At 46.4% G+C, this 55652-nt stretch carries 44 protein-coding genes, 1 other RNA gene, 1 pseudogene and 3 CRISPR repeat arrays (1 of these 49 only partly in view); of the genes and pseudogenes, 37 read left to right on the plus strand and 9 right to left on the minus strand.

Translation table 11 applies throughout. The annotated features are described in order from the left end of the window. A protein-coding gene (gene pepF, locus ACFSUC_RS05790) for an oligoendopeptidase F (protein WP_379928586.1) crosses the window boundary here: on the minus strand, positions 1 to 1671 show its 5' portion. 132 nt of this gene lie to the left of the window's left edge; 1671 of the gene's 1803 nt are visible here — the first part of the coding sequence; its start codon is at positions 1669 to 1671; its stop codon lies beyond the left edge, outside the window. Between the two features lie 209 nt (positions 1672 to 1880). Continuing rightward, positions 1881 to 2072 (minus strand): hypothetical protein, encoded by a 192-nt coding sequence (locus tag ACFSUC_RS05795; RefSeq protein WP_379928546.1) that lies wholly within the window; start codon positions 2070 to 2072, stop codon positions 1881 to 1883. A gap of 272 nt (positions 2073 to 2344) precedes the next feature. Between ACFSUC_RS05795 and ACFSUC_RS05800 the strand changes: the two genes are divergently transcribed. Further along, positions 2345 to 3604 carry an MFS transporter gene (locus tag ACFSUC_RS05800; protein WP_379928547.1) on the plus strand — a complete coding sequence of 420 codons (1260 nt, stop codon included), beginning with the start codon at positions 2345 to 2347 and terminating at the stop codon, positions 3602 to 3604. A 61-nt stretch (positions 3605 to 3665) separates the two neighbouring features. Further along, the gene (locus tag ACFSUC_RS05805; protein WP_379928548.1) at positions 3666 to 5351 is read left to right on the plus strand and encodes a thiamine pyrophosphate-binding protein; all 1686 of its coding nucleotides are present in this window, start codon (positions 3666 to 3668) and stop codon (positions 5349 to 5351) included. A gap of 48 nt (positions 5352 to 5399) precedes the next feature. On the opposite strand, the gene ACFSUC_RS05810 is transcribed toward ACFSUC_RS05805, so the two are convergent. Next, positions 5400 to 5630, minus strand: a complete 231-nt coding sequence (locus tag ACFSUC_RS05810; protein WP_379928549.1) for a hypothetical protein — start codon at positions 5628 to 5630, stop codon at positions 5400 to 5402. 62 nt (positions 5631 to 5692) lie between these two features. Next, complete coding sequence (locus ACFSUC_RS05815; RefSeq protein WP_379928550.1) at positions 5693 to 6889, minus strand: MFS transporter; 1197 nt, start codon at positions 6887 to 6889, stop codon at positions 5693 to 5695. A 303-nt stretch (positions 6890 to 7192) separates the two neighbouring features. Here ACFSUC_RS05815 and ACFSUC_RS05820 point away from each other — a divergent pair, with 303 nt between their 5' ends. The 4 genes from ACFSUC_RS05820 (at position 7193) to ACFSUC_RS05835 (ending at position 10009) form a co-directional block, all read left to right on the plus strand. Next, positions 7193 to 7510: a hypothetical protein gene (locus ACFSUC_RS05820; RefSeq protein WP_379928551.1), complete on the plus strand. Its 318-nt coding sequence runs from the start codon at positions 7193 to 7195 to the stop codon at positions 7508 to 7510. A gap of 108 nt (positions 7511 to 7618) precedes the next feature. Further along, a complete protein-coding gene (locus ACFSUC_RS05825; RefSeq protein ID WP_379928587.1) occupies positions 7619 to 8644 on the plus strand; it encodes a tetraprenyl-beta-curcumene synthase family protein in 1026 nt (341 codons plus the stop codon). Between the two features lie 33 nt (positions 8645 to 8677). Continuing rightward, on the plus strand, positions 8678 to 9643 hold the full coding sequence (pfkA, locus tag ACFSUC_RS05830; RefSeq protein ID WP_379928552.1) for a 6-phosphofructokinase: 966 nt from the start codon (positions 8678 to 8680) through the stop codon (positions 9641 to 9643). Positions 9644 to 9790: 147 nt separating this feature from the next. Beyond that, complete coding sequence (locus ACFSUC_RS05835; RefSeq protein ID WP_379928553.1) at positions 9791 to 10009, plus strand: DUF3906 family protein; 219 nt, start codon at positions 9791 to 9793, stop codon at positions 10007 to 10009. A 136-nt stretch (positions 10010 to 10145) separates the two neighbouring features. On the opposite strand, the gene ACFSUC_RS05840 is transcribed toward ACFSUC_RS05835, so the two are convergent. The 3 genes from ACFSUC_RS05840 to ACFSUC_RS05850 form a co-directional block, all read right to left on the minus strand. Next, entirely contained in the window at positions 10146 to 11390 is a 1245-nt protein-coding gene (locus ACFSUC_RS05840; protein WP_379928554.1) for a putative glycoside hydrolase, read from the minus strand. 213 nt (positions 11391 to 11603) lie between these two features. Beyond that, positions 11604 to 11801 (minus strand): hypothetical protein, encoded by a 198-nt coding sequence (locus ACFSUC_RS05845; RefSeq protein WP_379928555.1) that lies wholly within the window; start codon positions 11799 to 11801, stop codon positions 11604 to 11606. Positions 11802 to 11964: 163 nt separating this feature from the next. Continuing rightward, positions 11965 to 12792, minus strand: coding sequence for a YitT family protein (locus ACFSUC_RS05850; protein WP_379928556.1), 828 nt, complete (start codon positions 12790 to 12792; stop codon positions 11965 to 11967). 180 nt (positions 12793 to 12972) lie between these two features. Here ACFSUC_RS05850 and ACFSUC_RS05855 point away from each other — a divergent pair, with 180 nt between their 5' ends. From ACFSUC_RS05855 to ACFSUC_RS05880, 6 genes are all read left to right on the plus strand, one after another. Next, positions 12973 to 14520: a DEAD/DEAH box helicase gene (locus ACFSUC_RS05855; RefSeq protein ID WP_379928557.1), complete on the plus strand. Its 1548-nt coding sequence runs from the start codon at positions 12973 to 12975 to the stop codon at positions 14518 to 14520. 193 nt (positions 14521 to 14713) lie between these two features. Next, positions 14714 to 15523, plus strand: coding sequence for a YesL family protein (locus ACFSUC_RS05860; protein WP_379928588.1), 810 nt, complete (start codon positions 14714 to 14716; stop codon positions 15521 to 15523). A gap of 76 nt (positions 15524 to 15599) precedes the next feature. Then, a non-coding RNA gene (ssrS, locus tag ACFSUC_RS05865) (6S RNA) lies at positions 15600 to 15782 on the plus strand. Between the two features lie 251 nt (positions 15783 to 16033). Further along, positions 16034 to 16798, plus strand: coding sequence for a spore cortex-lytic enzyme (sleB, locus tag ACFSUC_RS05870; RefSeq protein ID WP_379928558.1), 765 nt, complete (start codon positions 16034 to 16036; stop codon positions 16796 to 16798). 207 nt (positions 16799 to 17005) lie between these two features. Beyond that, complete coding sequence (locus ACFSUC_RS05875) at positions 17006 to 17947, plus strand: protease complex subunit PrcB family protein (protein ID WP_379928559.1); 942 nt, start codon at positions 17006 to 17008, stop codon at positions 17945 to 17947. A gap of 95 nt (positions 17948 to 18042) precedes the next feature. Then, positions 18043 to 18438, plus strand: a complete 396-nt coding sequence (locus ACFSUC_RS05880; protein ID WP_379928560.1) for a DUF1499 domain-containing protein — start codon at positions 18043 to 18045, stop codon at positions 18436 to 18438. Positions 18439 to 18482: 44 nt separating this feature from the next. Here the strand turns inward: ACFSUC_RS05880 and tpx are convergent, their stop codons facing one another. Beyond that, positions 18483 to 19001 (minus strand): thiol peroxidase, encoded by a 519-nt coding sequence (gene tpx, locus ACFSUC_RS05885; protein WP_379928561.1) that lies wholly within the window; start codon positions 18999 to 19001, stop codon positions 18483 to 18485. 107 nt (positions 19002 to 19108) lie between these two features. Between tpx and ACFSUC_RS05890 the strand changes: the two genes are divergently transcribed. The 12 genes and pseudogenes from ACFSUC_RS05890 (at position 19109) to ACFSUC_RS05945 (ending at position 36231) form a co-directional block, all read left to right on the plus strand. Continuing rightward, positions 19109 to 19756 carry a rhomboid family intramembrane serine protease gene (locus ACFSUC_RS05890; protein WP_379928562.1) on the plus strand — a complete coding sequence of 216 codons (648 nt, stop codon included), beginning with the start codon at positions 19109 to 19111 and terminating at the stop codon, positions 19754 to 19756. An 8-nt stretch (positions 19757 to 19764) separates the two neighbouring features. Further along, the gene (locus tag ACFSUC_RS05895; RefSeq protein WP_379928563.1) at positions 19765 to 21570 is read left to right on the plus strand and encodes an ArnT family glycosyltransferase; all 1806 of its coding nucleotides are present in this window, start codon (positions 19765 to 19767) and stop codon (positions 21568 to 21570) included. After that, on the plus strand, positions 21561 to 22460 hold the full coding sequence (locus ACFSUC_RS05900; protein WP_379928564.1) for a LysR family transcriptional regulator: 900 nt from the start codon (positions 21561 to 21563) through the stop codon (positions 22458 to 22460). The genes ACFSUC_RS05895 and ACFSUC_RS05900 overlap by 10 nt, the downstream gene beginning before the upstream one ends. A gap of 149 nt (positions 22461 to 22609) precedes the next feature. After that, entirely contained in the window at positions 22610 to 22759 is a 150-nt protein-coding gene (locus ACFSUC_RS05905) for a helix-turn-helix domain-containing protein (protein ID WP_379928565.1), read from the plus strand. A gap of 205 nt (positions 22760 to 22964) precedes the next feature. Then, a CRISPR array of direct repeats spans positions 22965 to 23595; the repeat unit is 30 nt. 1043 nt (positions 23596 to 24638) lie between these two features. Beyond that, positions 24639 to 25746: direct repeats of the CRISPR family, unit length 30 nt; unit sequence GTTTGTATCGTACCTATGAGGAATTGAAAC. 978 nt (positions 25747 to 26724) lie between these two features. Further along, positions 26725 to 27453 carry a CRISPR-associated endoribonuclease Cas6 gene (cas6, locus tag ACFSUC_RS05910; protein ID WP_379928589.1) on the plus strand — a complete coding sequence of 243 codons (729 nt, stop codon included), beginning with the start codon at positions 26725 to 26727 and terminating at the stop codon, positions 27451 to 27453. Between the two features lie 67 nt (positions 27454 to 27520). Continuing rightward, positions 27521 to 29530 carry a hypothetical protein gene (locus ACFSUC_RS05915; protein ID WP_379928566.1) on the plus strand — a complete coding sequence of 670 codons (2010 nt, stop codon included), beginning with the start codon at positions 27521 to 27523 and terminating at the stop codon, positions 29528 to 29530. Then, complete coding sequence (locus ACFSUC_RS05920) at positions 29517 to 30491, plus strand: CRISPR-associated protein (protein WP_379928567.1); 975 nt, start codon at positions 29517 to 29519, stop codon at positions 30489 to 30491. The genes ACFSUC_RS05915 and ACFSUC_RS05920 overlap by 14 nt, the downstream gene beginning before the upstream one ends. 10 nt (positions 30492 to 30501) lie before the next feature. Further along, positions 30502 to 31188 (plus strand): CRISPR-associated protein Cas5, encoded by a 687-nt coding sequence (gene cas5, locus ACFSUC_RS05925; protein ID WP_379928568.1) that lies wholly within the window; start codon positions 30502 to 30504, stop codon positions 31186 to 31188. Next, complete coding sequence (cas3, locus tag ACFSUC_RS05930) at positions 31176 to 33602, plus strand: CRISPR-associated helicase Cas3' (protein WP_379928569.1); 2427 nt, start codon at positions 31176 to 31178, stop codon at positions 33600 to 33602. The genes cas5 and cas3 overlap by 13 nt, the downstream gene beginning before the upstream one ends. 11 nt (positions 33603 to 33613) lie before the next feature. After that, on the plus strand, positions 33614 to 34123 hold the full coding sequence (gene cas4 / locus ACFSUC_RS05935) for a CRISPR-associated protein Cas4 (protein WP_379928570.1): 510 nt from the start codon (positions 33614 to 33616) through the stop codon (positions 34121 to 34123). A gap of 4 nt (positions 34124 to 34127) precedes the next feature. Next, a pseudogene (gene cas1b / locus ACFSUC_RS05940) lies at positions 34128 to 34907 on the plus strand (type I-B CRISPR-associated endonuclease Cas1b); the annotation flags it as partial. Positions 34908 to 35355: 448 nt separating this feature from the next. Continuing rightward, positions 35356 to 36231: a hypothetical protein gene (locus ACFSUC_RS05945; RefSeq protein WP_379928571.1), complete on the plus strand. Its 876-nt coding sequence runs from the start codon at positions 35356 to 35358 to the stop codon at positions 36229 to 36231. Between the two features lie 1215 nt (positions 36232 to 37446). Here the strand turns inward: ACFSUC_RS05945 and ric are convergent. Continuing rightward, positions 37447 to 38166: an iron-sulfur cluster repair di-iron protein gene (gene ric, locus ACFSUC_RS05950; protein ID WP_379928572.1), complete on the minus strand. Its 720-nt coding sequence runs from the start codon at positions 38164 to 38166 to the stop codon at positions 37447 to 37449. A gap of 157 nt (positions 38167 to 38323) precedes the next feature. Here ric and ACFSUC_RS05955 point away from each other — a divergent pair, with 157 nt between their 5' ends. From ACFSUC_RS05955 to ACFSUC_RS06015, 13 genes are all read left to right on the plus strand, one after another. Further along, positions 38324 to 39025 (plus strand): Crp/Fnr family transcriptional regulator, encoded by a 702-nt coding sequence (locus tag ACFSUC_RS05955; RefSeq protein WP_379928573.1) that lies wholly within the window; start codon positions 38324 to 38326, stop codon positions 39023 to 39025. A 180-nt stretch (positions 39026 to 39205) separates the two neighbouring features. Further along, on the plus strand, positions 39206 to 39943 hold the full coding sequence (locus ACFSUC_RS05960) for a hydralysin-2 (protein ID WP_379928574.1): 738 nt from the start codon (positions 39206 to 39208) through the stop codon (positions 39941 to 39943). A 171-nt stretch (positions 39944 to 40114) separates the two neighbouring features. After that, positions 40115 to 40399 carry a DUF6958 family protein gene (locus ACFSUC_RS05965; RefSeq protein ID WP_379928575.1) on the plus strand — a complete coding sequence of 95 codons (285 nt, stop codon included), beginning with the start codon at positions 40115 to 40117 and terminating at the stop codon, positions 40397 to 40399. Positions 40400 to 40506: 107 nt separating this feature from the next. Further along, entirely contained in the window at positions 40507 to 40839 is a 333-nt protein-coding gene (locus tag ACFSUC_RS05970; protein ID WP_379928576.1) for a hypothetical protein, read from the plus strand. A 1881-nt stretch (positions 40840 to 42720) separates the two neighbouring features. After that, a complete protein-coding gene (locus ACFSUC_RS05975) occupies positions 42721 to 43551 on the plus strand; it encodes a hypothetical protein (RefSeq protein WP_379928577.1) in 831 nt (276 codons plus the stop codon). A 57-nt stretch (positions 43552 to 43608) separates the two neighbouring features. Then, positions 43609 to 44727 carry a hypothetical protein gene (locus ACFSUC_RS05980; protein ID WP_379928578.1) on the plus strand — a complete coding sequence of 373 codons (1119 nt, stop codon included), beginning with the start codon at positions 43609 to 43611 and terminating at the stop codon, positions 44725 to 44727. 945 nt (positions 44728 to 45672) lie between these two features. Further along, complete coding sequence (locus tag ACFSUC_RS05985; RefSeq protein ID WP_379928579.1) at positions 45673 to 46833, plus strand: RNA-binding domain-containing protein; 1161 nt, start codon at positions 45673 to 45675, stop codon at positions 46831 to 46833. A 215-nt stretch (positions 46834 to 47048) separates the two neighbouring features. Continuing rightward, a CRISPR array of direct repeats spans positions 47049 to 47616; the repeat unit is 25 nt; unit sequence TATCGTACCTATGAGGAATTGAAAC. A 160-nt stretch (positions 47617 to 47776) separates the two neighbouring features. Beyond that, positions 47777 to 48328, plus strand: a complete 552-nt coding sequence (locus ACFSUC_RS05990; protein WP_379928580.1) for a VanZ family protein — start codon at positions 47777 to 47779, stop codon at positions 48326 to 48328. 178 nt (positions 48329 to 48506) lie between these two features. After that, positions 48507 to 50234, plus strand: coding sequence for a sensor histidine kinase (locus tag ACFSUC_RS05995; protein ID WP_379928581.1), 1728 nt, complete (start codon positions 48507 to 48509; stop codon positions 50232 to 50234). Then, the gene (locus ACFSUC_RS06000) at positions 50231 to 51592 is read left to right on the plus strand and encodes a response regulator (protein ID WP_379928582.1); all 1362 of its coding nucleotides are present in this window, start codon (positions 50231 to 50233) and stop codon (positions 51590 to 51592) included. Before ACFSUC_RS05995 ends, ACFSUC_RS06000 begins: the two co-directional genes overlap by 4 nt. 184 nt (positions 51593 to 51776) lie before the next feature. Further along, complete coding sequence (locus ACFSUC_RS06005; protein WP_379928583.1) at positions 51777 to 53450, plus strand: extracellular solute-binding protein; 1674 nt, start codon at positions 51777 to 51779, stop codon at positions 53448 to 53450. Between the two features lie 176 nt (positions 53451 to 53626). After that, complete coding sequence (locus ACFSUC_RS06010; protein ID WP_379928584.1) at positions 53627 to 54517, plus strand: ABC transporter permease; 891 nt, start codon at positions 53627 to 53629, stop codon at positions 54515 to 54517. An 18-nt stretch (positions 54518 to 54535) separates the two neighbouring features. Further along, positions 54536 to 55420, plus strand: coding sequence for a carbohydrate ABC transporter permease (locus tag ACFSUC_RS06015; protein ID WP_379928590.1), 885 nt, complete (start codon positions 54536 to 54538; stop codon positions 55418 to 55420). The last annotated feature ends 232 nt before the right edge of the window (positions 55421 to 55652 follow it).

Consider the following 55652-nt stretch of genomic DNA (forward strand, 5'->3'; position numbering starts at 1 on the left):
GCTGCCGCCGCTTTTCAGGAAGCCCAGATAACGTTCTACGGCAGGCTCGCCTTCTTCGAGAATTTGCTTGGCGAAGCTGGTTGCAGCGGAGAAGCCGGTTGCGTATTTGTACACGTAAAAGCTCGTATAGAAATGGGGAATGCGTGCCCATTCCATTTCAATTTCCTGATCGACCTTCATCTCTTTGCCATGATATGTCAGGTTAAGCTCATAGTACAGCTCGGACAGCAGTTGCGGAGTGAGCGATTCACCCTGCTCAGCCTGTTCATGCATGAGTTTCTCAAATTCAGCAAACATCGTCTGACGGAAGACGGTCGTCCGGAACTGATCCGCATAGTAAGTAAGCAGATACATTTTTTCCTTCGGGTCTGTCGTCTTCTTCAGCAAGTAATCCATGACGAGCGCTTCGTTCAGCGTAGAGGCGACTTCCGCCAGGAAGATGGTGTACTGGGCATTGCGATATGATTGCTCCTCGTCGGACAGATAGGAGTGCATCGCGTGACCCATTTCATGCGCCAGTGTGAACATGCTGTTCAGGTTGTCCTTGTGGTTTAACAGTACATAAGGGTGCGTGCCATAAGCGCCCCAGCTGTAGGCACCGCTTCGTTTGCCCTCATTCTCATAGACATCGATCCAGCCTTCGTCATAACCGGCTTGAAGGACATTCAGATATTCCTCACCCAGCGGTTTCACGCCATCCTTCACCATCTGCTTCGCTTCTTCATAGCTCATTTCCATGTCGAGCTCGTCAACAAGCGGCACGAACAGGTCGTACATGTGCAGTTCATCCAGCGAAAGCAGCTTTTTGCGCAGTTCCATATAGCGGTGCAGAAGCGGCAAGTGCTTATGGATGGTGTCAATCAGGTTCGTGTAGACTTCCTTCGGAATGTTGTCCCCGGACAAGGACATGTCCAGTGCAGACGGATATTTGCGAACACGCGAATAGAAAATATTTTTGGATACATTGGCGTTTAACGTAGCGGCCAGCGTATTTTTGTTTTTTCCGTAGGTTTCATAGACAGCCTTGAAGGCATTCTCCCGCACTTCCCGGTTGCGGCTCTCCAGAAACTGAATATAGCGGCCGTGCGTGAGCTCGATTTCTTCCCCTTTGTCATTCTTGACCTTCGGGAACTTCAGATCGGCATTGTTGAGCATTCCGAAGATCGTGCCAGGTGCCTGGGAGATGTTGCCGACCTGGGCGAGCAGGGCTTCTTCAGACTTGGAGAGAACGTGAGGCTTCTCTCTCAGCATTTCTTCGAGCGTATGCTTGTAATTATGCAGGCTTTGATCCGCGATTAGCGCCTTTAATTCTGCCTCGGACAGGCTCAGAATCTCCGGTGTTACGAAGGACAGTTGTTCTCCGATCTCTACACTCAGCTTCTTCGCCTTGTCCGACAGAGCCTGGTACTTGGCATCTGCCATATCTTCATGATGCTTCATATTGGCGAATACGTACAATCTTTCCATGTGCAGCGAAATTTCATCTTCCAGTTCAAAACAGGCAAGGATGGTTGCGGCATCCTTCAGTTTGCCCTGATAGTCTTTCATTTTCGAAGTGAGCTGCTTGACCTCCTGATACTCCTGATCCCAAGCGGCCTGACTTTCAAACAAATCTTCCAGCTTCCAGTGATGCTCGGTTGCAATTTCAGAACGTTTTGGTAATGCGCTCAAGTGAGACATGTGAGACCTCCTAAACCCATCGTTTTGATACATCCAACTACTGCCTATCCCGACGGCAACCAGCAATATTAGCCACTTTTTCATTCAAGCCCACCTGTATCTGTCATGATCAAATATGGAAACGAAAAAGGAAACATGTGCTAGTATGACCGTGGTTGTATTAAATTATAAATGAACCCGTCAACTTATGCGAAAATTCACTAGGTGCCTGCCCGATAAAAGCTGATGGTCAGCAGGATGAAGCTGACCGCTACCAGAAAAATCCCGATCAGGGCGAGCGGTCTTCGCAGTCTCTCCGGCAAGGAATCCCGCTTCATAATGACGACTGCTGCAAAGACAAAGGATGAAATCAGAAAAATGATGAATTCCGTATTTCCACCATTTCCGTCCAAGAGGTTGTCCTCCTTTCAAACGTACGCCAGGGCGTTGTAAATAATTCCATTGTATCGGAAGCGGACGGGATGAGCAATCTTCCATACAGCGCTTGGAGGTGCAGGTGTAGCACCTTAATATGAAAGAGATACGGAAGCAATCAGAAAATAATCAGCAGACACTCAGAAAAGCGTTGACAGACAATGGAAGACAGGAGTACGATATCAGAATATTCCAACGAGACGAAGCGTTACATATGGCAGAAGGAAGAACGCAAAGGGGGAGAAGGCGGATGACAGAAGGGGGAAAAGCGGGCGACGCTCCGCACTCGCAGTCAAATCATAACGCCAGCGGAAGCAGAACAGTGTTTGGCGTGCTGTTTACGATCAGTATGATCCATTTGTTGAACGACACGATGCAATCGGTGGTTCCGGCGATCTTTCCCATCGTTAAGGAGTCTTTGCAGCTGTCGTATGCGCAGCTCGGTCTGATTGCCTTCGCACTTAATCTAACAGCGTCTTTATTACAACCTATGGTTGGACTGTACAGTGATCGTACGCCAAGACCCTATTTACTGCCCCTGGGAATGATGTCCACATTTCTGGGCATTGTCGGTATGGCCCTTGCCAGCGGGTTTGTTCCGTTGCTGCTGTCCGTTGTCATGGTCGGAATCGGTTCTGCCGTGTTCCATCCCGAATCGGCGAAGGTCGCTTACCTGGCTGCAGGTTCGCGCAGGGGATTGGCACAGTCTATCTTTCAGGTGGGCGGCAACTCCGGGCAGGCGCTGGCCCCGATTATGACGGCTTTGATCTTTGTGCCGCTCGGACAATTCGGCATTATCTGGTTTACGTTTGCCGCGGGAACGGCCATCGTGCTGCAAATTTTCATTGCCAGATGGTATCAGCAACAGCTTGTGACCAGACCGGTTCGGAAGAAGACGGATCGCAAGCTGAAGCGGGATGTGGCTTATGCGTCGAGATCCAGGTCGGTGAGCTTTGCTATTTTTATTCTCATTATTCTCATCACGAGTAAAATGTCCTATCATGCTGCGATGACCAGCTTTTATGCCTTTTATTTGATGGATCATTTTCAATTGACGATTCAACAGGCGCAGTGGTGCATATTCAGCTTCCTCGCGGCGGGCGCAGCAGGTGTGTTTTTCGGCGGACCCATGGCCGATGCATGGGGGAGAAGAAATACCATCTGGTTCTCCATTCTTGGTTCTTTGCCGTTTATTCTGATTTTGCCTTACCTGTCCCTTCCCCTCAGCATCCTTTGCTTTGTGCTGATCGGCTTCACGATCATGAGCAGCGGTTCGGTCATTGTCGTGTATGCCCAGGAACTGCTGCCGGGTAGAATTGGCATGGTATCGGGACTGTTCTACGGGCTCTCGTTTGGCCTCGGCGGGCTTAGTGCAGCGGCCTTTGGCGTCGTTGCCGATCTGACGAGCATCACGCTGGTTATTATTCTCTCTTCTCTCATCCCGCTCATTGGCCTGCTGACTTTCCTCCTTCCTTCTGACCAACAGTTGAAGGAGTGGGAAGCAGCCTGATTCGCATGATCCTCCCCGGCAAGGGCAACCTAGCTCTGAATAGAAGGGAGGACGTGCCGCTATGAAACAGGATCGATATGAACAAACGGTTTTGGAACAAGCTGGCAAAGTCGAGGCATCGTCCGGTTTGCCTCTGACCTTGTCCAGATATGTATTGGAAAGCTTGTACGCCTGGGGCGTCAGGCGCATATACGGGGTCATTGGAGATGCCAATCTGGTCTTTCTCAGTGAACTGGCAGCCTTTAAGAAAATTCGTTACATCGCCTGCAGGCAGGAAAACGCCGCCGCGCTGATGGCTTCTGCCGAAGCGAAGCTGACAGGACGGATTGGAGTGGTGCTGGCGACCAGCGGGCCCGGCGCTGCCAGTTTGCTGAATAGACTGGGCGATGCTGCGATGGATCAGGTCGGTGTGCTTGCGATCACCGGTCAGGTGGAGCGTGCCAAGCTCGGAACCGGCAGCAAACAGGATCTCGACCAGCAGAAGCTCATGCTGGGCATGACTAATGCCTCTTATCTGATCAGCGATGAAAAGGCACTGCCTGCGCTCCTTCGGCAGTGTCTGCTTGCTTCTGTCTTGCACGGTCAGGTCACCCATCTGGCTATCCCGAAGGATCTGTTCCATGATGAAATCGATGCACCGCTTGTGGCTCCCGGGCCGTATTTGCAGCAGCCGATGCTTTGTCCTGAAGGAGAAATAGCCGAGTTTGCCGCGCATATCAGTCAGTCCAGGCAGCCGATGATTCTGGTGGGCAAGGGGGCTGGACGGGCGACACAGGAGTTGCAAACCTTCGCGGAAACGATCGGTGCGCCCGTTATGGTAACCATGCCGGCCCGTGCCTATTTTCCCAACGCGCATCCGCTATTTCTGGGCGGACTTGGACAGGCAGGCAGTGAAGCCAGCAGTCTGTTGCTGGGGGAAAGTGATCTGATCCTGATCATCGGTGCGACCTGGTGGCCAGAGGAATACGTCCCTGCGGGTGCGAAGGTTATTCAGATCGACAGGCGTAAGGACCATCTGGGCAAGCATGTGCATATCGCGAAGGGGCTGGCGGGTGATGTGAAACAGATTGTGCCTGTCTTGATCGGCATGTGTCACGGTCAGGGGAAGGGGCGTGAAGATTGGCTGAAGCGTGTGCAAGTGGAGAAAGGGAAGTGGGAGCGTCGTGTGGCGGCTGAGTTACGGGAGAGGGCGAACTCCCTCATGCGCCCGCAGCAGGCCGTTGCCGCATTGGCGGAGCACATGCCCGAAAAGGCCATCATCACGCTGGATACCGGTGATCACACGCTATGGTTTCACCGGAGCTTTGTATGCAAACCGGATCAGGAAGTGCTGCTGTCCGGTCGTCATCGAACACTTGGATTCGGCTTGCCTGCTGCCATAGCAGCCAAGCTCGTCTATCCCGAGCGTCAGGTGCTTGCGATTACGGGAGACGGTGGCGTCGTACAGACGTTTATGGAATGGATGACGGCTGTGGCGCACAAGCTGCCGATACTTCTCGCCGTCTTTCGCAATGGAAGCTATGCGATGGAGAAGAATCGCATGGATGTGCACGGCCTGGATACACTCGGCAGCAGCATCCTGAACCCGGATTTTGCTGCGATGGCAGAGGCAGGCGGCGCAACGGGCTGGCAAATAAAGACGGTGGAAGACCTTCATCACAGAATGCAAATGGCCTTGCGAGCGCGCAAGCCCGTTCTGCTCGATATTTGGATATCCGATGAGCAGGTCCCGCATACGAAAATGTAGCGAACATAAAAAGAGAGACGAGCTCACCGGCCCGTCAGCGAAGTATCCTTATACCTCGCGGAACCGGGAGATGATCGTCTCTCTTTCTTCTTCTGTGCCCTGGAACCGGTCTGCTGCATAGTATTGCTCGACCCAGTTCATCAGTTGGGGACGGCTGAGGAAGGTATGGCAATCCTCTCCCCACTGATCGGAGATGACGCGAACGGTGATTTTCTTTCCTTTCACTTCCGCGTGAACCATGTTCCATTTATCCCATTTATATATTTCGAATTTGGTCATCCTGTCACCCCCATATGGCTGCAAGTATACCTGCTCGGAGCAGGCAAAGTCAATCTCCGAATCTAGTGGACGGAGTGATCGTGGTGTCCGCGGTCCACCGACTGCCGCATGGTGAACACATGCAGAATGATAAACCCGATGGCTGTTACGAAGGCGAGTGCGGACGCAGACAGGAAGAGAACGCGTCCGGAGCTCAGGTTGTAAATCCATCCGCCCAGCAAGGCACTGATCATGCCGGCCATTCCCACCCAGACAACGGTAAACATTGCTTGTCCGGTTGCCCGGTATTCATCGGGGATGAGCACACTCAGGTATCGGATTGCCGTCACCAGGAAGATGCCAAAGGTGATGCTGTGCATCGACTGGACCAAAATAATTTGTACGGGATGATCCAACAGAGCGGTCAGCATATGCCGGAGCACATAGGCGAAGCCGGCAATCGCCAGCAGCGGCAATTCACGAAATTTGTGACCGAATTTGCTAAGAAGCAGAAACATCGGGATTTCGCTCAGGGCCGAGATCATAGGAGACCATCCAATCAGGTCCTCGCTGGCTCCGAGTTCTTTCAGGTAGAGAGTGAGGTAGTTGTCAGTCGTACGGTGGCTGATGGAAATCAGCAGGATGAGGACGAAGAACCAGATAAACAGGGGGGAGCGCAGAAGCTGGAACAGGCCTGAGAATTCCATTTTTTTGGAGCTGCCCTTGCGGTCCTTCAGCGTAAAGGTCAGCAGAAAACTGATCGAGATGACGACGGTCAGTATGGTAATCGTCTGATCCATGCCGACCCGGGCGAGCACCATGCCGGTGATGAGCGCTGAGATAGCAAAGCCAAGTGATCCCCAGATACGAATGGAGGCATAGCTGGTTTTTGTCCCTTTGACGCTTAGCATCGTCAGGCTGTCCGTCAGGGAAATGACCGGGTTGTGGAAGAAGAAGAAGAAGAGGACACAGGCAAACATGACAAAGAAATGGCTGGCGTTCATGAGGAGCAACAGCATGATCATTTCGCCGAAGATGACGAGCATGAGCACCTTTTTGATCGTCTGATAGCGGTCGCTGATTATACCCCATAGCATATTGGAAATCATGCCTGCCAGTGGTCCTACTGACTGCAGCAGGCCAATTTCGACTTTTGAATAGCCCTGTGCTTCAAAATACAGGGGAAAATAAGGTACAATAATACCCATACCCATAAAAAAACTAAACGAGAACAATCGGATATAGTGATGATTTCTGGCTTGAGACTTTGCGGTTTCCATGTCTGTCCCTTCTTTCTGCTTTTGTCACCCTGGAGTCGCAAATACAGCCATTATACCATGTTACGCTAAAAAAATGATTTCACAAAAATGTTGTAAATGTTTCCGATATTGCGATTTATATCACGATGGGGTCAAGGTATCTCATGGTAAAGTGGTAAGCAAACAGCAGGCAAGGGAAGCATCAAGCAATAAGCCAGAGAGCCAGAGAGCCCATGAATAGCGCCGCCTCAGGCCAAGACTCGGGGAGCAAATGGGCGAGAACTTCACAGGAGTATCCTGTATGTGAGAAGGGGATGTGAGAAGATGGTGAAAGATTTTGTATACAACGCGAGATTGGGCATTGCACTTCCGGACATTGAGGACGATTGGACCCATGTCTCCCTGGACCGGAGACAGCGGATTCTGCTGCGGTGGGAAGAGATACGCGGCTCCATTCCGGATCGCATCAAGGATCTCGAAGGGGTTATCAACTGCAAGCAGGAGCGACTGAACGATGAGGAGCAGTTTGAGCGCTCCTGTGAACTGAATCATGAGATCGCGGAACTCGCCAGTCAGATCAATGATCTGCAAATCTGGTATCGTGTGCATCAGGAAATAAAACCGATGAAAAATCATGTCTAATTATGGTATGATAATGAAGCAATTAAAAGTCATCACCACAGTGGAGGCGTCAAGTTGAAGCGGACAAACAGCCATTCTTTATCTTATCCAAAAGGTCCCCTTGGGTTGATGCACCGTGTGTATCGCTACGTACTTCCGGAAGTGAGAGCAGAGCTTGCCCAGTGGAGAAGCGCTGCCGAGCAGATGCCCGATGAAGAGCTGAGACGGCAGGCCATTGCGAGCATGACCGACAAGCAGTTTCACTGTGAGGGCGGCGCGGTGTATGCAGCGGCCAATCTTCCAGAACGGCACGTGCTGATCCCCTTGATTGTCGCCTTTCAAACCATCAGCGATTATCTCGACAATCTGTGTGATCGCAGCACGTCCATGTCAGAGCAGGATTTCCGCCAGTTGCATATGTCGATGCTGGATGCGGTTACACCGAAGGCTCGATTGCAGGATTATTATGCCTATCGCGAGGAGCGGGAAGACAATGCTTACCTGCATCAGCTGGTGAGCAAATGCCAGTCCTGCATCGCAGAGCTTCCGTCTTACGGTGTGGTCTATCCATACGTGAAGGAACTCGTCGGCTACTATTGTGATCTGCAGGTCTACAAGCATGTACATCCGGACTTGCGGGAGCAGAAGCTGCTCGACTGGTGGAAAGCGCATCAGGAGCTTGCCCCGAATCTGTCGTGGAATGAATTCGCTGCGGCTACCGGGTCTACCCTTGGGGTGTTCACGCTGTTCTTGCAGGCGAGCAAATCCGGTTTGACGGTCGAGGAAGCCCTGAATGTGCGCAATCGTTATTTTCCGGCGATCTGCGGCTTACATATCTTGCTTGACTACCTGATTGATCAGGCGGAGGATATCGAGGGCGGGGACTTGAATTTCTGCAATTATTATGAAAGCTCTGCCCAGACTTTGGACAGAATGGAATACATGGTGAATGAATCGCTTCATGCCTGCACGAAGCTGGACAATCCGAGATTTCATCGTATGATTGTCGAAGGGCTGCTCGCGCTCTATTTATCTGATCCCAAGGTGAAGGAGCAGCAGGAGGTCAAGGGCATGACGAGGAAAATCATGAAGAGAAGTCCCATGACACGGCTGTTTTTCTGGCTCAATAGTGTCTGGATTCGCAATAAATCGTAACACGTAAATCGTATATCGTCAGGAGGAAACACAATGACAGTGAAATCAATTGCAGTGTTGACCAGTGGTGGAGATTCTCAGGGAATGAACGCGGCGGTGCGCGCCGTTGTCAGAAGCGCCTTGTATAACGGGCTGGAAGTCTATGCCGTTCAGCGAGGCTATCAGGGTTTGATTAATGATGATATTCGCCAGATGGATCTGCGCAGTGTTGGAGATATTATTCAGCGCGGCGGTACCGTCTTGCAGACCGCACGTTGTGAAGAAATGCGGACGCTGGAAGGTCAGCAGAAGGCAGCGGAAAACTTGAAAAAAAGAGGCATTGACGGACTCGTCGTCATCGGGGGAGACGGTTCCTATCAGGGCGCACACAAGCTGACCCTGCAGGGTATTCGCACCATGGGCGTACCGGGTACGATTGACAATGACATTCCGTTCACCGATTTTACGATCGGTTTTGATACCGCAGTCAGCATTGTCGTCGATGCGATCAACAAGCTGAGAGATACGATGACTTCCCATGAACGTTCCTCCGTTGTAGAGGTAATGGGTCGCCATTGCGGGGATATTGCCTTGTATGCCGGATTGGCAAGCGGAGCGGAAGCCATTTTGGTTCCGGAGGTTGAATTCGATTTGCAGGCCGTTGCCAAGCGGATGAGAGACAACTTCGAGCATGGCAAGAAGCACAGTATCATCGTCGTTGCCGAAGGAGTCGGTGAAGGCGAAAATGTAGCCAAGCAGCTGACAGAATCCAGCGGGGTGGATTCCCGTGTAACCGTACTCGGACATATTCAGCGCGGCGGAACCCCTACACATAACGATCGGGTCCTCGCAAGCCGTCTCGGTGATTTTGCGGTACGCAGACTGATCGAAGGGGACTCCAGCAAAGGGGTGGGCCTGGTCAATGGTGAATTGGTCGCCACGGATATCGACAAGATTGTAACCTCCAAGAAGCCTTTCAATCTCGATATGTATGATCTGGCATTGAGACTTTCCCAGTAAGGGATCGTCCAATCCTAGCCCTTGCAAATGGTTACAGACTCATGCAGCTATTGATAGTCATGCAAGAAATGCGCAGTCAGCACTCGAGCAATCGGGTGCTTTCATTATGAATACAGCCTATGTACAGGAGAAGGAGGAGCGGAGTCGATGTATCTGTATCGAATTGAAGCGACGATTGCCGGAGCACTTACCGTCGTCATCGTAATCGCGGATTCTGACGAGAAAGCATTTGATTATGCTGAGCAGCAACTGGAGAAGCACTTTATTGCCAAGCCGGTTGTAGAAGAATTATGTGTGCTGGAGAAAAAACGCATGTCAGCGGGCAACGGGTATGTGATTGAAACCGAATCAGGGCAGACCTCATAAGCTCAGCAAAACATGCAACAGAGAAGAAGAAAACCGTTCAGGAGGGGGGCTTTACGTTGCCTGGTTGGCTCCCCTTGCGCTGAACGGTTTTTTGTTACGTCCCTATTCCGTTGTTCGTGCTGGTTGTTTATGTGAATCAGTCTGTGTCTCCAACCTGACCGTCAAGATCATAATCCACGCCAGGAGAGTAGCGGTTGCCCGAATTCCAGAGCAGGAATTCATCAATATTCTGCTCTTTCATGGCCCGCACCTGGGCTTCAATCTCGGCTTTCCCGTACGGGATGTAGCCACGGACCCATGTTGCGGTAAAGTCCTGAATCCACGGGCGAATGATCGGCTTCAGTTCCTTGATTTCCTCCAGCTTCTCATGCGTATCCTCCATCGCGCCCTTGATGGTCGCATAAGGGGCCGCATCCGGTACTGTAGAGCCAAACCAGCCCGTAGTATAATGGCTTGGATAGACCATCGGTGAGATGACATCCACAAATTGCGAGATTTTATTGAAGTCCTGTCCGATTCCCTCCGCCGCTGGTACGGAAGCCGCATAGCCAAAGATGTCCACAGACACCCGGGTATCGGTAGATTCCAGTTGCTCACGGGCATAGCGAACGAAGTTGGCAACAGCATCGGTACGGGGACGCTCATCCTGCTGATAGGTCAGAATATCGGCCCGTTTCTCAAACCCTTCCGGGAAGCGGACATAATCAAACTGGATTTCCTTGAAACCGAGCTTGATCGCTTCTCTGGCGACCTCAATGTTATAGTCCCATACTTCCTTCACATAGGGATTGACAAAGCTTTCCGGGGTGCTCTTGTTGTTGGCCCATACGGAGCCGTCCGGGTTCTTGAACGACCATTCCGGCTTCTTGCGTGCCAGTACGGAGTCCTTGAAGACGACGATACGTGCGATCGGGTAGATATTATGCTCGTCTAGCGTTTGCATAAGTGCTTGCGGATCACGAATAATCTTTTTCGTCGTTTCCATTTCTTTTATCACGGCATTATTCGTTTCAAATGTGACGTACCCATGATCGTCCTTCACATCGATAACCATGCTGTTCAGCTCAGATGAATCGAGCAGGTCCAGCAGGCTCTGCATTCTGGAGCCATCTGCGGAATGGGCCGTCACGTAAACGCCTTTCACCACAGGAGCTGTATCATGCTGCGGGTCCCATTTAACAAACGTGTTGCGTTCGCCTTCTCCAGAGGCATCCGGGTTCTCTGCTTCCGGGTCTTCGGGATCATATTTCCCGGGCAATTCGACAATGACGGCGTGCTGGCTTTTCTCTATCGCCTGGGCCAGTTTCTCCATCGTCAGGTCGGGCTTATCCGCCTGAACATCGCCTAAAATCAGTAAAAATAAGGCCAGTAGTAAGTCCATATGTAGTTTCTCCCCCCGCAATGGCATATGTGTGTGAATTTCTCCTTACCCTCATTATATGTGAATTGAAGCAGAGTAGACAGAGGAATATATGCCCATTTTGTTGGAATATCGGGACGGGCTGTACCTGTTGTCGAATGGTGCAAATAAAAAGAACCAGCCCCGTTGTGTTGGGTCTGGTTCTCTTCGGGAACCTTGCTGTCAGGCAAGGCACTAATGCAAAAATTGCTCATCCTGGCAATGGATAATGCTGTACTGAATAATCTCCTCGGCATCTTCTGAATTCAGGCGACTAATGCCGTCTCTCAGGACGATGGGTGTATTCAGTTCCCTTTGCTTCAGAAAGGGGTAAAGCTCGGGTTTGAACTCCTTCACAATCTTAGACAACTTCACAGTTTCTTGCATGTCCATCCGAATCACCCTCCAATCCTAGATTGAAATGCGCATTCTTCTGTTAACACTTGGAAAATGATGAAGACGATCCAGAAACGAGTGGAAAGCGATCAAGCTTACGAGCAGCTTACCTCATTATAGCATAGATCGGAATGATTGGGTAAGGAGCAACTGGAAAATATTATTTGTTCTTTCGGAACTCGCCCATGACCCCTACGGTTTCCACAATGTTGACGAATGCTTTCTTATCCGTTTCCTTGATGATTTTCTGGAGTTCCGCCAGTTCATAGCGTGTCGTTACGGTCATCAACATATCTTTTTCCGTATGGGTGAACGCCCCCTCTGTCTTGATCACGGTCACACCACGGTGCAGCTTGAGCAGCCGGTCCACCATCTGATGTTTTTGGGTCGTGACAATAAAGGCGGTGACCTTGATATGCCGGATATGTATGTTGTCCACGACCTTGCCGGTAATGAAAATCGAGAGCATGGAGGCCAGCGCCGCATCCCAGTTGTCCATGTAACCCAGTATAATGACAACGATGCTGTTTAATCCAAACAGCACGGAGCCAAGTGGAAAATCGCGCTTTCTGGTCAAAATGGAGCCGAGAATATCGAATCCGCCAGTAGAGCCGCCGGCACGCAATGAAATACCGGTGCCGATGCCGATCAGCACGCCTCCCACGATCGCGGCGATGATCGCGTCCTGAACAACCGCTTGTACAGGCAACAGCTGGATGCAGAGAGTAGCCGCGGCCACAGAGGTTATACTAAGCATGATAAAACGGCTCCCAATCAGGACCCAGCCCCAGATAATCAGGGGCAGATTAATAAGAAAATACATGATCCCGATATTCCATCCCGTAAAATAGCCGATGATCATCGAGATGCCGGATACGCCGCCGCTGAGCAGCTCTCTCGGTATCAGAAACAAATTGAATCCGGCTGCAATGAGCGCAGCGCCCAAAATTGTCGTGGCGTAAGGGAGTATTTTTCGTGTATGCGTCACATCTATCACCTCAACACTTAGTATAGATCAGAATAAGTTCATCATTCTGCAATGTTTGGACTGGAAATGATTGTTTTGAGTATGATATGATGATAAGCGTGTATAAAAACGCTCGCTGTCTAGTGCGCCAATGGGATGGCGTATGATTGTGTGATATGTAGAAAAGGAGTTTGGAGAATTTTGACTACGTTTAACGAATTTCAATTAGAAGAAAGACTGCATCGTGCGATTTCAGAGATGGGCTTTGAAGAGGCAACCCCGATTCAAGCACAAGCGATACCACATGCAATCGAAGGCAGGGACCTGATTGCTCAGGCCCAAACAGGTACAGGAAAGACGGCTGCATTTGGCATTCCGCTCGTTCAACGCATTGAGTATGCGGAAGAAAACATTGTTTCCTTGATTCTGGCTCCAACCAGAGAGCTGGCGATTCAAGTCGCTGAAGAAATCAACAAGCTGTCTCGTTTCAAGCGTTTGAGACCGTTACCGATATACGGTGGACAGGACATCGGCAGACAGATTCGTGCCCTGAAGAAGAAGCCACAGATTATTATTGGGACACCGGGACGACTGCTGGATCACATTAACCGCAAGACGATCCGCCTGGACAAAGTGAATACCGTTATTTTGGATGAGGCGGATGAGATGCTGGACATGGGCTTCATGGAAGACATCCAGGCCATCCTGAGCCAGGTTCCGGAAGAGAGACAGACGATGCTCTTCTCCGCGACCATGCCGCCGAATATCCGCAGACTGGCTGAACAGTTCCTGAAGGACCCGGTTCATGTATCCGTGGTACCGAAACAGGTCAGCGCGCCATCTGTCACTCAGTTTTATGTAGAACTGCATGAAAGACAAAAATTCGATACGCTTTGCCGTCTGCTGGACAAGGAATCGCCTGACCTGGCTATCGTGTTCGGACGTACCAAGCGTCGTGTCGATGAGTTGAGCGAAGCGTTGCAAAAACGCGGCTACTCCGCTGACGGCCTGCATGGGGACTTGTCCCAGAATCAGCGTGACAATGTGATGCGCAAATTCCGTGAGAGCAACATCGATGTACTGGTTGCAACCGATGTAGCGGCACGCGGACTGGATGTATCCGGCGTCACGCATGTATTCAACTTTGATTTGCCACAAGATCCGGAGAGCTATGTTCACCGCGTTGGACGTACCGGTCGTGCAGGCAAGGAAGGTGCAGCCTGGACGTTCGTGACCCATCGCGAGATCGACCATCTTCATGCGATTGAGCGTACAACGCGTCATCGCATTACGAAGAAGCCGGTTCCGACAATGGCCGAAGCAATTGAGGGCAAACAGCAGATTACGGCTGAGCGTCTGATTGAGCTGATCCAGAAGGACGATCATCAGGAGTACAAAGGTTTGGCCATTCAAATGCTGGAACAGTATGATTCCGTTCATCTGCTTGCGGCGGCCATGAAACTCCTGACAGGCGAGAATAACGATATTCAGGTGAATCTCACACCGGAAGAGCCACTTCGTGCGAAGAAAAGACGGGATGACGGACGCAACCGTCGTTACGGCAATTCCAAGCAGGGCAGCAGCGGTGGTGGTGGATATCGTCGTGGCGGCAACAGCCGTGGCGGTTCCTACAGTCGGGATCGCGGCCGGGATTACGACCGCAGAAGCTCCCAGAAGAAAAGTGATCGCAGTGACCGTCCGAACCGTTATGAGCGTTCCGACCGGTATGACCGCTCAGAAAGAGCGTAAGGCGTTCGCATCCATCATAGGTTAGAATGAGAGCAGTGCCGATATGGTCGGCCTGCTCTTTTCTTGTGATGTTTTTTTGGAGATAGATTCCTTTGTGAAATTCTCACTTCGAAGCTTGCACAAAATATGATACACTTGAACTACACACAATGGCATATGACTTGTAGCCTGAAGGAGGAGACCTGCTTTGGAAATGGGAGGTTTAATGGGAGGGCTGTACCGCCTGTCTGAATGGATCATGCGGATGGCCGGGGCGAATCTACTGTGGTTCATTTGTTCCCTTCCCGTATTTTTATTGTTATTTTTATTTATGTTCGGCACCTCACAGGAGACGCTGGATCAGCTGTCTGTGATGCTGGAGAATCCGCAGCAATATCTGCTGTCATTCTCTGTGCCGATGCTGCTCTATGGAACAGTCGGTTCGATCTTCTTGTTCCCGGCGACTTCCGCGTTGTTCTCGGTAGCTCGAAAGTGGACGATTGGGGAAGAAGATGTATCCGTATTCAAAACCTTCTTCAAAAGTTATAAAACGAATTTTAAACAAGCGCTGCTGGGCGGGATCATTTATTCGTTTATTTACATGCTCGTAGCCATCAACATCTTGTTTTACCGGGATATCAGCACGTTTATCTCGACTGTGTTTCTGATCTTCCTTGTACTGGTGATGGTCTCGACGTTTCACTATTTCTCGATCCTGGCGCATTTGCATATGAAGACGTTCGGCATGGTGAAGAATGCCTTCCTGATTACACTGGGCAAGCCGTTCACTTCACTGCTGATGATTATCTCCATCACGGTTGTGGTATGGATCAGTATCAAATTCAGCTTCCTGATCTTCTTCTTCATGGGAAGCGTGATTGCGGTTCTTTCCTTCTGGTACTTCCACCGCATTTTCTCCACGATTCAGATGAATCGTCAGGAGGATGAACTGGCGGAAGAGCAGCCTGCAGCTTTGCAAGGAGAAGAGACTTCAAATGAGCAGAATGACAAGGATAAACAGTGATTCTCTGAAATGTAAAAAATAACATCCTCTTACTCATTTACTTTTGCTTAAAGAAGGCCTATAATAGGAGTACAACAAAATCCTGCGATGCACGTCTCAGAGTCAAATTGTTTTGAACCAATGCATGTTTCTAGGGATTCCAACATCGAAGCACAGCTGACAAGCCCTCTCGAGGGGAAGTCAAACATGCTTCTGCGGAAACCCACCTGCGAGAGCGGGTTCAGGAGCATATGACTCGAACGGCATCAGCGGGTTTTTTTTTTGTGTTTTCTGGACAGTAGAGAAACATTCACGAGTTTTACTTGGTTAATGATGAGGTATTCGCAAGGCTATGCGAGGCTACTGCGATTTGGCAAGGCCATCTGAGACTTTCCAAGGCTACGCGAGTCTACCCAAGGCATCGCGAGGCATACACGAATAGGAAATGCCAATCCCCACCATACTAATAGAGCGTTATTCAACCTTTCAGGTTCTGAACGACGGCAATTGGTACAAAGGGGATGAATCGGAATGTTTAATGCTATTCGCAAGCAGATACAAATTCGCAAGTATATCCAATCAAAGTCGCTCTTGCTGCTTACGGTGATCAGTGTCATCGTGGCAGGGATGTGCTGGAGTACCTCTACCCAACCACTCTACTCATTCAGCTCCGCAACGCTGGAATATGGTTCCACTGGCGATGATGTATATGAACTGCAGAGCAGACTGGACTATATTGGCTATTATAACGGGAAAATTGATGGTATCTTCGGGACCCAAACGTATTGGGCTGTACGTAATTTTCAGTATCAGTTCGGACTGGAGATTGACGGCATCTTTGGCCCCAAGACCAAGAGTATGCTGGTGCGGGCGACGGAAGACTGGGCACCAGGTCCAGGTTATAAGAAAAGGGGCGGAACGGTTCCCACGGTTCAGACGATTAGTGACAAGGATCTGAAACTATTGGCCAGAGCGGTTTATTCCGAAGCAAGAGGGGAGCCTTATGAAGGTCAGGTGGCAGTGGCCGCTGTCATTTTGAACCGTATGCAGAGCAAGCTGTTTCCAAATACGATCTCCGGTATCATCTTCCAGCCTGGCGCCTTTACCGCAGTAGCAGACGGGCAATTCTGGCTGGAACCGAATGATCTGTCATATCGGGCGGCTAGGGATGCGATGAACGGCTGGGACCCGAGCCTGAACGCCCTCTATTACTTCAATCCCGATACCGCAACTTCTGACTGGATCTGGTCGCGACCGCAGATCAAGAAGATCGGCAAGCATATTTTCACCAAATAAACGCAAATGCCCTGCAAATGTGGGGCGAGACTTGTGAGGATAGATCCTGCCTCCGACTGGACACCTTGGTGCATTCGGAGGCTTTTTGTTTGTCTGGATTCGAGTTTTGCAGAAGGTGTGAGGGATTTCGCTGGACGGTTTCGACCTTTTTCGATAAAATGAAAGCGCATACTTTTTATTTTCGCACTTCAGGAGGAGAACAACGTGATGAGAAAACGAAGGTCTTTTATACTGGGTGTGCTGTTTGGTTGTTTGTTATGTGCATCCGCCACGTATGCGGCAGAAGAATGGCACATTGAATTTCCATCCATTACATACTGGCTAGATGGGACGGAGCTGGAACTCCAGGAAGGAAGTCAGCCCTCGACCATTCGATATGAGAATGCCTATTATGTATCCGTTCGCTCCTTGCAGCGCGCGCTGGGTTATGACGTGGAATGGATGCCGGAGAAAGAAGCGGTACATATTCGCACGATGCATTCCTTGCCCTTTGAGATTGTGAAGGAAACGAATGTGACGGACCCGGAGCTGCTGGAATGGATCAAACGGTCAAGGGACAGGGCTATGACGCAGGTTCGAACGTGGCAAGGGCAGACGTATGTGCTGCTGACGATGGGGGCGCAGACCACGGGCGGGTATCAAGTACATACGGAAAAAATTGAGCAGTTCTACGACAGTTATGTCATTCATTACCGGACGGAGGAGCCGGACAAATACGAATCCCTGATTGAAGAGGTGACGTACCCGTATCAACTGATCAGACTCGGTGAGAAGCCGAAGGGCATCGTCAAATTCAAACGAACCAGCGGGGAGCTGACCTTGCCTGGTTTGCAAGGTATTTCCTATCTGCCCGACATTCATCAGCAGAGCAAGAGCATGATTGTCTTCCCGCCGCAGCAGCAAGACGGCAAGTGGAGCCTTTCCGGTATCTGTCAGAGCTTCGAGGGGGTTGTAAGCTGGGAGCACTACAAGGCAGACGGGCAGTTGATCCAGAGCGGTCATCTGGATACGGCAACTCCGGTGTGGAAATGGGGCGCATTTGAGCTGCAATTGGCGGCTGAGATGGTCGAGGCCGGAGATGAAATTCGACTGTTTACGCAGCAAGTAGGACCAGAAGCGCTTGAAATGTTGGGAATCTTGGTCTTTTAGCCCGCATTTAACAGGCGGCACCCTTTTCCTTCTGCACGAAGAATGGTATCATGAGTATGACAAGGTGATGGACGATTGAAGGGGGAAAAGGGGCTTTGCTGAAAAGGACGCTAGCAGGAGTATTTAGAAGCTTTGAACAAACGGGTGAAAAAGCCAAGGACCCAGCATTGAGAACGAGATACTACAAGTTATCCAAGGATGCCGCCTGGGAGCAGGTTGTATCCGCATTGAAGAAGATTCCCGGGATGAAGGTGCTGCATGAGGTTGAGAATATCGGGGAGATCGTGGGCGAGAAGAAGACCAAGACAGGTCGTACCCAGGATATCACGATTACGCTGTTCAACATCAATCCGATGAAAACCGCGATCGACATTTACTCTGCATCACGCGGGTCACTTGGAGATATGGGATCGAATTATCGGACAATACTGACCATTTTCCACGCAATCGACAGACAGCTGGGCGCGTACAAAATGGACGAACAGAGATAAAAAAGCGAGGAGCTGAAACTCCTCGCTTTGCTATGCGTAAGGGATTATACGAGCTTTTTGGTTGCGTCAATCGCCGCTTCGTAGTTCGGATGCTCTGTCATCTCGGACAGGTATTCCACATACTGCACGACATTGTTCTGATCGACGACGAAGATGGATCGCATATCCAGTGCCAGTTCCTTGATCAGGACACCGTACGCTTTGCCGAAATCGTTGGTCTTGTAGTCGGAAAGGGTCACGACTTTGTCCACTCCGGCCGCACCGCACCAGCGAGCTTGTGCAAATGGCAGATCAGCGCTGACCGTCAAAATGGCGACGTTGTCTCCAAGATTGGCTGCTTCTTCATTGAAACGACGCGTTTGCTGGTCGCATACACCGGTATCGAGGGAAGGGACCACACTGATCAGCTTCACCTTTCCTTCGTAATCCTTGAGGCTGACCTGCGTCATCAGATCTTTGTTCAGTTGAAAATCGGGAGCCTGGTCCCCAACTTTTAGCTCTGGACCTACGAGCGTGATGGGATTGCCCTTAAGGGTTGCTACCCCTGTACGTTCTTGCGCCACAAATAATTCCTCCTTATAATAGTGAGAATAGTTGGAAACACACTGTCTATTATAAGCGTTAAAGGATGACCTTTCAAATCGGAGACAGGAGATAGGAGGGAACGAACTTGCTTTTCTTGCGTTACGAGAGCTTCGGTGAATATGTGAAACGCTATCCGATCACCTCGCTGCTGTTATTGGCCAATGTTCTGATGTTTGTGCTGGTCATGATAGATGGAGGCGTCGGAAACGGTTTTACCCTGGTTGAATATGGTGCCTTGTATGATTTCCTGATGGAAAACGGACGAGGCGACTGGTGGCGTTATTTTGCAGCCATGTTTCTGCATTTCAGTTTTTCTCATTTGCTCTTTAACTGCTTTGCCCTGTTTGTCTTCGCACCGCCACTCGAGAACATACTCGGCAAGTGGGCTTATCTGATCTTCTATCTCGGAAGCGGGCTCGTCGGCAACCTGATCAGTGAGCTGGTGCATGTGATGGAGGGCAACGATGTCGAGCCATACATCTCTGCGGGTGCCTCTGGAGCGGTGTACGGGGTGTACGGTGCTTTTCTCTTCATGACACTGTTCTACCGTCATTTGCTGGATGAAGCATCCCGGAAAATGGTGCAGACTATCCTGATCATCGGTATCATTTATTCCTTTGTCAGTCCGTATATCGGCGGTGCCCATATCGGCGTATTTGCACATCTGGGCGGATTGCTCGGCGGGTTCCTGATCTTCGGTGCTTTCTTCCGACGGGAACGGCTGCAGCGCTGAGGACGACGATGGTGTCCGGGCTTCGCAATCAGGTACGGCCTGCCATAGGCAAGCTAATTCTTATTTTTCTGATCGTGTTTGTGATTCGCGCTGTATTTGCCGTCAGCCGGGTAGCGAGCTGGGATGAAGCAGACTTTGCGCTCGGCCTGGTGACCTACGATATTTTCCACATGCAGCCGCACTTTCCCGGCTATCCGGTACTCATTGCGCTGGGACGGATGCTGAATGTCCTCGTAGATCATGAAGTCTACGCCCTGTCGCTCGTTTCTGCGCTGGCAGGTGGGGTGACGACCGCCGCCGCCTATGCGTGGATGACCCGTTTTCTAAGTGGGATGAATCTGACAGCTCGAATGAAGCGATGGGGACCCTGGCTGCTCGTGCTGCTGCTGACGGTGCATCCGGTCTTTGCGCTTTCTCAGATCCAGCCGATGTCGGACGCGCTCGGCCTCTGCTTCGTCGTGTTATTGTTTGGCTGCACGTGGCGCAGTCTGGAATCTGGACGAACGCAGCGTGAGAGATGGGGGCTGTATGTGCTGGCCTGTGTCCTGGCCGGTCTGCTCGTGGGGGTGCGTATTTCATATTTCCCAGTCGGCTTTCTGCTGCTCATGCCATGGTGGATGAGCTTTGCCAGGCAGCGAACGTGGTGGAAAGGCATTTGCGCGGCGGGCATCGGGCTCCTGACGCTGATCGCCTCCATCGCGCTGTGGCTGCTGCCAACCGCTCAGACGGAGGGAGGCCTCCAGCCCTATCTGGCATTAGGTGCTTCTTTCACGGAAGGACATTTTCAGGAATGGGGCGGGACGGCAGCGACGAGCGGATCACTGGCGGAGCGAGCACTGCATTGGCTGATCGAGCAAGGCTGGTGGGCCGGAGGGTTCGGCACGTATCCGGATGCCTTTGCATCATATGGGTTACATGGGTGGTCGGTTGCCGCAGTGGGTATATGGACTGCGCTGCTGATCGGCTTCGTCATCTTCGCCGTGGTTTGGAAAGGGCACAATCGTCATGCTCATTCTTCTGCCCGTCATGCGACGACTGCACAGGATGCAGGACTTGCAGACCTGAATGAGACGAACAGGATGATGCCGTTTTCTCCATCCGTGGATGGAGAATCGGATGTGATGGCAGGGGGAGCCCATGGGAACGAAACCCATGCGGGTTCAGATGCTGTGCCGTTCTGGCTGCGAGCCAGCTATGTTGCACTGGCGGTCGTACCGTATGGACTCTGGAGCTTTTTCGGTCAAAATGCGGCCAAATGGCGGCATAATCTCCCCTTGTATGTGTGGCTGATGGTCGGCGTGATCGTCATCGGTTTCACCGTCTACAGACGCTGGGTACGAAGTCCTGCTGATCGTGGTCGGGGTGGGATGCTGAAAGGTCTGTTTGCGGCCTATGTCATCGTGTTGCTCATGCACACGGCTGTGCACTATGTCGATATATCGAACGATCAGCCGGTTCACAGACTGGTCGAGCAGGTGCAGCAACTGGAGGCGACAGAGGGCCCGCTCGTGCTGTATACGTGGGAAGAAAAACGGGTGTTCGATGTATATGCGCCCGAGATCACAGTGGTACGACTGTTGCAGTTTGAACGATGGACGCAATCGGCTGCTGCCTATCGTCCTGCGGTGAAGCAAATGTTATTGACAAACAAGGTGCTGGAAGGATTTAATAGACAACAGGTCCCGTCGCTGCAGCCGTATGTGACCCGAATCGCAAGCTGGAGGGGTAATGCCTTTCTCGATCCGGTCTATCATGACATCGAGCTGTACGCGCTGGATATTGAACGTTATTGGAGAGATCAAAATTGGAATTAAGGCAGCTACAATATTTCGTCAAGGTGGCGAAAAAACAGCACATGACACAAGCAGCGGAAGAGCTGCATATTGCACAGTCTGCGGTCAGCAGGCAAATTCATCAGCTCGAGGAACAGCTCGGGGTGCACTTGTTCCTGCAGCAGGGCCGGAACTTGCAGCTTACGCCGGTCGGCAAGGTGTTTCTCGATCGGGTAGAGGGTATCCTGCAGGATCTCGACCGTGTGATTCAGGAAACGCGGGAGTTCATTGATCCTGATCTCGGTGAGATCCGGCTTGGCTTCCCGCACAGTATGGGCGTACATCTGGTGCCGATGATTGTGTCCCAGTTTCGCAATGCACATCCGAACGTGACGTTCAAGCTGAAGCAGGGCAAGTATGACCAGCTCATGCAGGCGGTGCTGAAGGCAGAGATTGATCTTGCCTTTATCTCACCTTTTCCGGAAGCCCACAGTCATTTGATCGGAAATGTGCTGCTCACGGAAGAACTGTTCGCCGTCGTGCCGCCGAATCATCCCCTAGCCGCACGGGATTGTATCTCATTGACAGATTTGCAGGAGGAGAGCTTCGTGCTGTTTCGGGAAGGATTTTCACTGCGGAATATCGTGGTGGAGGCTTGCCAGAAGGCAGGGTTTGTCCCGAAGATTGGGTTCGAGAGTGAAGAGACCGACACGATCCGCAGTCTCGTTGCGGCCGGAATGGGCATCAGCCTGCTGCCGGAAATGTCGCTCAAGTATTCCTGTACGCCGCTCCAGCCCGTGAAGCTACGCATCACGGATCAGCATGTCACCCGCACCATTGGTATCATCCACCGCACGCAGGATAAGCTTCCGCTTGTGGCGAAGGGCTTCAAGGACTTCACGGTGTCGTACATGAAGGATGTAGAGATATAAGTGTGACGGGAAAAGCTGCTGGCACAAGCAGCTTTTTTTATGGCGAGAGAGTGAAGAGTGATGAGAATTTCTATGATATAATGCAATCATGTAACTTTTCATTTGCACCAGTGTGATTTTTTGAATGAGAAGTTCAGCGGATACTTGTCGTGTATTCAAAGTGTACAGGCATTTCACGAAATACGATCACTGCCCTTCAAGGCGGAGCGATCAAACGAATTGACTTTGAGACCCTGGATCGTTTGTGCAAAGGATTGAATGTAAGGCCATCGGATCTTATTGTATATACAGAAAAGTGAATCATGCATGATACAGCATGTCGTCGACCCCCATTAGCGTCATAACCCCGGGAGATCGACGACATTTTGTATATGAGAGGATTCGAGAGTAATTGTGAGAATAACTTAGGTATATAGGAAAAATCAGTAAATGGGATTTTTGAAGAAAATGAATAGAGGGATTTTCAAGAAAATGGAGAATTCTATATCAGTGCCTGTTTTTGGGGTCCATATCGTACCTATGAGGAATTGAAACATGCGCCCTTCAGACTCGAAGCATAGATAGTTGGCAGTCCATATCGTACCTATGAGGAATTGAAACACAGATAAATGTAACTTTTTAGTACGGTACGACTGGCGTCCATATCGTACCTATGAGGAATTGAAACAAAAAAATCTTGAACTTGTAGTCTTTCCCGAGTGCGTCCATATCGTACCTATGAGGAATTGAAACACTGCAATGGTTGGAGGACTCAGGAGAGGGGAAATTCTGTCCATATCGTACCTATGAGGAATTGAAACATATTTGGTTACAGGCTAAAATGAATGTTCGGAAAGTTTGTCTATATCGTACCTATGAGGAATTGAAACGGATTTGTAAAGGAGAGAACCACAGTTCCTAAACCGAGTCTATATCGTACCTATGAGGAATTGAAACAGAGATATACCAAGTAAAGTGACTTACGCCCGCATGTCTATATCGTACCTATGAGGAATTGAAACAGAGATATACCAAGTAAAGTGACTTACGCCCGCATGTCTATATCGTACCTATGAGGAATTGAAACGCGTCTTCATGTGTCATCGCGCCTACCACATCATCGAAGTCTATATCGTACCTATGAGGAATTGAAATAAAGCTCGAGCGACGCGGCTTTTGGTATCTTGTTGGTCTATATCGTACCTATGAGGGGCCAACAAAATATACATAGATGATAATAACAAGGCAACCATACAGGGGTGATGGTGAGCGTTTGAGGAAAAAATTGATATTTATATCCACATTTGTTTTCCTAATTCTTTGCGTTTTATGTGTGAGAGGGGTACGGTTATTTACAATTGAACCGGATCGAATTTCAGGCAATGGCAATCCAGGTCTGATTATGCTGGGGATTACGTATCTGGTAATGGCCATATTCGGGATACTTCTTTTTATCGCGGTGTACTTTTATCTGCCAATAATTTCAAGAAGGTATACGGTGGTTGTGGTATTATGCTTGATCCTCATGTTCATTATCGGGATCATGCAGCACATACAATTTTCAACAAAGCTGCTTAATCATCTGGGCAGTACCAGTGATCCGAATTCAAATGTATATCAAATTGGAATATTGAATACATATACCAATTCCATTTTCATGAATGAATATCTGCTTATTGCGTGTACGTCTTTTATTGGCCTATTGAGTTTGTCCTGTAAATGGATGCAATTCAAGAATGGAGAAAAAGGAAAGTAATTGCTTATACGGGACAGAAGCTTGCTAGATCCATGTTAATTACGAGGATTGATGACAACGGAAAATTGATCCTTATCCTCTTTATGATTATGGTGCTCAGTAGTTTGTAAATGATATGGATACCCATCACTTATCTCATTCAGATTTCCCTTATACTCTTCAGATGCAGTCAGTATCTAAGGGATAGGCCTATGAAAAAATCAGAAAACACAACAGTCAGCAATTGAACTCTGAAAGCTTATTTTAACCGATATGTGTCGTCGATCCCTATTAGCGTCAAAATCTCGGGGAATCGACGACAATTCGTATTAGGGAGATATAACGAGAAAATACGAGAATATATAATACAATTGGATGAATTTATGGATTTCTTTATTTTTGAAAGTGGAAAAAAGGAATCCGCATACAAATATAGAAAGCTTATAACAACGCCAATTTTTGGGGTTTGTATCGTACCTATGAGGAATTGAAACTACCAATGGAAACGGGTCTTCATGGATACCGTTCCCAGTTTGTATCGTACCTATGAGGAATTGAAACTCAGTCCATATCTGGAATGGTACGTTGAGACGGTTGAGTTTGTATCGTACCTATGAGGAATTGAAACATAAAAGTCTGATTGCCTCCAAACAGCATCGATTGCAGAGTTTGTATCGTACCTATGAGGAATTGAAACAAAGAAAGGGAGGAATGATCATGGAAAAAGTGGTCTTGTTTGTATCGTACCTATGAGGAATTGAAACTAGAATGTATTTTCTAAAACAGAAAATATGTTCCCTAAGTTTGTATCGTACCTATGAGGAATTGAAACCAAAAACGGGGCGTTCTTTTTTGGAACACCCAACACGAGTTTGTATCGTACCTATGAGGAATTGAAACTAGAATGTATTTTCTAAAACAGAAAATATGTTCCCTAAGTTTGTATCGTACCTATGAGGAATTGAAACCAAAAACGGGGCGTTCTTTTTTGGAACACCCAACACGAGTTTGTATCGTACCTATGAGGAATTGAAACAAAAACGACTCCCAGCCTCCAAGCGCCGACCCGTCCGTTTGTATCGTACCTATGAGGAATTGAAACGATAACTAACTTTTGTTTTTGTATTTCCACAATCTATCGTTTGTATCGTACCTATGAGGAATTGAAACATCAAGGACAAAATGCGGTTGATCTGATATTGTATGAGTTTGTATCGTACCTATGAGGAATTGAAACTATTGCTTGCAAAATGTTCGTGGCATTGAGAAAACGTCTATATCGCACCTATGAGGAATTGAAACAGCAATCAGGTGCGTTGACACCTGGCGACGCAGGTAGTCTATATCGTACCTATGAGGAATTGAAACAGATCATTCGGTGCGACATACACCACGCCGGCCACAACAGTCTATATCGTACCTATGAGGAATTGAAACTTTCTCTTTTTCCGTGACCGTGTTTTTACTCCCGCCCGGTTTGTATCGTACCTATGAGGAATTGAAACATGAAAGAAATCGTCCCTCCACTTGACCATTCCGTCTGTTTGTATCGTACCTATGAGGAATTGAAACCAAATTTCAGATGAGCTTACTAGTTTAAGATTGAGTTCTTGGATATATTCAAAAATATATAATTACTTTGTTATTGGAACATGATCTTTATAGAGGCACTGCTGAAAACTAGATTTATTAAATATATTGGATTATGTACATGTACATTTACTTTACCGTGCCACCGGTTTCTATTACCATTACAAAACCCTTGTATTCTTCTACAAAACAATTATCAAGATGAGGAAGAAAAGTTGATTATAACAGAAATTTATGTTGAGTCAGAAGCTGGTCTTTCAGAGTCTGAAAGAAAGCATATTTGAGAATTTCCTGATGAATATTTTGAGTTATCTATTTACAGAGAACATTCTTGCTGTAAAGGCTTAATTGATGTATATTATTGATTAAAGTTGTTCCTATCTTACCTATAGAGGAATTGAAACTTATATAATCAGATTTACTTTCTTGATAGTTGTTACTATCAACTATTAAAGCTATCGTACCTATGAGGAATGATTAACTGTACAATTTTTTAGTCATCTCGATTTTGGGATGAATTGAGAATTGAATAACACTTGTATAAATATTTCTTGTTATATAATCAATATTTAATTTTCTCGAAATTAAAAAATGGGGTTGACATGTGTAATTAAATGGGAGATACTATTTTCGAGGGAAGGAGGTGGAAATGAATGGAGGGAAAAGTTGTTTACGTGCAATCATATTTGAGAAGAAGAGATTCCCGCAAAAAGACCGAACGGGTCCGTTCTCATTTCAGAAGTCTTCCAAATGGAAGAGACCTCTAACGAAGATATGAATAATCGCTAGAAGTCTCGGTGTCTCAGGAGTATGGCTCCTAAGGGTTCATTTATTCTCTGCCAAGAACAAATGAAATTATGAAGTTATCTAACCCTAAGTATAACATGTTTTCTCTTTTTGTGGAGCCATACTCCTGAATTTTATATTTGAATTGGAAGGAGGTCACTCAGATTGAAGTTAATGGTCACCATGAAGTCCGAAAGTCCCTTGAAGCTGCCGTTGGCTTATCAGCAGATCCTTCAGGGATTCTGTTATCACGTACTTCAAGATCGGGCGTTTGCGCAGTTTTTGCATGATCTTGGCTATCCGGTTGGGAAACGCAACTTTAAGCTATTTACCTTTAGCCGCCTAACAGGGCAGTATCGGATAGACAAAAAACATAAACAAATCGTATTCGAGGATTCATTTTCATGGCAGATAAGCTCTATCGTTCCTGCATTCATCCAAGAATTTGGACGGAGCCTGCTTACCGCCGATAGTCTACATTTCCACGGACAAGAAGTCTTCGTTGACGAAGTACGTTACGAAGACATCGGAGAGTCAACTTCCCCAGCGCGTATCCGCATGATCTCTCCCGTAACTGTTCATAGTACATTTGAATCCGCCAGCGGGAAAAAAACCACCCAGTTCTATGACCCCGATGACCCAGCCTTTTCCCACCTCATCCATGAAAATCTTCGAAAAAAATATCTGGCATTCTATCAACGTGAAATGGAAGGAGATTTTGGAATCGAATCCGTGAACGTTCACCCAAGAGATAAAGTGGTCACTCGCTTTAAGCAGTTTATGATTACGGCCTGGAATGGTGTCTATCAGCTTAATGGTACACCGGAGAATATTCGTTTTGCCCAGTGCGTAGGCATTGGCAGTCGCAATTCACAAGGCTTCGGCATGTTCGAAACCCTATGATGGAGGTGAAGAAAGCTTGCTGGCAGAATCCATGATTCGATTGGGTCATATGATTAGAGATAGTGACATGAGTGTGAGGAAACGCATCTCACTTCTAACAGACGTTCACAGTACGAATTGTAAAAATTATTTTCAACATGTCGTGATCGTGGAGTTAGGTGACAAGGAAACGAGAGCATCCAAGATTATGATCGGCGATCTCGACAAGGAAAAGTCGGACTTTAAAGTGAATGAGGAGGAAAGTGTGGCCTTTCCCATCATCTATCCGAACGGGGGGAATCCACTACACGCACAGGGGATCTATCCCATTCCATGTTATCTGCTCTATGACCCTCATATCAAACTTTTTCCAGAGTCATCGAAGTTGATTCAGGACTATTTGCTCCCTCGTATCAACAGTACGGTCAGTTATCAGCAACAAACCCCGGAAGAGAGAGAAGGACTTGCGGAGCGGGTAGCGGAAGTGATCGCTCAGTCCGCGACAGAATGGGTGACCGAAGAGAAGCAGTTGGGCATTCTCATGATTTTCGATGAGCGACTGCCCTTCTACAAGCGCACCGACCAACAGCCTGATGCTGAAGACATTCTGATTAGGGGCAGTCTTATCCATCCTCGGCAACAGATGTACCTCCAAGGTGAGGTGGCATTGCAATTCATTGCAGAAGCGAAGTTTAGAGAGGCTGCAACACTGGGACAGGAAGCGCATGCGATCTCCACATTTACGAATGAACAGAGTGAGGAAGTCGTCTCTATTTACAATAAATCCTGGCTGTGGCTATCTCCAACGTGGGACATGCCTAAACCTCAATCCTGGCGAGACCATCAGTGGACGAATGGCATCAAGGTCGATCGGCTTAGCTATGAAGCCTTTCTTTATGGCACTCAATTTACGAAGGAAATAACGAGACCGATTAACAGTGCGGTTGTGAAGGAAATGTTTGCTCCGATTCAAAATGTGGAAGCCAAACAGCATATGAAGCCGACCAGCTTCGAGGCCATTTATGGGGCTCCTATCGTGCTGCCACTGCTAGACATGCAGAAGACCCAAGTATCTTCCAATATTCTGGATTTATTAATCGGAAAGGAAAGCAGGGAAGCGCATGCGCCAAGTCAGCAAGATATGCACCTTGAGATCGTGACAGGACTTAATCGCAGGTTGCCACCAGCTGATCAGCTAAGTTCATACCGATTGACACTGCTCTATTATGGGGGGGATCTCTCCCGAGGCAATATGCATGTTCGGGCAATGATTGAAGATGTCGTGCCCAGTGTGGCTCAGGCACTCGAGAAGCTCATGCGAAAGGTAAGAGGCAAGTATTTAAGTGAGATTGGGAGAATGTTTGGTATGCGAGACGAGCATTTGATCTCCATGAATCGCAGACTGGAAACTCTGTTATCGCTGCTCGGCAATGCGTATGGTTCCGGGTATATCTGGGATGTACTGCGCAAGGCACTACACCGGGAGGATTTAACACGCCAACGTGCGGATCATTCCACCGCAATCAAGTTGAATGAATTAGCCAACAAGCGGGATGAGTGGGGGATGAAGCGGGAGCTCGTATATTATCTCAGTTTCTTGAACTTTCTCACCCTCTACCAGAGGGATATTCTAAATAAAGAAACGGATGTGAGGACATTGAGTGAATGGTCAACTGTGATGGATCAGTATCATCAGGGCAGCTTGAGTGAGGATATACTGCAATCAACAGAGATGCTCGGATTTGCCACTGGTCTGCTGCTTAAGCAATTTAGTCATTCTTACTACAACAAGACTGGACAGGACTTCGTAGAGCATCGCGTCATGAAGTTTGGCAGCAAACTGACACCGAACATGATTTGGCAACAAGGTGTGAAGCGATGCTGGGATCTGAAGATGCAATGGAAGCTTAATATTGCCAGACAATTTGAGTCCAATCTAGCGCAAATCTTGAAGAAACTCCTGGATGCGAATCAATCGGGACAGCTGGCCTCAGATCATCATGTCTTTATTTCGGCCTTCTGGGCGGGATACTTATCTTATCAGAAACCTAAAAAAACAGCGGAAGCAGAGGAGGAAACAGTTCATGCCAATCCATAGTGGAGAAATATTGTTTATCAAATCGGCTAAAGACGGAATTCCCAATCGTGATCCATTAAATGATAGTGACGCCAGGAGGTTGTTCCCGGAGGAAGACGGACGTATCTCCTTAAGCGATGTGTCCATCAAGCGCGATGTGCGAGATTATGTGCTGAGTGTGAATGAGGATTCACCACAGGCGATGCATAATCAAATCTTTGTCCAGCAAATTATGAATGATAAAGGGAATTTGCTGGGCCGCAAAAGCTTGGCGGAGTTAATTGCCCAAAATGTCGGCAAGGAGAAAGAAGCCAAGAAGGATATGAAAAGTGTGTTGCTGGAGCATAGCTTCGATGTGAGAACCTTTGGTATCGTCTATTCCGTCAACCCCAAATTTCATTTGACTGGACCTGTCCAGTTTGGGTGGGCGCACTCCATGCATCCGGTAGACAGCCATTATGTGCAAGGAACGGTCGTCATGCCAAGTAAAGATGTGAGCAATAATAGCGGCGGGGATGAAGAGGGCAAAACACAGGGCACGATCTGGACAAGCTATACCGTTCCCTTTGCTGTATTTGCCATGCCAGCAGTAATAAATGCCAAGAATGCGGAGCATACGCAGATGACACCCGAAGATCAAGAACTATTGTTAAAGGGCTTGTGGCAAGGCACCCAGCTTCGTCAAGCACGTGGCAGAGGTCAGCAGCAACCGCTTTTCCTTTTACATGTAGAATATCGTGATCCTCATTTTCGAATTGGCTACTTAGAGGATTATGTTTCACTGCACTTGCTGAACGAAGATCAGCAGTGGGGATTGAATGGAAAACAACCTTCTTCGACCAAAGACATCTCACTGGATATTGGGCCTTTGCTGGAAGTTCTCGAACAGTACAGCGATAAAATCGCAAACTGTCGCATTTGGGTTCAACCTACCCTTCAAGTAAAGGGAGACATGACAGCCTATCAACAACCACTGTGGTAAGGATGATTCCATGAAAATCATTTCATTTGATGTAAGAGGGAAGTTGGCTCATTTTCGCAGGCCAGATACAACCGCTACACATTTGTCTTATCCATTCATTACGCCTACTGCCGTAAAAGGGATGGTAGGGGCAATATTAGGAATTGAAGATTTTACGACGACAGATAAAATCGGAATTCAGTTGCTGAATCCAGTCGTAACCATAGCACAACAAATGTCCATGCTAGGTAAAGATGGCGGCAGTTCATTCAATCGTCCGACCACAATGGAACTGCTCGTCAACCCTGCTTATCGTATCTATTATTCGGGTGATCATTATACCGATGAGCTTGAGACCCATTTAACTAGCGGAACAGCGGTGTACCCCACTTTCCTTGGTTCAGCCTACGCGCTCACCAAGCCCGTTCTGCATCGTATCGATACAGAAGCAGTGGAGGTCAGGCAATCAGAACAAGCCATTGAGATATCCTCCATTGTCCCCACCTGTATCGTGAAAGATATTGTGTGGCAACATCATCATCATTACAGTCGGGCCGGTGGATTCATGTGGGTGTACAAGGGAGAACGGAAATTCGAGAAATCACTAGATTTTCTGTACGAACGAAGTGGCAAACGAGTGGCTGTTCAATTAAAGGAAGAATGGAAAGAAGATGTGGTAATCGTACGGATGGGGGATGAACATGTATGTCTCGTTTAGTACCGCCATTTGAACAATGTGTTGCCCGTCCTGATATGGGAGATCAGAAATTCTTGCTGATCGACCATTTAACAGATGTGAAATCATTCATGGAGCAATGGGTGCGGCAGCACCCCTCTCTCTATTCAGATGAGATTCTCATTCAGATGATGGGGATGGCCGGTGTCTGTCACGATATTGCCAAAGCGCATGCAGACTGGCAAACCCATATCCAACCCTATCATATAAACAACAAACGAAATCGGCCCCATCATGCTCCGCAAGGGGCTTTTCTATTTTCCTATGTTTGTTATCTCTGGCTGAAACAGCGGGGAGCCTGGTCTACCCATTCTCGCTATTGGGCTTGGATAAGTCGGGATTTGGCCGATCATCATGGATCGTTGAAGTATTTAGATGATGATCATTGGCAGTTCGCTCGTGATCATTGGAATTACATGGACTTGCAAGGAATCACTCATTTTCTGAGCCAGCAGTTTCCAGACATGCCTGATTTGAGTTTATCCATGGAAACACTCGAAGACTGGGAAGACGAATTACATGAAATCAAATTTCAGATGGATGCACATTGGCTAGATTGGACAGAGCAATTTGCTGATCGTCCGCAATTCGCCATGCGGGAATTGCATGAATGGAGATACTTGACAACAGGACTGATTGCAGGTGATCGATTCAGTATCACAGAGACGCCCACCACATGGCTGTCTGATGACGATTGGAAGAACGCGGAGAAGCGCATTACGAACTTGTGTGAGGCGAACACTTGCCATCCACTCTACCAAGTGAGGAGAGATGCACAACAATCGGTTATGGATCAGCTCAGCCATAACTGCGATCATCGCTTCTACACACTGGAAATGCCGACCGGATATGGAAAGACCTTTACCTCTCTGAAAATGGCGACATGGCTTGGTCAACATCAGAAGTTGCGCAAACTCGTCTATGTTGCGCCCTACTTGTCTATATTAGATCAAACGAGCACGGTCATTCAGGACGCGCTCAATCGGCCGGTATTAGAACATCACTCATTAGCTCTATGGGATGATCATGAAGTCAATGCGAGTAGCAGGCAGGATCAGAACGAGCAACGAACACCGAAGAGTCAACTTACGATGGAAGCATGGGCGCACGACATGGTATGTACGAGCTTTAATCAATTTACGAAGGCGTTGTTCCCGCGCAGAGCCCAGGATACTCTGCGAAGAGCCTTTCTACAGGATTGTGTGGTCATTATTGATGAACCTCAAATTTTTGATCTGTCTGTCTGGAATACGTTTCTTGCAGGACTGGAGTCTATGGCGATATCTATGAACTGGTGTGTCGTGTTCCTCTCTGCTACCATGCCCACCTTCGAATTCGGACTCCGTGAAAATCCAGCCGTGCTTTCTGTTTCCACAGCTAGGAAAGCGGAGCGATATCAGATCGTTTTGGAGGAAGCCATGGACGAACATCGGCTGGCAGACTTCCTCCTGTCACGTGAAGAAACCTTGCAAGGAGCGATTCTGAATACAATCGAGGATGCCTATGTCACTTATCGAGCTGTACGTAAGAAAAAGCCGGATGCTGAGGTCATCCTCGTCCATGGGCTGATGATTCCCATCCACAAACAAACGGTTATTAATCGAATCAAGCATCATCTGGCCTGTCATCGAGATATTCCATTGATTGTGATCTCTACCCAGGTGCTGGAGGCTGGCGTAGATGTCAGCTTTGAGCATTTGTTTCGCGCGTTGCCCATCCTCCCCTCTATCGTTCAGGCGGCAGGCAGAGTGAATCGGCACTTTGAAATGGAAGATCGCAAAGGTCAACTGACGGTGGCTCCCTTTTTAAGAGGCATGCAAACAAAAACGAGAAACATCTATAATGAAAGCTTGCGTCAGAAGACAGACAAGTTGTTCTTGGTGAAATCAGTATGGATGGAATCTGAAATGGAAGCGTTAATCAGGCGGTTTTATGAAGAGGAATTTCATGAGAATAACCATCAGACGGGGCTCACAGATATCCATGCAGCCTTGAACGGCCAATGGCCGAATCTGAGCAAGCTACAACCATTCGGGGCAGATCCGTTCCGACTCCCTCTCTTTATTCCATGGGAACCAGCCGAAGAAGACATGTTGTTTCTGCCTGAACGTTACAAGCTGCTGATGAAGCAATGTTCAGTGGAATCAACGAAGCAACTCTATGACCGATACAAGGACAAGTCGTATTGGCAGGGCAAGGATCGAGTACAATGGAAAAAGTTCATGATGCTGTTCCATCATTTTGTGCTGAATGCTCCAGTCAAGGCCGCTCTAAAGCATGTCCTCCAAAGTCGATACTTAACGAGCAAATCCGTGCCGATCACGGAAAATCCAGACTTGTACCACCCGATTACCGGCTTTACTGAACACTTTTGCGGAATGGATGAATTGATATAAGGAGGGTTTCTATGTCTTACCTCATGCCCGTGACAGGTACAGACATCTGGTATTACTTCATATGCAAACGTGAATCGTGGTTAATGGCGCATGAGATCGCGCCAGATCAAGAGGATGAAAATGTTGATCTCGGAAGATTCATTCATGAATATCGCTATAGTCGCGGCAAAAAGGAGATTGAGGCAGGGCATATTAAGATGGATCGACTGAAAAAGGTGAATGGAGAACTGGTTGTGCAGGAAGTGAAGAAATCCTCTACCTTCATTGAGAGTGCTCGTTATCAACTCCTCTATTACTTAGATCAATTACGTCAAATGGGAATTAATGCCCGAGGAGAGCTGCTGTTCCCAGAAGAACGGAAGAAGGAGCGAGTAGACTGGACGCAGGAAAGCAAACAAAAGCTTGAGGAAGCAGTATCTGACATTCGGAGCATCGCGAAGATGCCCGTTCCTCCTGAACCGAAAAAGATTACATTCTGCCGTAAATGTGCGTATCGTGAATATTGCTGGGCGGAGGGATGAAGGAATGAAGAAAAGTTTATACATTTTCCAAAACGGTGAACTGAGACGAAGAGACCACAGTTTATACTTCGAAACAGAAGAAAGAAAAAGGTTCATCCCTGTTGAGGACACCAGCGATATTTACATTTTTGGAGAGGTGGATGTGACCAAGAAATTTCTTGAATTTGCCTCTCAGAAGGAAATTTGTGTGCATTATTTCAATCATTACGGCTATTATACCGGAACGTTCTATCCGAGAGAGCATCAGAATGCGGGACATGTGATCTTGAAACAAGCGGAGCACTATCTGGATAGAGAGAAGAGAGTTGCACTTGCTAGGACCTTTATTGAGGGATCAATCGGTCAGATGATGCAAGTACTGAAATATTACAAAAATCGGGTTGTGGAAGGAAAAGAGAAAATAACCGAGTTGCTGGATCAATTCCAAGTCATAACTGCTGAAATGAAGCAGGGTGGTTCTGTAGAGGAACTGATGGCGACGGAGGGGCATGCAAGAGAAAAATATTATGCCGCCTTCGATTCGATCATTCAGCATGAGGACTTTCCATTCGAAAAGCGGAGCCGCAGACCTCCACTCAATCGACTGAATGCCTTGATCAGCTTTGGCAATGCCATTTGCTATACCATGGTGCTCAGTGAAATCTATAAGACCTATCTGGACCCGCGTATTGGTTATCTGCACGCCACGAATTTTCGCCGCTTCTCATTGAATCTGGATATCGCCGAAATTTTCAAACCGATAATCGTGGATCGTCTCATCTTCACCCTGATTAACAAAAAGATAGAAGCGTGATTTTGAAACTATTGAATGACTTCACGAATCGACATGTCTGGAAGAGAATTGATGCAAAAGTCGCAGCACTCGAGTGACCAAACATCATAAATTTACATGAAAACGTAGAAGACCCTTTCTGTGGGAGGGGCAGGATTATCTTCAATTTCAAAGTTCACTCTAATCAATCTGGGAAAATCCCACAATATAACACTATTTAAACGCGACTCAGTCACTGAAGTCTTTCTATGATGAGTTTTAAATTCAGGAACAATTTATTTAGAAAGAAAGAACAATAATAATCAAAATAACATACAAATAACGACAAATTAAATTAGTGGATTCTATAGTGATTTAATGGTACTAAATTACTATTTTTCATATAAATCTTTAATTTGATCACTATATATGTTATCTTCATTCCTGTATTAAACATTAAATTTAATTTTAGGAGGAAAAAATGAGAAAAAATTTATTGTTGGTCGTGATTTTTGTTTTGGCTATTATTGCTCCTACATCTGCTTTTGCTAGTAACAGTGTTCAAACTTCAAATGACAAGGAAGTAGAAAAATTCATCGAAAAATATGGTGAAGCTATTAACGAGGCAAACACGGATTTATTAAGCATTTATCAAGCTTCCAAAAATGATTCTGATGAACAGCAAAAGATAAAAGATTTTTATGAAAAGAAAGAAATAAAGGAATTACTGCACAAAGTTAGAAGAGAATTCAATGATAACCCTGAACTAGAAACTAAATACATTGAAAATGTTGATGCATTTGACCTGAGAAAAGTTGCTGAGAAATTACCAATAAACTCATTAAAACTTAACAGTGCAGAGAAGAAAATTGTAACAATGGAGGATGGTAGTTTCACACAAGTTACTGAAGAGTTTGGAAAAGTAAATTCTAACGAATTATTAATGTCTGCATCAAGTCAGGAATTTGACGCATATAGATATATTAGATATGATGACGATGATTATTATCATCGTTGGACGTATACAATCGTACATTTGTTTTATCCTGATACTAAACTTGCATTGATGTCTTACATGTCAGCCACTATCGGTAAATTAACGATCTCAAATGCTACTACTACAGGTACTTTTTCGCAAGTACCAATAGTATCGGTTTCATCAAGTGCAAGTGTTATCAGATCTAGTGGTTCTTCTAGTACTGCAGCAAAAACAAGTGGTTCATATCAAGTTACTTTTGCAGGTATGAATGGTGTCGGGCTTCATGTCGAAAACTACGATTTAAATGCATCGTATCGACTAGATGTTTCTGATCGATATGGGGCTTTTTTAGATACTACTTTAACTGTAGTGCAGTAAACAAATCGTCATAAATAACCGAGTGTGAGATTCATACTCGGTTATTTAAATAAACAATACTGGAGTGCATGCTGTTGAATAAAAATCCTGATACAATCAAGGTGTTATGCAACTTTCTATTAACTTGGATTTCATATGTATATATTATTGAGCAATCCATACTTCCAAAATATATTGATACAGATCAGTTGTCTACACAAGGCAGTTTGTTAATGTTTGTTGTGTATATTGCATCACTCTCGTTGTTCAGCAAAATGAGAAATGTTTTTACAGCTATACTGGTTGTATTTCTTTTGACTTCATTTTACTATCTCATTTTTTCGGAAGGGATTTCCGTTTTCAAATCCCAATGGCCATATTTCATCACTGCTTTAGCACTTCCATTTTTGGGATATCTAATTATTGAACTATTTATGCATGTTAAAAAATTGATCACAAAGTAATGAGACTATAGAAAAACCAATTCGATATATCTCAGAATGTGTGATCACACAACATTCCAAGAGACAGTGAATTATTTCTTTATCAAATTGTTAAGCAACTTCAAAACTTTGGTACTGTTCCTGCTATGGATGTTCATTTTACAATAAACAGGAAAATTAGATGTATTTCTAGTATATGTCTCGTCGACTCTCATTAGCGTCGTAATCCTAGGGGATCGACGACAATTCAAATTAGGGAGATTGAACGAGAAACCAAGAGGAGATTAAGGATAACTGGATAATATTCCGAAATAGACAATTTGTGAAAGTGAATAAAGGAATCTTTGAACAAATGTAGTAAGCCTATATCAAAGCCAATTTTTGGGGTTTGTATCGTACCTATGAGGAATTGAAATTGCTCATGAGCTGCAGCCTTCTCGCGCTTTTCCTGGTTTGTATCGTACCTATGAGGAATTGAAACAGAACACTCCAGAATCATTTCATCCAACCCCGTCCGTTAAACGAATTGGATGACAGGATCGCCCTCATTTTAAAACAAGTGGAGCAGGTTCCGGCATTCCGATTGGAAGGCTCTGGCACGATGAACGCAGCCATGCGATCTCTCCTCTGATTCCTCTCAGCATAAGGTGACTAACATCTGAATCAGCAGCATACGCAAAAGAAAGAGCGGATATGTACCATTACCATCATGGACATACCCGCTCTTCCTTATTTCCAAATACCTAAACGCGCCATGCATTACGGTGTTCGACGTTCAGCAGTTGAGAGTGATTCAGGCTTCAGTATCTAACTCCGCCAGCCGTACAAACAAGATATTGTTCTCGAGATGAATATGCTCGAACATGTCCGCTTCCAGTTGTTCCAGCTTCTCGAAGGTAAGGGTGAATGTCCGGCATGCCCCTTCTGGCAACGTATAGTTCGATGTAACCTTGCGCATTTCCTTCAGTAAATCGCCAGCTCCGCTATGATCTGCTTCCAATCGATCCAGTTCCGCGAGCGCTTCTTTCAGCTTGCCCGGATCTCCGGACTGTTCATAAGCGATCACAAGCGGGAATAAAATCTGTTCCTCTGCCATCAAATGCTGCTCCAGCTCCATCTTCAATTCATGGAACATCCGGTGCAGCGGTGGCAGCATATCCGGATAATGAATGCCGTGTACATTCATTACTTTGGTGACAAACTGACTGATAATCGGCAGCTCACGGCGCACATACTCATGATGCATGCTCACGATATGATCGATCAGCGTCTGAAACGAAGCTTGTTTCCAGTCCTGCTCACCGACTTGCTGGCGTTCGATGTGGAAGCGATACGCTTCATCCAGTGCACCAAGGACCTGCTCTCCGTCCAGTTGTTTGTCTTCAATGGCCTCACGAAGCGGACGCTGGCCGCCACAGCAAAAGTCTATCTGATGAGCTTTGAATACATTGCTCGCCCCCGGGAATGCCGTTACGATATCTCCAATCTTTTTATCCAGTGTAAATGTGGTCATATGAACAACCTCCTTTTGCCCTTATCTTACAATGACGGGAAGCGGAGCTTTGTGATACAGATCACCGACTCCATCCTGAATTACTTCACCTACACTTCTGAGCGCAACTTGGTTATGATAGTCTTAACGAAATGAACCAGGAACAGGAAGTGAGAACATGGAAGACCAAAGATTGCTTCACCTTGCCGAGGTGCCGCTCTTTTCAGATATGAGCCAGGAAGAACTTGCCCATCTCGCCCACATCGCCATTGATCGAACCTATGACAAAAAGCAGGTCATATTTCATGAAGGATCGGAGAAAACCGCCGTTTACCTGATCCAAACCGGACTCGTCAAAACGTACAAGACAGATCGCAACGGACATGAGCAAATTGTCAATTTTCTGTCCTCCGGCAGCATGTTTCCGCACACGGGGCTGTATGCGGAATCCCCGTACCCGGCTACAGCAGAAACGCTGGTGCAAACGAAGGTGTTGGCCATCCCGATCCGGGACTTCGAACAGCTCTTGCGATCCAGACCGTCCATGAGTATAAAGGTCATGCGGGTGATGGGGAAGATTATCATGGAGTTGCAGGCCAAGCTACAGGATATGAGTGGACAGGAGGTTCAGCTTCGTGCGCAGTCGTTTCTCATCGCGATGGTTGCCGAGCAGGGCAGGAAGAGAGAAGGGACAAATATAGAGGATGGAATCTGGCTTCCCTTACCCATCACCCATCAGGAATTTGCCAGTACGATCGGCACGACGAGAGAGAGCATAACCAGGCTGCTCAGTCAGTGGAGGAAGGAAGGACTGATGGACACCAATCGGGACGGATTCATCATCCATGATCTTGATGCCTTTAAGCGGTGGAAGCCGTAAAGGGTCAAAATCAGGGCGAAAGTAGGATGCCATCATACTGAAAGAGTGAAAATCAAGCCTTTTTTCTAAAGATTAGATAAAATTCTACAAAACATGATTATTCCTTCAAAATAGAAGATAGATATGGTAGATTTAGTAATGGGACTTCCCTACCACATTTTGAAGGAGGAATTATTAATTATGTCAGTTCGTGAATTATTTTCTTTCTCAGATTTACCCGCAGTCAATTCCAGCCCGGACAGTGTAAGAAAAAGCTTCCAGGATCGTTATGGCAAGAAGCCGGATGGGATCTGTGTGAACAGTGAGACCTACTACAATGCGGTGCAGCCAGCGATTACCGAGCAATACGGCATGCCTTGCTACAAAGTGCTGGGCGAATTTGAATATGAAGATGATGGAGAGAGCCATCCGGATGAAGGGATTCTGGGCAGCAACTACGCGGTGAACCAAGGGGATGAAGAAGCCACGATTTCCTTGACCGTGGATGCAAGCTGGACAGAGGAAACCTCCTGGTCTTCCGAAGTCACAGCAGGCTTGACCATTTCCGCTGAAGTACAGATTGAAGGAGTGTTCAGCACAGGCGTATCCTTCTCTGAATCCATTACCGTAGGCAAGACCCAGTCTCAACAATCTTCCAGATCGGTATCTTCGACGGTTTCAGTTGTCGTGCCGCCACGCAGCAAGAAGAAAGTGTCCATTGTGGGAACTTTGAAAAAAGCAAAAATGAAATTCGAAGCGCCGGTCAGCGTTCAGGGCATGTTCGGAGCCAATTTCCCTGACAAGGTAGATGGTCATTACTACTGGTTCATGGATGCCAATCATGCATTGGAACAAGCTTCAGGGAAGATCAAGGGCGTCATTGAAAATGCAGCCATCTTCGATGTTCAGACCGAGATTGGGAAAACAGAATCTCTGTAAGATCGTCAACCAGAGTGGGCGTACATAGCGCGCAGTCAGACACGGGGATCAGGAAGTGCATCTATGCACGTCACATACCATTATCATAGGAATGAAAAAACTGACTTTCAGGGGCGCTTCTCCTGGAAGTCAGTGTGATTTCTGATGCTATTTCATATAAGAGGTGATGAGATGAACACGAACCGGTTTGAGCTGCTTCATCCTGAAGGGAAACAAGGCGGCACGATAGACAGACAGAAATATGAAACCATGAAAACAGCCATACTTGCCTGTGTGCAGGCCCATGGAGAAATATCCTTTACCGAACTTGTCGATCAGATCAAGGAACAAATCGGAGATACCTTCGATGGGTCAATTCCCTGGTACGTCACCACAGTCAAACTGGATCTCGAAGCAAGAGGAATCCTGGAACGCTTCAAAAAGAATCAGCGTCAGTGTATCCGTGTAAGAGGATAATGGATGTAGTCATTTATCTTTGGAAAAAAGTTTTATCGTCAAATTTTGTACGGATACGTACAATCCTATGAAACTGTACGCTTAGTTGTCTTCACAATCAGGATGGAATGAGTAGACTGGATATAGGACTGATTGAGGTGAAAGGTGGTGCAACCATGCATTTTCCGGTATGGCTAAATGATTCGATTCAGAGCAGGTTCGATGAACACATCCACAAATCTCATCAAGAAGCAGATATTCTCAGGGCATATCAGCAATTTCATCAGGTCTTTAATACGATGATGACCACACTCAATCCTGAGCAGAAAAAGCAGTTCTTTCAACTGGAAGAAGCGTGGAATCATCTGCATGTCCTAGAAAAAGAATGGCTGTTCAAGCAAGGTCTGAAGGATGGCATTCAATTGATCCATGCACTTAGCGAAAATCAAGCGAGGAAGTGACAGAAAAATGGTGGCTATAACCTTCGAAAATGTTCGTCGTTGATCCTCATTAGCGTCGTAAACCCGGGAGAACGACGACAACTCGTATTTTGGAGAAATGTGATGCCAGCAAGACAAAGAGAAAGAGAAACAGTGATATTTAAAATTTAGACATGATGGGAAAACAAGAAAAAGGAAATGAAGAAGAAATGGAGAATCCTATAACAACGCCATTTTTTGGGGTTTATATCGTACCTATGAGGAATTGAAACGCGGACAAACGTGAAAGCTCTCTTTTCCTTTTCTATAAGGTTTATATCGTACCTATGAGGAATTGAAACTCTCTAAAGCGGATGAAGATCCGGAGACAGGCGATGTGGGTTTATATCGTACCTATGAGGAATTGAAACGGCTGACTATATTGTATGTGATAGAATACATATTTTGTTTATATCGTACCTATGAGGAATTGAAACTTCTTGAGTCCCTCTATAAGTATGTGTTTAGTGTCGTTACGTTTATATCGTACCTATGAGGAATTGAAACTCAGATCCAAAATAGATGGTTTGTCCAGTGGACTTGCGTTTGTATCGTACCTATGAGGAATTGAAACTCATAAAACGAAGGGATGTCAGGAGCTGGGGCGCGCTCTGTTTGTATCGTACCTATGAGGAATTGAAACTGGTCAAAATTCACTTTGACAGGGTGGAGGTCACTGGTTCGTTTATATCGTACCTATGAGGAATTGAAACCAGGTTGCTGCCATTTTGTCTGAACTCGAAAAGTCGCGGGTTTATATCGTACCTATAAGGAATTGAAACGTAATAGATTCCTGCTTCCACGGTGTATTCACCGATCTGCGTTTATATCGTACCTATAAGGAATTGAAACAACGTAATCATGAAGCTGTCAAGAGTATCTTTTACTTCTTCGTTTATATCGTACCTATAAGGAATTGAAACGAGAAAGTGAGATGCAAAACCGTTTCGGTGAAGCCATCGTTTATATCGTACCTATGAGGAATTGAAACCTTAGAGTTTATAAATGAAATTAAAGGAGGAACAACTCAAGGTTTGTATCGTATCTATGAGGAATTGAAATTGTCAATGTACGCTTTCTGGTGACCCGATAAGGATTCAGGGTTTGTATCGTACCTTTGAGGAATTGAAACTCCAGGTCATCATAGCAATCCATCGCCACATCCTTGAGTTTGTATCTTCCCTATGAGGAATTGAAACAAAGAACTTGTTTGGATGGCTTGCATTTCATTTTAGAGTCTATATCTTCCCTATGAGGAATTGAAACACGATGGAGGAGCCGCTAAAATAAAGAATAAATGCTCTGTTTGTATCGTACCTATAAGGAATTGAAACTCTTCGGGCAGAAATTCACGTATCCCTACTCCGTCAAACAGTTTGTATCGTACCTATGAGGAATTGAAACGACTTGTAATTCATCTGCACTCCCCCGATGTAACAGGTTTGTATCGTACCTATGAGGAATTGAAACCAGGGTGAAGGAGGTGGTGGAGGAACCGCACAACAAGTTTTGTATCGTACCTATGAGGACTTGAAACGAAAATATGTAGTGACAGCAGGAGAAAGGGTTGGCGTTGGGTTTGTATCGTACCTATGAGGAATTGAAACAGTTTCGTAAAGATCATCAAATCGTTAAAGATATGATTGAGTTGGTATCGTACCCACGAGGAATTGAAGCTGACGAATGAGGTGCATTATGTACTCATGATTATACTAGGTAAACAATAACCCTGCATCAACCAAATGACAGCATTCGACAAGTGGTATATTCCTTCTATGATTTTAAAACCATTTACAATTAAAACCAATAGAGTGATAATTAACTTTATCGGCCGAAATATTTAATCAATGGAGAAGGATATAAATGACTAAATTTTATAAGTACATTGCTTGTATTTTATGTTTGACAGTAATAGTTATGAGTAATTATTCAATATCTAATGTAATAGCTGTAAATGAAAATGAAGTAGAAGTAGTTAAAAATAGTGTGAATGGAACTGTGACTAAAAATAATAGTGCATTGATTATTAGTAAGTTTACGGATGGTGAATATGAATCTACTGTTACCAGAAATAAAAAGACTGGGTCAGTAACACTAGAAATTATAGAAATAAATACAGGAGAAAAAAATAAATATAAAGTAGATGACTTTAATACTGCAACTAATACGGGATCGATTACAGAGATAGATACAGGTAATAAATTTGAATTAAAGGAGAATAAAGAAGAATATACCACGTACTTTTTACCTATTTTAGCTGTTATTGCTATTCCTTCTGCATTAGCAGCACTAGAGGCGGCTCTTTTGGCTACCGCGGGAGCAATCATTATTGGTGGTATTACGTACTATACAGCAACTGCTGTTTCTGAAGCACTGAACAGCTCAGAGAATAAAGATCAAAATTATTTCATTGCATTACTGCAAGATGGAAAATTTTATTTAGGACCAAGTATTACCTATAACCAAGCAAAATCAAGGGTTCAAGCTGAAGCAGATGTATTTGTGCGTACACAATCAAGAGCTTTAACCTTAACTAAAAACATTTCCCAAAATTATGTAGGACCTGAGATTCACGGCAGTATAAATAATGGTTACTTCTATCATTACCATCCATTACAAAAAATATATCAAACTTCTGGACCAAATGCAGGGCAATTCATCATTAGTAGAAAAGCTCATATATTCTATTTATAATTATGAAACCGATACCTTATTAAGGTATCGGTTTCAAATACCTTTCAGGAGAAACCTATGAAAATAGTAGATATGAAAGATGTGGCAAACCACCCCATTCACATCCTGGGTATTCTTAATAGTAGATACATCATGTATGAATTACTAGAAGAACATGAAGAAAGTGACTCCAGTCATCACTTCATAATTATGAAGTATGATATAGACAAACAGACATCTGAGCCAATATTGCAAATGCCAATCACATATAATGAAAGAGTGGCTTACTCTCATATAATGGCAGAGCATCATTTCTACTTTTGCATTCTGGATGAAAAGATGAATGAGTTCAGAATGTATCAATTAAACTGTGAGACGAAAGTGAATAAAGAAATCTATTCATTTTCGATCCATAGGAATTGCAGTGTAATAGATTTCAAGCTTTATGCCTTAACAACCACACAGCTCGTTCTGGGATACCAAACAGATGTTAAATTTACAAATCAGTTCGATCGGTTACTGCGAATTGACATAGTGAATAATACCCGCCATCATGAGCTGCGTCATCAATTATCAAATGGTGATACTTTATTGCGTATGAAAGAAATGCATTTCGTCCAACATTCGCAAGATGATATATATCTAGTCTTCAAAACGGGGAGGGTGTTTTCTGAAGAAAAGGAAGATCATCAGCATGATCCAGCCTTTCATGATGGCATAGAGTCCATCGTAGCCATGCCAATGAAGGAATGGCTACAATCTCAAAAGATGAATAAACCAATTCCAGTAAGCTATATTCTCCAAAGTTCGCAAAGAAACCGTTCTGTTGAGATCGTACGGGTAGAGAAATGCAGGATCATTTATAAAATACGTGATTTTCATAACGATCATATCCAATATATCTCTTATAACTTCAATACGAGAAAAAAAGAAGTCATTCCTTCCACTCAGCTACTTACACAAGGTTTATATTATTTCAGAATAGAGTCGGGTGATCCCTCAGAATTTAACAGATACAAGCGACTTGGGATCATCACTCATGTAGATTCCGATTATGTCGTACTGGATGTGCCGAGTCAACGTTCAGATCAATCAACTGTTGTTGTATATGATCGCCAAACACATGAAGAACGCATGAAATTTCCGTCCAGAGAATCCTTCGTGTTAATTGACGAACAGCTCATCATATTGAAATAAGTGATAGTCATGAGGATTGTCAGTGTCGTCGACCTTCATTAACGTCGTAAACCCCGGAGATCGACGACATTTTATATTTTGATGGAAAGGGAAGCAAACAAGAGATAAGAGTAAAAAATACCATGCTATTCAGAATTCAAATTTGTAGAAAAAAAAGAAAAAGGAAATGAAGAAGAAATGGAGAATTCTATAACAACGCCATTTTTTGGGGTTTATATCGTACCTATGAAGAATTGAAACATGAAATTGCATTCCAGCAGCCCGAGCAGCCGGCGGAGTTTATATCGTACCTATGAGGAATTGAAACAGGTTCATGGACAGGAAGCAATTGAGATCATTGAGCAGGTTTATATCGTACCTATGAGGAATTGAAACCGGCCTGCTCATGTTCTATCACTCCCATACTCGATTTCGTTTGTATCGTACCTATGAGGAATTGAAACAAGAAAATTTTGAATTTGTAGTCTTTCCCGAGTGCAGTTTGTATCGTACCTATGAGGAATTGAAACATTTGCCTATCATTAAACGTAAGAGGAAAATTTGCGTTTGTATCGTACCTATGAGGAATTGAAACTTCTGCGGAAATAGATAGATAAATCTGAGTGGAAGGTTTGTATCGTACCTATGAGGAATTGAAACGTGATCGTCGCCAAGCGCACATCGGACATAACCTCGCGTTTATATCGTACCTATGAGGAATTGAAACTCCATCATGTCTGCCGTCTGGCGCAGCGCGATTGCAAGTTTGTATCCTACCCATGAGGGATTTGAATGACGAATTAGGATTGACAAGGTAAAGTAATAAATCAAGTGAAATAATTATACATAATATTCATTTAATAAATGTAAAATTAAGTTGTTGGTTAATATTCATTTGTAGAATTGAATTCTTTATTAGATTAAGGGTATCATTATGATAAAGATGGCTTGTGAGGTGGACTTTAAATGAATATTGATGAATGTATGCGGCTGATTCAAAATGGAGAAAGTTCACACGTTGAATTTAAAGAAGAAGGAATAAAACCAACTGAACTGGCTGAGGAGATTGTGGCTTTCTCGAACGCAGATGGAGGCACAATCATCATAGGGGTTTCAGATAAAGGCGAGATTATTGGAATTACTAATCGGAGAATAGAAGAATGGATTATAAATATATGCCGAGATGGCTGTATCCCTCAAGTTCATCCTCACGTTCAGGTTTTAGATATGAGCGGAAAAGAAATTGCATTAATTTCGATACCAAAGGGATTAAACAAACCATATTATACGGGTAATCATAAGTATTATATTCGAGTGGGTACAACGAAACGTATTGCATCAAAAGAAGAGTTGATGAGACTCTTTGAAGCAAGCGGGTATTTTCATTATGATATTTCTCCAGTGCCAGGCACGTCTGTAAAAGATATATCCATAGAGTTAGTTCGAGAATATTATATGCAGTACAATATGTTTGATCTGTATGAAGAATCAGAGAGTTCAATTCAACGAATTTTGATAAATGCTGATATTCTTCGCGAAACAGATCAAGGTGTGCAATGCACAGTTGGGGGATTGTTAGTATTTGGTAAATCTCCTGTGAACAAATTGCCTCAATCGGGAATCAGCTTCGCTCATTTCAATGGAGAAGATATAACAGAAGAACTGATCGATAAAAAACAAGTGAATGGACGTTTAAACGACATAGCTGAACAGATCATGACCATATTGAAAAACAACATGTTAACAGGATCAGTGATAAAGGGAGCCAAAAGAGAAGAAGTAGAAGATTATCCGATCTTGGTTCTTCGTGAGGCTGTGGTCAATGCTCTGGTTCATCGAAATTATTCAATAACTGGTTCAAAAATTCGTGTTTTGATGTATGCTGACAGAATAGAATTTCATAGCCCGGGCAGATTGCCAAACACAGTGAATGTGGAGAAAATGAAAGTTGGCATTTCTTATGCTCGCAATCCATTTTTGGTGAAATACATGGAGAATATGAGATACATCGACCAATTAGGCAGAGGAATTCCGATGATCTTAAAATCCATGATGAGCAAGGGAGCGCGTGAACCTGAACTGGAAGAAACAGGGGAAGAATTTGTGTTGACAATATATAAGCCTTGAAAAGATGAAAATATTGATTAGAGTGTCGTCGATCTTCATTAACGTCGTAAACCCGGGAGATCGACGACATTTTTTATTTTGAAGAAAAATGAAGCAACCAGTAGGTAAGGGTAAAAAACACCGTGCTATTTAGAATTTAGATATGTAGGATAAAAGGAAAAAGGAAACCAAGAAGAAATGGAGAATCCTATAACAACGCCATTTTTTGGGGTTTGTATCGTACCTATAAGGAATTGAAACGTTTGGCCGGGAGTTTCGCCCACTCCTTCGGCTTGTAGTTTGTATCGTACCTATAAGGAATTGAAACTCTTCCTTCTCTATCCACCCACCGAGGTCACCTTCTGAGTTTGTATCGTACCTATAAGGAATTGAAACTTTAAGTCGGTTCCTGCAGAAAGGAACCTGATATAGGTTTGTATCGTACCTATAAGGAATTGAAACCCCCCCATCCGATCTCGTATATACCTCCTGGTCAACCCGTTTGTATCGTACCTATAAGGAATTGAAACAAGTGTCGGCAGTAGATGGCAGCGGAAATCAATCGGATCGTTTGTATCGTACCTATAAGGAATTGAAACTGATGCTCCAGCCTAAAGCAATATTACGATTTCCATGAGTTTATATCGTACCTATGAGGAATTGAAACTCGCCACACACCTACAGTAATGCTCATGGCTGTTCACCGCTTGTATCGTACCTATGAGGAATTGAAACAACGAAACCCTATCCCATGGCGTCCCACTGAAAAGAAACATTTATATCATACCTATGAGGAATTGAAACTCAGCAAGTGAGTTGAAATAAATGCCAGTTACGCGAGCATGTATCGTACCTATAAGAATAAGAGAAAGGAAACAGAACGCCCTCATAAATAAAGTAAATATGTGGCATTGTGCATCCAATGTGATAGAATAGAGTGACCAATTACTAGGATGTGGATGTAATGATAAAAACAGGAAAAGTACTACTGGCTATTCTTTTTACCATCTATCTGCTCATACTCACCAAATACATATGGTTCAAATTCATCTCCCCGAGAGAAATCCTGGAGTATCTCACATTCTCCCCTCCGCATGAATACTGGGCCCCCCCTCATAACTTCGTACCCTTTCAGACGATTCAACTGTATCTATTCAAGGGAGATATTAATCTGAACATTCGAATCGACAATCTGGTAGGCAATGTGTTGGGCTTTGTGCCACTCGGCTTCATGTTACCTTTGATATTTAGCAAGCTGAACCGACTGTGGGTGGTCTTACTGGCTTCCTTCGGCCTGAGTCTCTTTTATGAGAGCGGTCAGATGGTGTTCCAGCTAGGAAGCTTTGATGTGGATGATCTGATGCTTAATACGCTGGGCGGCCTGATTGGATACTTACCGGTCCGTTATGCATGGCGATATTTTGTGAGCCAAGAGAAGAACACTGGAATGAGAATCAAGCTGGGTCTTTCTGCGGCCACTATGCTTGCCCTGATGTCTGGAATCAGATACATGTGATGATCGGAAGGAACGGAAAACGAATTGGTGAAGTCTGGAAGGGAAGAGGCGAGGGAATCGTCTCTTTTTTATATTCCTTGATTAAACGTTCTATCTTTTTATTGTATAATGCCCGCATGGGGAGTAAAATGGACTTCACACGGACATAAAAAGTAGGGATCGCATGAGAACAGCCTTCATGGAAAAATGGAAGCAAGTCACTTTTAGAAACCGAATGATTATGATCTTTTTGATTAGCAGCCTGTTGCCGTTTATCTGCCTGGGATGGATATCTTTCTATACGATTGATTCGATTCTGGACAACAAGGTCGAGAGCGCTCTCCAGAGCAATCTGAAGCAGGATTTGCTTATTCTTGAAAATACGCTGAACAACCTGAACCATGTCTCGCAGCAGCTGGCCTATGGCGGCGGCATGATCCGTATGCTGGAACAGCTCGAGCAGGAGCAGGAACCGTATGAGCGGGCGAGATTGCTCACGGAGATCAAAAGCGATCTCAATGTGCTGACCTTCTCGAATCCGAACGTCGGATTGCTCATGTACTACTACCCCGAGATGGATGAGATTCAGTTCGAGAACTTTCGGGTGCGGGAGGACTTCGACCCGGACAAGCTGCCGGTGATGGCGTCCTATCCCGAGATGACCTATTACGGACCGCACAAAAGCTATAACGGATCGATCAACCAATATGTCTTCAGTACGATGCGCAAGATTAATGTGATCGGTCAGGATGTCTACCTCTATATGGAGACGGGACGCAATGCGCTGGAAACGCTGTTTGCCCCGCAAAGTCAAATTCAGCAGGAAGGCAATCGCCGGCTGCTCATTCTCGACGACCAGGGACGAATAGCCTTCAGTGAGAAGCCAGAGGATTATCCGGTAAATGCGATCTTCCCGGGTGATCTCGAGCAGGCTTCCTCGGGCTATGACAAGGACTTCTTCTGGAACCGGGAGGTAAGCAATCAGGGGTGGAGCATCGTATCCGTCCTGCCTGAACAGGAGCTGAATAAGGAACGGAATCAATGGATTATTCAGATCGTCGGCTTTTTCCTCGTGTTCCTGCTGCTGTCGGTGCTATTTGCCTGGCTGTTGTGGAAGATGGTCTATCGCCCGCTGGACAAATTCAATCGGGAGATCAAGTCGCTGATTCGTTCTGACAGCAAGGACAGCATGGAAGTGACGCGCATCCCCGAATTCGACTACTTGCTGCTCCAGATTCGCAGTATGAAGGTGAAGATCTGGGAGCTGTACGCAGATATCGAGCAGAAGGAGAAGCGCCGCGCAGACCTGGAAGTAGAGAAGATGCTGTATCAGATCAATCCGCATTTCCTGATGAACACACTGGATACGGTGCACTGGCTAGCTGTCATGAACGGGCAGAAGGAAATTGACAAGCTGGTGCTGTCCTTGAACAAGCTGCTCTACTACAATCTGGGCAAGCTGGGTGAGACCTCGACGATCGGGGACGAGATTACAGCCCTCAAGGAATACATGCAGCTCCAGCAGATTCGCTATGACTTTGCCTTCGATGTGGATGTGGACGTGGATGAGAACGCGATGTCGCTGCCGAGTCCACGCTTCATTCTCCAGCCGCTCGTAGAGAATGCCCTCTACCACGGCGTCAGCGATGACGGCTATATTCATGTCGATATTAAGGTGAAGGAACAACTGGAGATTACGATTCAGGATGATGGCGTCGGCATGTCAGAGGAGACGATTCAGCGACTGCTGGAAGATGATGAAGTGGAGAGTCAGAAGGTGGGACTGGGCATTGGCATGCGTTATGTGAAACGGATGCTGAAATCGAACTATGGCGATCAGGCGACGCTGAGGATCAAGAGTGAGAAGGGAAAGGGCACGATTGTATTCCTCAGCTTTCCGATAACCGGAGGTGAAGAGACAGCATGATACGGATCTGTATCGTAGATGATGACAAGCTGGTCAGAAAAGGGCTGATTACCTTCATGCCCTGGGAGAAGTACGGGATGACAGTGGTCGGAGAGGCCAATAATGGAGAGAGCGCCCTCAAGTTTATGGAGAGCCATGAGGTCGATCTCCTGATTACGGATTTGTCGATGCCGGTGATGTCTGGCATTGAGCTGATGCGGGAGGTACGCAGCCGCTATCCGCACATGAAGATCGTCGTACTGACGCTGCATCAGCATTTCGAATATGTACAGGAGGCGCTGCGTCTTGGCGCCATTGACTATATTGCCAAGATTGAACTGGAAAGTGAGCAGTTCGAGGAGATTCTGGCGCGCATTGCCGGACGGCTGAAGGAATCGGAGCACGTTCACGAAGGGGCAGATACGCCGGATGGACTGGAGGAGGCAGATTCGCTGTATGTGCTGTATGCGCTGGAGCAGCGGGACGATCTGAGACCCGATCTTCCACCGCAATCAGGGGTCAAGGAGATCGATACGGGGACCTGGTACTGGACGAACAGTTCGACTGTGCCCTTGCCAGACCCGCTGCCCCAGTTCTTCCTTATTCATCTGAAGGAAGCGGGAGAACGGGATCGCAAGACGATGATCCGACTGCTTCGCACGTACCGTAAATTCCGTCTGTTCTATGACTATGACCCCACAGTGTGCCTGAAGGAAATCTCCGCTTCGTCTATTCAGGAGCTGGCGGAGACGGAACAGGACGCGCCGATGGAAGAGCTGAAGGAGAAATGGATCAGCGGGTGCTGGATGTATGATCAGGCGCTGTTCGATGAACGAGTCGAGGAGCTGTACGCGCAGCAATTGCCCCCGATCCGGCTGGCCCGACTATTCTATTCGCTGTCGGATGAATGGAACCGGCTATACCATCATATTTTGCCGGAAGACATTGAGATTGCGGACTTCTTCACGAGCTGGGTAGAATTCAGGGCGTGGCTCGTCCAGACGAGAGAACGCATGAAGGCAGCCAACGAAAAACCGATGTATTCAGAGGAAATTCAGCAGAGTATCATGAAGGCGATGAATTTGACACAGCAGATGATGGATCACCCGATATCTGCGGCAGAGATGGCCCACATGGTTAATATGAGCAGCAGTTATTTCAGTCAGTGCTTCAAGGACATCGCGGGCAGAACGTATACGGACTACCTGCGGGATATCAGGTTGACCAGGGCCAAGGAATATTTGCGCAATACGACCCAGACCATCCAGTGGATCTCGGAGCACATCGGCTATCATGATGTGAAGTATTTCAGCCGACTGTTCCGGGAGCAGATCGGCATGCGTCCTAGTGAATACCGGCAGCAGCACACGGAAAGGTAGACAAGCGCATTTTGGCAAGGGTGAGATGTTTCTGAAAAGGGTGGATTATTTTCAGAGGCATCTTCTTTTTATTGCAGAAATCCCTCCCTGTTTGGGGATGGTTCTCTCACTCGCCCTCGCTGTCTGCCATGCTATATTGAGAGTGTCACCAAGACAGAGCAAACATTTTAGAGGGGGTAATGACATGAAGAAAAAAATGATGACGGTCCTGGCATCCTTGTTAATCGTCACAACTGTAAGCGCTTGCGGTATGAACAATGGCAATGATGGAGCCAGTGAAGGCGGCAAGGTAGATCCGAATGTCGTCGTAGATCCGTTTGGCAAATATGAACAACCAGTTGAGGTGTCGATCGGAAGAGCGATTGACCCGAACTACCAGTTCGAAGACGGGCAGACCGCTGAAGACAACATTTATACAAGATGGCTCTCGGATACGTACAACATCAATGTGACACATGCATGGGAAGCATCCACAGAGGACTACAAGCAGAAGGTGAGCCTGGCGATTGCCAGCAACGACTTGCCGGATGCCATGTCCGTTAATGAAACCCAATTGAAGCAAATGATCAAGTCCGGTCAGCTGGCAGACTTGAGTGAAGTATATGAGCAGTTCGGCGGAGAGCGCCTCAAGGCGATCTATGACTCCAACCCGGGACTGCTGGACAATGTGACGTATGACGGCAAGCTGTATGCCTTCCCGGAAACCACATTGCCATCCGCACCATTAACGTGGATTCGCAAAGACTGGCTGGATCAGCTGGGTCTGGAACCACCGAAGACACTGGAAGACCTCGAGAAGATTGCACAAGCCTTCATTGACAATAAAATGGGCGGTGAGAATACGATCGGGATCGTAGGAACTGGACAAGGCGGTGAGTTGCATTCCACCTTCCTGAACTCCGGTGACCATTTCTTCAACTTCTCCCCTCTTTTCTTCGCACATAATGCCTATCCGGGCATCTGGGTAGAAGGAGAAGACGGCAAAGCGGTATATGGTTCGACCTTGCCGGAAACAAAAGAAGCTGTGGCGATGATGCGGGAGTGGTACCAAAAAGGCATCCTCGACAAGGAAATGGCACTGCGTAAAAGTCCGCAAGAAGTCGTGGTCAGCGGTCAGGCCGGTATTTTCTTCGGTCCATGGTGGTCCCCGTACAGCATCCAGGATTCCATCAAAAATGATCCAGAGGCCAACTGGCGTCCATATGTTGCACCGGTTGATGATAGTGGCGTATACAACTCCAACCAGGCAACGGGAAGCACCTACATTGTCGTAAGCAAAAACTACGAGCACCCGGAAGCGATCGTGAAAATGCTGAACATTCACGTTTCCGAGAAAGATCCAAGCTATGAAGAAGTGGTAGCAGACAAGCAAATGACTTCTCAGGAAATTCCACTGTTCATTATTGCAGGACACGGCGATCAGCTGGAGTATGCCGTTCGTTCCACGCAGAAGCATCTGAAGGGTGAAATGGCCCTGGAAGACATCGATAAGCTGTCCTACGGATTTGCTTATGAACTGGCCTTGCATGCGCCATCCGTTAAGAAAGAGCCATTCGACAACTATGACATTCAGCATTGGGACAAAAACGGAGATGAAGCATTCTTCACACACGTCTATGCCCATCTGAACGGTGGTTCGGCCTTCATCGAGGCAGACATCAACTATGTACGAAGCAAAGTAACGTCTCAGACGAAGACGATGGAATCTCGCTGGACCAACCTGAAAAAGCTGGAAGACGAAATGTTCCTCAAGATGATCATGGGCAGCATTTCCATGGATGAATTCGATACCTTTGTCGAGAAGTGGTACGACCAGGGTGGCGAGAAGATTACCGAAGAAGTAAACGAAATCAACTAATTCATCTCCGGATGATGCATACCCATAACACCAGATCAGGACGGGCGCACCCAGCTCGTCTTGATCCCTTCCTGAGGCTCGCATAGAGAGAAACCATAACGGTCTCAAAGGAATGGACAAGACGCACACATCATTTATAAAGGGTTAATCGCTTTTCTGAAAAGGAGATGAGTGAGATGAGAAACAATACCGTATACAAGCATTATTACCTCATGCTGCTTCCGGGCTTGGTATGGCTGTTCTTTTATAATTTGCTTCCGATGTACGGGATTTTGATGGCGTTCAAGGACTTCAATCCAGGCCTTGGCATCATGAAATCTCCGTGGGTAGGTCTGGAGCATTTTCAGTATATGTTCGAGCTGGACGACAGTCGGCAAATTTTCAAAAACACCATTCTGATTGCATTTATGAAGATGTTGGGCAATCTGATTGTGCCGCTGTTCTTCGCCCTGATGCTCAATGAAGTGAAGAATCGACTGTTCACGCGTTCGGTGCAGACGATCGTTTATTTGCCCCATTTCCTGTCCTGGGTTATCGTCGCAGGCATCATGCTGGATCTGTTCTCCTTCAGCGGGCCTGTCAACCAGTTGCTTTCTGTATTCGGTTTTGAACCGACCTTGTTCTTTGCCAGTCCGGAGATTTTCCCGTCACTCGTGGTGGGCAGTGATATCTGGAAGGAATTCGGTTTTGCAGCGATTATTTATTTTGCAGCCCTGACCTCGATCAATCCGGAAATGTATGAAGCCGCTGCGATCGATGGCGCGTCACAGTTCAAACGTCTGATCCACATTACGCTTCCGAGCATTATTCCGGTTGCGGTGCTGCTGGCTACGCTCAGTATGGGGAACATCCTCAATGCCGGCTTTGACCAGATCTTCAACTTGTACAATCCTGCGGTTTATTCCACAGGGGACATCATTGATACCTGGGTATACCGGGTCGGTCTGATCAACATGCAGTATGGCCTGGCTACAGCGGTGGGATTGTTGAAATCGGTCGTTGGATTTATCCTGATTGCGGTGTCTTACGGGTTGGCTTATCGCTTTGCGAACTACAGAATTTTCTAACAGAAGGTTGTGATGACGATGATTGAAGAACGTTCCGTTGCAAATCGGTTTTTTAATGGACTCAATGTGTTTATTCTGATCGCGATCACCCTTCTGTGTGTGTATCCGGTCTGGTATACGTTTGTCGTATCGGTCAGTGACAAGGCTGCGGTGTCGGCGGGAGATGTCTTCTTTTGGCCGAAGGGCTTTACACTCGGATCGTATGAATTGATTATTGATGACGGTCAGTTTTTCAAGTCGTTCTTTATATCCGTTCAGCGGGTTGTACTGGGCGCACTGGTGACCTTTTTCGTAATTCTCCTGATGGCGTACCCATTATCCAAGACGTCAAAGGAATTTGCACCCCGCAACTATATTATGTGGCTGTTGATTTTCGCCATGCTTTTCAACGGCGGACTGGTGCCATGGTACATGACGATGAAATCACTGGGCATGATCAACAATATCTGGGGACTCGTGCTCGGCGGCGGGCTGCCGGTGTTCAACGTCATCCTGGTAATGAACTTCTTCCGTAACTTGCCGAAGGAGATGGAGGAATCTGCGCTCATTGACGGAGCGGGTCCATGGCGCATCCTGTTCAACATTTTCTTGCCGCTCTCCAAGCCGGTACTGGCGACGATTCTCGTATTCACGATTGTGTATCACTGGAATGAGTTCTTCCAGGCGCTCGTACTGATGACCAAGAATGAGAACTATCCACTGCAAACCTATATTCGTCAGGTAGCCGTCGTCATCGATCCGTCCAAGATTGATGCGGAAGCAGCCAAGCGGATGTCGGGCATGTCCAATCAGACGCTCAACGCGGCAAAGATATTCATTTCCATGCTGCCGTTGCTGGTGATTTATCCATTCTTCCAGCGTTATTTCGTCAAAGGAATTACGCTCGGTTCCGTCAAGGGCTGATCGCTGGTCGCTTGGCTTGATTCGATCACGCCAAATGATAGCAGTCTGATCGAAGCCTGATAGACGTCTCATACTCGTTTCATACAGGTATCATCCAGGGCTGCCGGTCTGAACTGCTCCCCGTCAAGTAGACAGATAAAATAATAAAACTGTATTCATTGGGCTCCGTCAATCACGGAGTCCATTTTATGCTGCATTTGCGAGCATTTGGCGGTACGTCATCGGAGACATT

This window comes from Marinicrinis sediminis (assembly GCF_042685085.1).
In the GTDB taxonomy this organism is placed as follows: Bacteria; Bacillota; Bacilli; order Paenibacillales; family KCTC-33676; genus Marinicrinis; species Marinicrinis sediminis.

Bases quoted from the DNA above. Each gene is read 5' to 3' on its own strand.
- ACFSUC_RS05945 (WP_379928571.1), top strand. From the start codon at position 35,356: ATGAGAAAAAATTTATTGTTGGTCGTGATTTTTGTTTTGGCTATTATT.
- ACFSUC_RS05965 (WP_379928575.1), top strand. From the start codon at position 40,115: ATGAACACGAACCGGTTTGAGCTGCTTCATCCTGAAGGGAAACAAGGC.
- ACFSUC_RS05955 (WP_379928573.1), top strand. From the start codon at position 38,324: ATGGAAGACCAAAGATTGCTTCACCTTGCCGAGGTGCCGCTCTTTTCA.
- ACFSUC_RS05810 (WP_379928549.1), bottom strand. From the start codon at position 5,630: ATGACCAAATTCGAAATATATAAATGGGATAAATGGAACATGGTTCAC.
- ACFSUC_RS05825 (WP_379928587.1), top strand. From the start codon at position 7,619: ATGCACCGTGTGTATCGCTACGTACTTCCGGAAGTGAGAGCAGAGCTT.
- ACFSUC_RS05820 (WP_379928551.1), top strand. From the start codon at position 7,193: ATGGTGAAAGATTTTGTATACAACGCGAGATTGGGCATTGCACTTCCG.
- ACFSUC_RS05860 (WP_379928588.1), top strand. From the start codon at position 14,714: ATGGGAGGTTTAATGGGAGGGCTGTACCGCCTGTCTGAATGGATCATG.
- ACFSUC_RS05985 (WP_379928579.1), top strand. From the start codon at position 45,673: ATGAATATTGATGAATGTATGCGGCTGATTCAAAATGGAGAAAGTTCA.
- ACFSUC_RS05980 (WP_379928578.1), top strand. From the start codon at position 43,609: ATGAAAATAGTAGATATGAAAGATGTGGCAAACCACCCCATTCACATC.
- ACFSUC_RS05895 (WP_379928563.1), top strand. From the start codon at position 19,765: ATGGTGTCCGGGCTTCGCAATCAGGTACGGCCTGCCATAGGCAAGCTA.
- ACFSUC_RS05815 (WP_379928550.1), bottom strand. From the start codon at position 6,889: ATGGAAACCGCAAAGTCTCAAGCCAGAAATCATCACTATATCCGATTG.
- ACFSUC_RS06015 (WP_379928590.1), top strand. From the start codon at position 54,536: ATGATTGAAGAACGTTCCGTTGCAAATCGGTTTTTTAATGGACTCAAT.
- ACFSUC_RS05995 (WP_379928581.1), top strand. From the start codon at position 48,507: ATGGAAAAATGGAAGCAAGTCACTTTTAGAAACCGAATGATTATGATC.
- ACFSUC_RS05835 (WP_379928553.1), top strand. From the start codon at position 9,791: ATGTATCTGTATCGAATTGAAGCGACGATTGCCGGAGCACTTACCGTC.
- cas5 (WP_379928568.1), top strand. From the start codon at position 30,502: ATGAAAATCATTTCATTTGATGTAAGAGGGAAGTTGGCTCATTTTCGC.
- sleB (WP_379928558.1), top strand. From the start codon at position 16,034: ATGTTTAATGCTATTCGCAAGCAGATACAAATTCGCAAGTATATCCAA.
- ACFSUC_RS05975 (WP_379928577.1), top strand. From the start codon at position 42,721: ATGACTAAATTTTATAAGTACATTGCTTGTATTTTATGTTTGACAGTA.
- cas6 (WP_379928589.1), top strand. From the start codon at position 26,725: ATGGTCACCATGAAGTCCGAAAGTCCCTTGAAGCTGCCGTTGGCTTAT.
- ACFSUC_RS05960 (WP_379928574.1), top strand. From the start codon at position 39,206: ATGTCAGTTCGTGAATTATTTTCTTTCTCAGATTTACCCGCAGTCAAT.
- ACFSUC_RS05805 (WP_379928548.1), top strand. From the start codon at position 3,666: ATGAAACAGGATCGATATGAACAAACGGTTTTGGAACAAGCTGGCAAA.
- cas4 (WP_379928570.1), top strand. From the start codon at position 33,614: ATGTCTTACCTCATGCCCGTGACAGGTACAGACATCTGGTATTACTTC.
- ACFSUC_RS05840 (WP_379928554.1), bottom strand. From the start codon at position 11,390: ATGGACTTACTACTGGCCTTATTTTTACTGATTTTAGGCGATGTTCAG.
- cas3 (WP_379928569.1), top strand. From the start codon at position 31,176: ATGTCTCGTTTAGTACCGCCATTTGAACAATGTGTTGCCCGTCCTGAT.
- ACFSUC_RS05800 (WP_379928547.1), top strand. From the start codon at position 2,345: ATGACAGAAGGGGGAAAAGCGGGCGACGCTCCGCACTCGCAGTCAAAT.
- ACFSUC_RS05845 (WP_379928555.1), bottom strand. From the start codon at position 11,801: ATGGACATGCAAGAAACTGTGAAGTTGTCTAAGATTGTGAAGGAGTTC.
- ACFSUC_RS05875 (WP_379928559.1), top strand. From the start codon at position 17,006: ATGAGAAAACGAAGGTCTTTTATACTGGGTGTGCTGTTTGGTTGTTTG.
- ACFSUC_RS05920 (WP_379928567.1), top strand. From the start codon at position 29,517: ATGCCAATCCATAGTGGAGAAATATTGTTTATCAAATCGGCTAAAGAC.
- pfkA (WP_379928552.1), top strand. From the start codon at position 8,678: ATGACAGTGAAATCAATTGCAGTGTTGACCAGTGGTGGAGATTCTCAG.
- ACFSUC_RS05915 (WP_379928566.1), top strand. From the start codon at position 27,521: ATGAGTGTGAGGAAACGCATCTCACTTCTAACAGACGTTCACAGTACG.
- ACFSUC_RS06000 (WP_379928582.1), top strand. From the start codon at position 50,231: ATGATACGGATCTGTATCGTAGATGATGACAAGCTGGTCAGAAAAGGG.
- ACFSUC_RS06005 (WP_379928583.1), top strand. From the start codon at position 51,777: ATGAAGAAAAAAATGATGACGGTCCTGGCATCCTTGTTAATCGTCACA.
- ric (WP_379928572.1), bottom strand. From the start codon at position 38,166: ATGACCACATTTACACTGGATAAAAAGATTGGAGATATCGTAACGGCA.
- ACFSUC_RS05970 (WP_379928576.1), top strand. From the start codon at position 40,507: ATGAGTAGACTGGATATAGGACTGATTGAGGTGAAAGGTGGTGCAACC.
- ACFSUC_RS06010 (WP_379928584.1), top strand. From the start codon at position 53,627: ATGAGAAACAATACCGTATACAAGCATTATTACCTCATGCTGCTTCCG.
- ACFSUC_RS05990 (WP_379928580.1), top strand. From the start codon at position 47,777: ATGATAAAAACAGGAAAAGTACTACTGGCTATTCTTTTTACCATCTAT.